Source organism: Nonomuraea sp. NPDC049725 (assembly GCF_040674795.1).
Lineage (GTDB): Bacteria > Actinomycetota > Actinomycetes > Streptosporangiales > Streptosporangiaceae > Nonomuraea > Nonomuraea ceibae.
Genome location: NZ_JBFANJ010000016.1, coordinates 108706 through 161648, shown reverse-complemented (window position 1 = coordinate 161648; position 52943 = coordinate 108706). Strand labels below are relative to the sequence as shown.

General features: G+C 74.4%; 59 protein-coding genes (2 of these 59 only partly in view). 29 read left to right on the top strand and 30 right to left on the bottom strand.

Annotation, left to right across the window (positions count from 1 at the left end):
* Positions 1-1644, bottom strand: partial view of a SpoIIE family protein phosphatase gene (locus AB0J53_RS34555; protein ID WP_364180127.1) — the 5' portion only. The gene continues 426 nt to the left of window position 1, outside the view; the window shows 1644 of its 2070 coding nt (coding positions 1-1644); it begins with the start codon at positions 1642-1644; the stop codon falls past the left edge of the window.
* Positions 1645-1902: 258 nt separating this feature from the next.
* On the opposite strand from AB0J53_RS34555, the gene AB0J53_RS34550 reads away from it, so the two are divergent.
* Entirely contained in the window at positions 1903-2622 is a 720-nt protein-coding gene (locus AB0J53_RS34550; protein WP_364180125.1) for a VOC family protein, read from the top strand.
* A 5-nt stretch (positions 2623-2627) separates the two neighbouring features.
* On the opposite strand, the gene AB0J53_RS34545 is transcribed toward AB0J53_RS34550, so the two are convergent.
* A complete protein-coding gene (locus AB0J53_RS34545; RefSeq protein WP_364180123.1) occupies positions 2628-3113 on the bottom strand; it encodes a nitroreductase family deazaflavin-dependent oxidoreductase in 486 nt (161 codons plus the stop codon).
* Complete coding sequence (locus tag AB0J53_RS34540; protein WP_364180121.1) at positions 3110-3532, bottom strand: hypothetical protein; 423 nt, start codon at positions 3530-3532, stop codon at positions 3110-3112. The genes AB0J53_RS34545 and AB0J53_RS34540 overlap by 4 nt, the downstream gene beginning before the upstream one ends.
* Before the next feature lie 119 nt (positions 3533-3651).
* Here AB0J53_RS34540 and AB0J53_RS34535 point away from each other — a divergent pair, with 119 nt between their 5' ends.
* The gene (locus tag AB0J53_RS34535; RefSeq protein ID WP_364180119.1) at positions 3652-4275 is read left to right on the top strand and encodes a helix-turn-helix domain-containing protein; all 624 of its coding nucleotides are present in this window, start codon (positions 3652-3654) and stop codon (positions 4273-4275) included.
* Positions 4276-4352: 77 nt separating this feature from the next.
* Here AB0J53_RS34535 and AB0J53_RS34530 read toward each other — a convergent pair whose 3' ends face one another.
* The gene (locus AB0J53_RS34530; protein WP_364180117.1) at positions 4353-4766 is read right to left on the bottom strand and encodes a RidA family protein; all 414 of its coding nucleotides are present in this window, start codon (positions 4764-4766) and stop codon (positions 4353-4355) included.
* A gap of 10 nt (positions 4767-4776) precedes the next feature.
* Positions 4777-5385, bottom strand: coding sequence for a TIGR03086 family metal-binding protein (locus AB0J53_RS34525; protein WP_364180115.1), 609 nt, complete (start codon positions 5383-5385; stop codon positions 4777-4779).
* Positions 5386-5440: 55 nt separating this feature from the next.
* On the opposite strand from AB0J53_RS34525, the gene AB0J53_RS34520 reads away from it, so the two are divergent.
* Positions 5441-5875, top strand: a complete 435-nt coding sequence (locus AB0J53_RS34520; protein ID WP_219507623.1) for a MarR family transcriptional regulator — start codon at positions 5441-5443, stop codon at positions 5873-5875.
* On the opposite strand, the gene AB0J53_RS34515 is transcribed toward AB0J53_RS34520, so the two are convergent.
* Positions 5865-6662, bottom strand: coding sequence for an SDR family NAD(P)-dependent oxidoreductase (locus tag AB0J53_RS34515; protein WP_364180112.1), 798 nt, complete (start codon positions 6660-6662; stop codon positions 5865-5867). The genes AB0J53_RS34520 and AB0J53_RS34515 overlap by 11 nt on opposite strands.
* 55 nt (positions 6663-6717) lie before the next feature.
* On the opposite strand from AB0J53_RS34515, the gene AB0J53_RS34510 reads away from it, so the two are divergent.
* The 4 genes from AB0J53_RS34510 (at position 6718) to AB0J53_RS34495 (ending at position 10983) form a co-directional block, all read left to right on the top strand.
* On the top strand, positions 6718-7311 hold the full coding sequence (locus AB0J53_RS34510; RefSeq protein ID WP_364180110.1) for a helix-turn-helix domain-containing protein: 594 nt from the start codon (positions 6718-6720) through the stop codon (positions 7309-7311).
* Between the two features lie 58 nt (positions 7312-7369).
* Positions 7370-7780, top strand: a complete 411-nt coding sequence (locus AB0J53_RS34505) for a VOC family protein (RefSeq protein WP_219507617.1) — start codon at positions 7370-7372, stop codon at positions 7778-7780.
* Between the two features lie 114 nt (positions 7781-7894).
* On the top strand, positions 7895-10285 hold the full coding sequence (locus tag AB0J53_RS34500; protein ID WP_364180108.1) for an excinuclease ABC subunit UvrA: 2391 nt from the start codon (positions 7895-7897) through the stop codon (positions 10283-10285).
* A 41-nt stretch (positions 10286-10326) separates the two neighbouring features.
* Positions 10327-10983, top strand: a complete 657-nt coding sequence (locus tag AB0J53_RS34495) for a maleylpyruvate isomerase N-terminal domain-containing protein (protein ID WP_364180106.1) — start codon at positions 10327-10329, stop codon at positions 10981-10983.
* Positions 10984-10999: 16 nt separating this feature from the next.
* On the opposite strand, the gene AB0J53_RS34490 is transcribed toward AB0J53_RS34495, so the two are convergent.
* Positions 11000-11389 (bottom strand): hypothetical protein, encoded by a 390-nt coding sequence (locus tag AB0J53_RS34490; protein ID WP_364180104.1) that lies wholly within the window; start codon positions 11387-11389, stop codon positions 11000-11002.
* A 175-nt stretch (positions 11390-11564) separates the two neighbouring features.
* Here AB0J53_RS34490 and AB0J53_RS34485 point away from each other — a divergent pair, with 175 nt between their 5' ends.
* Positions 11565-12527, top strand: coding sequence for an alpha/beta hydrolase (locus AB0J53_RS34485; RefSeq protein WP_364180102.1), 963 nt, complete (start codon positions 11565-11567; stop codon positions 12525-12527).
* 60 nt (positions 12528-12587) lie between these two features.
* Complete coding sequence (locus tag AB0J53_RS34480) at positions 12588-13232, top strand: dihydrofolate reductase family protein (protein WP_219507611.1); 645 nt, start codon at positions 12588-12590, stop codon at positions 13230-13232.
* Here AB0J53_RS34480 and AB0J53_RS34475 read toward each other — a convergent pair.
* On the bottom strand, positions 13208-14173 hold the full coding sequence (locus AB0J53_RS34475) for a helix-turn-helix domain-containing protein (RefSeq protein ID WP_364180100.1): 966 nt from the start codon (positions 14171-14173) through the stop codon (positions 13208-13210). The genes AB0J53_RS34480 and AB0J53_RS34475 overlap by 25 nt on opposite strands.
* A gap of 100 nt (positions 14174-14273) precedes the next feature.
* On the opposite strand from AB0J53_RS34475, the gene AB0J53_RS34470 reads away from it, so the two are divergent.
* A complete protein-coding gene (locus AB0J53_RS34470; protein WP_364180098.1) occupies positions 14274-15305 on the top strand; it encodes a saccharopine dehydrogenase NADP-binding domain-containing protein in 1032 nt (343 codons plus the stop codon).
* Here the strand turns inward: AB0J53_RS34470 and AB0J53_RS34465 are convergent.
* Positions 15302-16237 carry an RNA polymerase sigma-70 factor gene (locus AB0J53_RS34465; protein WP_219507608.1) on the bottom strand — a complete coding sequence of 312 codons (936 nt, stop codon included), beginning with the start codon at positions 16235-16237 and terminating at the stop codon, positions 15302-15304. The two genes, AB0J53_RS34470 and AB0J53_RS34465, sit on opposite strands and share 4 nt — an antisense overlap.
* Positions 16238-16381: 144 nt before the next feature.
* On the opposite strand from AB0J53_RS34465, the gene AB0J53_RS34460 reads away from it, so the two are divergent.
* The gene (locus tag AB0J53_RS34460; RefSeq protein ID WP_364180095.1) at positions 16382-17134 is read left to right on the top strand and encodes an SDR family NAD(P)-dependent oxidoreductase; all 753 of its coding nucleotides are present in this window, start codon (positions 16382-16384) and stop codon (positions 17132-17134) included.
* Here the strand turns inward: AB0J53_RS34460 and AB0J53_RS34455 are convergent.
* The 4 genes from AB0J53_RS34455 to AB0J53_RS34440 form a co-directional block, all read right to left on the bottom strand.
* Positions 17106-17525 carry a hypothetical protein gene (locus AB0J53_RS34455; RefSeq protein WP_364180093.1) on the bottom strand — a complete coding sequence of 140 codons (420 nt, stop codon included), beginning with the start codon at positions 17523-17525 and terminating at the stop codon, positions 17106-17108. The two genes, AB0J53_RS34460 and AB0J53_RS34455, sit on opposite strands and share 29 nt — an antisense overlap.
* Before the next feature lie 30 nt (positions 17526-17555).
* Complete coding sequence (locus tag AB0J53_RS34450) at positions 17556-18728, bottom strand: CU044_5270 family protein (protein WP_364180091.1); 1173 nt, start codon at positions 18726-18728, stop codon at positions 17556-17558.
* The gene (locus AB0J53_RS34445) at positions 18721-19272 is read right to left on the bottom strand and encodes an RNA polymerase sigma factor (protein ID WP_364180089.1); all 552 of its coding nucleotides are present in this window, start codon (positions 19270-19272) and stop codon (positions 18721-18723) included. The genes AB0J53_RS34450 and AB0J53_RS34445 overlap by 8 nt, the downstream gene beginning before the upstream one ends.
* Positions 19273-19378: 106 nt before the next feature.
* On the bottom strand, positions 19379-19927 hold the full coding sequence (locus AB0J53_RS34440; RefSeq protein ID WP_219507606.1) for a TetR/AcrR family transcriptional regulator: 549 nt from the start codon (positions 19925-19927) through the stop codon (positions 19379-19381).
* A 98-nt stretch (positions 19928-20025) separates the two neighbouring features.
* Here AB0J53_RS34440 and AB0J53_RS34435 point away from each other — a divergent pair, with 98 nt between their 5' ends.
* The gene (locus AB0J53_RS34435) at positions 20026-20313 is read left to right on the top strand and encodes an antibiotic biosynthesis monooxygenase family protein (protein WP_219507604.1); all 288 of its coding nucleotides are present in this window, start codon (positions 20026-20028) and stop codon (positions 20311-20313) included.
* A gap of 13 nt (positions 20314-20326) precedes the next feature.
* Positions 20327-20935, top strand: coding sequence for a DUF2867 domain-containing protein (locus tag AB0J53_RS34430; RefSeq protein ID WP_364180087.1), 609 nt, complete (start codon positions 20327-20329; stop codon positions 20933-20935).
* Here AB0J53_RS34430 and AB0J53_RS34425 read toward each other — a convergent pair.
* Together AB0J53_RS34425 and AB0J53_RS34420 are read right to left on the bottom strand one after the other, a co-directional pair.
* Positions 20913-22469, bottom strand: a complete 1557-nt coding sequence (locus AB0J53_RS34425; protein ID WP_364180085.1) for an FAD-dependent monooxygenase — start codon at positions 22467-22469, stop codon at positions 20913-20915. The genes AB0J53_RS34430 and AB0J53_RS34425 overlap by 23 nt on opposite strands.
* Positions 22466-23497, bottom strand: coding sequence for a hypothetical protein (locus AB0J53_RS34420; RefSeq protein WP_364180083.1), 1032 nt, complete (start codon positions 23495-23497; stop codon positions 22466-22468). Before AB0J53_RS34420 ends, AB0J53_RS34425 begins: the two co-directional genes overlap by 4 nt.
* Before the next feature lie 100 nt (positions 23498-23597).
* Between AB0J53_RS34420 and AB0J53_RS34415 the strand changes: the two genes are divergently transcribed.
* Positions 23598-24314 carry a TetR/AcrR family transcriptional regulator gene (locus AB0J53_RS34415; RefSeq protein ID WP_364180081.1) on the top strand — a complete coding sequence of 239 codons (717 nt, stop codon included), beginning with the start codon at positions 23598-23600 and terminating at the stop codon, positions 24312-24314.
* Between the two features lie 4 nt (positions 24315-24318).
* Here the strand turns inward: AB0J53_RS34415 and AB0J53_RS34410 are convergent, their stop codons facing one another.
* Both AB0J53_RS34410 and AB0J53_RS34405 read right to left on the bottom strand, forming a co-directional pair.
* Positions 24319-25224, bottom strand: coding sequence for an LLM class flavin-dependent oxidoreductase (locus AB0J53_RS34410; RefSeq protein WP_364180079.1), 906 nt, complete (start codon positions 25222-25224; stop codon positions 24319-24321).
* Between the two features lie 99 nt (positions 25225-25323).
* Positions 25324-25788 carry a MarR family transcriptional regulator gene (locus AB0J53_RS34405; protein ID WP_364180077.1) on the bottom strand — a complete coding sequence of 155 codons (465 nt, stop codon included), beginning with the start codon at positions 25786-25788 and terminating at the stop codon, positions 25324-25326.
* 65 nt (positions 25789-25853) lie between these two features.
* Here AB0J53_RS34405 and sigJ point away from each other — a divergent pair, with 65 nt between their 5' ends.
* The 4 genes from sigJ to AB0J53_RS34385 all read left to right on the top strand — a co-directional run bounded on the left by sigJ (position 25854) and on the right by AB0J53_RS34385 (position 29542).
* Positions 25854-26732: an RNA polymerase sigma factor SigJ gene (gene sigJ, locus AB0J53_RS34400; protein WP_364180214.1), complete on the top strand. Its 879-nt coding sequence runs from the start codon at positions 25854-25856 to the stop codon at positions 26730-26732.
* Between the two features lie 75 nt (positions 26733-26807).
* Positions 26808-27908: an FAD-dependent oxidoreductase gene (locus AB0J53_RS34395; RefSeq protein ID WP_364180075.1), complete on the top strand. Its 1101-nt coding sequence runs from the start codon at positions 26808-26810 to the stop codon at positions 27906-27908.
* Positions 27909-27980: 72 nt separating this feature from the next.
* Positions 27981-28943: a GlxA family transcriptional regulator gene (locus AB0J53_RS34390; RefSeq protein ID WP_364180073.1), complete on the top strand. Its 963-nt coding sequence runs from the start codon at positions 27981-27983 to the stop codon at positions 28941-28943.
* The gene (locus AB0J53_RS34385) at positions 28940-29542 is read left to right on the top strand and encodes a DJ-1/PfpI family protein (protein WP_364180071.1); all 603 of its coding nucleotides are present in this window, start codon (positions 28940-28942) and stop codon (positions 29540-29542) included. Before AB0J53_RS34390 ends, AB0J53_RS34385 begins: the two co-directional genes overlap by 4 nt.
* Here the strand turns inward: AB0J53_RS34385 and AB0J53_RS34380 are convergent.
* A complete protein-coding gene (locus AB0J53_RS34380; RefSeq protein ID WP_364180069.1) occupies positions 29539-30114 on the bottom strand; it encodes a TetR/AcrR family transcriptional regulator in 576 nt (191 codons plus the stop codon). The two genes, AB0J53_RS34385 and AB0J53_RS34380, sit on opposite strands and share 4 nt — an antisense overlap.
* 58 nt (positions 30115-30172) lie before the next feature.
* On the opposite strand from AB0J53_RS34380, the gene AB0J53_RS34375 reads away from it, so the two are divergent.
* The 3 genes from AB0J53_RS34375 to AB0J53_RS34365 are packed head-to-tail and all read left to right on the top strand — an operon-like array spanning position 30173 to position 34325.
* Complete coding sequence (locus AB0J53_RS34375; protein ID WP_364180067.1) at positions 30173-31222, top strand: FAD-dependent monooxygenase; 1050 nt, start codon at positions 30173-30175, stop codon at positions 31220-31222.
* A gap of 33 nt (positions 31223-31255) precedes the next feature.
* Positions 31256-33976: an AAA family ATPase gene (locus AB0J53_RS34370; RefSeq protein ID WP_364180065.1), complete on the top strand. Its 2721-nt coding sequence runs from the start codon at positions 31256-31258 to the stop codon at positions 33974-33976.
* Positions 33977-33989: 13 nt separating this feature from the next.
* Complete coding sequence (locus AB0J53_RS34365) at positions 33990-34325, top strand: cupin domain-containing protein (RefSeq protein ID WP_364180063.1); 336 nt, start codon at positions 33990-33992, stop codon at positions 34323-34325.
* A 12-nt stretch (positions 34326-34337) separates the two neighbouring features.
* On the opposite strand, the gene AB0J53_RS34360 is transcribed toward AB0J53_RS34365, so the two are convergent.
* Complete coding sequence (locus tag AB0J53_RS34360) at positions 34338-35084, bottom strand: class I SAM-dependent methyltransferase (RefSeq protein ID WP_364180062.1); 747 nt, start codon at positions 35082-35084, stop codon at positions 34338-34340.
* A gap of 80 nt (positions 35085-35164) precedes the next feature.
* On the opposite strand from AB0J53_RS34360, the gene AB0J53_RS34355 reads away from it, so the two are divergent.
* A complete protein-coding gene (locus AB0J53_RS34355; RefSeq protein ID WP_364180060.1) occupies positions 35165-35677 on the top strand; it encodes an alpha/beta fold hydrolase in 513 nt (170 codons plus the stop codon).
* Entirely contained in the window at positions 35617-35931 is a 315-nt protein-coding gene (locus AB0J53_RS34350; protein ID WP_364180058.1) for a hypothetical protein, read from the top strand. The genes AB0J53_RS34355 and AB0J53_RS34350 overlap by 61 nt, the downstream gene beginning before the upstream one ends.
* On the opposite strand, the gene AB0J53_RS34345 is transcribed toward AB0J53_RS34350, so the two are convergent.
* Positions 35894-36643: a TetR/AcrR family transcriptional regulator gene (locus AB0J53_RS34345; RefSeq protein ID WP_364180056.1), complete on the bottom strand. Its 750-nt coding sequence runs from the start codon at positions 36641-36643 to the stop codon at positions 35894-35896. The two genes, AB0J53_RS34350 and AB0J53_RS34345, sit on opposite strands and share 38 nt — an antisense overlap.
* Before the next feature lie 86 nt (positions 36644-36729).
* Between AB0J53_RS34345 and AB0J53_RS34340 the strand changes: the two genes are divergently transcribed.
* Genes AB0J53_RS34340 through AB0J53_RS34330 form a run of 3 tightly spaced genes read left to right on the top strand, consistent with a single transcriptional unit; the run spans position 36730 to position 39024 of the window.
* Complete coding sequence (locus AB0J53_RS34340) at positions 36730-37674, top strand: ATP-binding cassette domain-containing protein (protein WP_364180054.1); 945 nt, start codon at positions 36730-36732, stop codon at positions 37672-37674.
* Positions 37671-38489: an ABC transporter permease gene (locus AB0J53_RS34335; protein ID WP_364180052.1), complete on the top strand. Its 819-nt coding sequence runs from the start codon at positions 37671-37673 to the stop codon at positions 38487-38489. The genes AB0J53_RS34340 and AB0J53_RS34335 overlap by 4 nt, the downstream gene beginning before the upstream one ends.
* Positions 38490-38496: 7 nt before the next feature.
* On the top strand, positions 38497-39024 hold the full coding sequence (locus tag AB0J53_RS34330) for a DUF1707 domain-containing protein (RefSeq protein ID WP_364180050.1): 528 nt from the start codon (positions 38497-38499) through the stop codon (positions 39022-39024).
* A 9-nt stretch (positions 39025-39033) separates the two neighbouring features.
* On the opposite strand, the gene AB0J53_RS34325 is transcribed toward AB0J53_RS34330, so the two are convergent.
* Entirely contained in the window at positions 39034-39909 is an 876-nt protein-coding gene (locus AB0J53_RS34325) for an NAD(P)-binding domain-containing protein (RefSeq protein WP_364180048.1), read from the bottom strand.
* Between the two features lie 49 nt (positions 39910-39958).
* On the opposite strand from AB0J53_RS34325, the gene AB0J53_RS34320 reads away from it, so the two are divergent.
* Positions 39959-40369 (top strand): MerR family transcriptional regulator, encoded by a 411-nt coding sequence (locus AB0J53_RS34320; RefSeq protein WP_364180046.1) that lies wholly within the window; start codon positions 39959-39961, stop codon positions 40367-40369.
* Here AB0J53_RS34320 and AB0J53_RS34315 read toward each other — a convergent pair.
* Both AB0J53_RS34315 and AB0J53_RS34310 read right to left on the bottom strand, forming a co-directional pair.
* Positions 40353-40976: a response regulator transcription factor gene (locus AB0J53_RS34315; protein ID WP_364180044.1), complete on the bottom strand. Its 624-nt coding sequence runs from the start codon at positions 40974-40976 to the stop codon at positions 40353-40355. The two genes, AB0J53_RS34320 and AB0J53_RS34315, sit on opposite strands and share 17 nt — an antisense overlap.
* Positions 40973-42121 carry a sensor histidine kinase gene (locus tag AB0J53_RS34310; protein ID WP_364180042.1) on the bottom strand — a complete coding sequence of 383 codons (1149 nt, stop codon included), beginning with the start codon at positions 42119-42121 and terminating at the stop codon, positions 40973-40975. The genes AB0J53_RS34315 and AB0J53_RS34310 overlap by 4 nt, the downstream gene beginning before the upstream one ends.
* Positions 42122-42303: 182 nt before the next feature.
* Between AB0J53_RS34310 and AB0J53_RS34305 the strand changes: the two genes are divergently transcribed.
* Entirely contained in the window at positions 42304-42828 is a 525-nt protein-coding gene (locus AB0J53_RS34305) for a heme-binding protein (protein WP_364180040.1), read from the top strand.
* A 118-nt stretch (positions 42829-42946) separates the two neighbouring features.
* Positions 42947-43540 carry an ankyrin repeat domain-containing protein gene (locus tag AB0J53_RS34300; RefSeq protein WP_364180038.1) on the top strand — a complete coding sequence of 198 codons (594 nt, stop codon included), beginning with the start codon at positions 42947-42949 and terminating at the stop codon, positions 43538-43540.
* Positions 43541-43562: 22 nt separating this feature from the next.
* On the opposite strand, the gene AB0J53_RS34295 is transcribed toward AB0J53_RS34300, so the two are convergent.
* The 7 genes in view from AB0J53_RS34295 to AB0J53_RS34265 are tightly spaced (each overlapping or abutting the next) and all read right to left on the bottom strand, a layout consistent with a single transcriptional unit that may run on beyond the window.
* Positions 43563-44000, bottom strand: coding sequence for a hypothetical protein (locus AB0J53_RS34295; protein WP_357587918.1), 438 nt, complete (start codon positions 43998-44000; stop codon positions 43563-43565).
* Positions 43997-46603, bottom strand: coding sequence for a multicopper oxidase domain-containing protein (locus AB0J53_RS34290; protein WP_364180036.1), 2607 nt, complete (start codon positions 46601-46603; stop codon positions 43997-43999). The genes AB0J53_RS34295 and AB0J53_RS34290 overlap by 4 nt, the downstream gene beginning before the upstream one ends.
* Positions 46600-48075: a nitronate monooxygenase gene (locus tag AB0J53_RS34285; RefSeq protein WP_364180034.1), complete on the bottom strand. Its 1476-nt coding sequence runs from the start codon at positions 48073-48075 to the stop codon at positions 46600-46602. The genes AB0J53_RS34290 and AB0J53_RS34285 overlap by 4 nt, the downstream gene beginning before the upstream one ends.
* Positions 48072-48764, bottom strand: coding sequence for a respiratory nitrate reductase subunit gamma (gene narI, locus AB0J53_RS34280; RefSeq protein ID WP_364180032.1), 693 nt, complete (start codon positions 48762-48764; stop codon positions 48072-48074). The genes AB0J53_RS34285 and narI overlap by 4 nt, the downstream gene beginning before the upstream one ends.
* Positions 48761-49423, bottom strand: coding sequence for a nitrate reductase molybdenum cofactor assembly chaperone (gene narJ / locus AB0J53_RS34275; RefSeq protein WP_364180031.1), 663 nt, complete (start codon positions 49421-49423; stop codon positions 48761-48763). The genes narI and narJ overlap by 4 nt, the downstream gene beginning before the upstream one ends.
* Entirely contained in the window at positions 49420-50970 is a 1551-nt protein-coding gene (gene narH, locus AB0J53_RS34270; RefSeq protein ID WP_364180029.1) for a nitrate reductase subunit beta, read from the bottom strand. Before narH ends, narJ begins: the two co-directional genes overlap by 4 nt.
* On the bottom strand, positions 50970-52943 hold the 3' portion of the coding sequence (locus AB0J53_RS34265) for a nitrate reductase subunit alpha (protein ID WP_364180212.1). 1644 nt of this gene lie beyond the right edge of the window; only the last 1974 of its 3618 coding nucleotides appear in the window; its start codon lies off the right edge, out of view; its stop codon occupies positions 50970-50972. The genes narH and AB0J53_RS34265 overlap by 1 nt, the downstream gene beginning before the upstream one ends.

Below are 52943 nucleotides of genomic sequence, written 5' to 3'. Positions count from 1 at the left end.
CGCCATGTTGAGCCGGGACAGGATCTCCCCCGGCGGCTCGCGCCGGTCGACCACCATGCCGCGCAGCATGTTGCGGAGCTGGCCCATCGCCACGGCGGCGCGCAGGTCGTGCCCGGCCACGTCGCCGATGGCGAGCACGGTCGCGCCGTCCGGCAGCACGAACGAGTCGTACCAGTCGCCGCCCACCTCGGCGGCGGCCAGGCTGGGCCGGTAGCGGGCGGTGATCAGCAGGCCGGGCACGCGCGGCGGGTCCGCGAGCAGGCTGTGCTGCAGGGCGAAGGCGATCTGGCGGGTCCGCTGGAAGTGCATGACGTTCTGCAGCGCGTCGTGGGCCTGCTCGAAGATCTGCCGCAGCAGGTCGATCCCGGCCCGGCCGATCGGCGGGCGGTCGCCGCAGGTCGCCGCGGTGACCACGGCGGCGACCGTGCCGTTGACCGACACCGGCAGGATCGCCAGGCTGTTGGCGCGGCTGAGCTCCAGCCAGGTCCGGGTGCCCGCCGGGCCGAGGTCGGGCGGCGGCGAGCCCGGCGGGAACGTCTCCAGGAACGGCCTGGCCTGGCGCACCGCGCGCACGAACCGCGCGTCGGACGGCAGCCGCTGGGCGCTGAAACGCGGCATGCGCGGCAGCCCGGGGCCCGCCGCCGTCGCCACCCGCTCGACGACCAGCGTCGTCTCCCCCGCCAGCCCCTCCGCCAGATCGGTCACCAGGTGGACGCCGCAGCCGTCGGCGAGCTCGGGCACGATGACGTCGGCCAGGGCGCCGAGCATCTCCTCCACGGACGTGCGGTTGGCCATCGCCTCGGCGGCCCGGCTCAGCAGGCGCAGGCGGCGCTGCGCCTGCCACTGCTCCTCGATGTCCGTGCAGCTCCCCACCCACTCGATCACCCGGCCGTCCTGCTTGATCGGCACGGCGCGGACCTGGAAGTGCCGGTAGCCGCCCTCCGTGGTGCGCAGCCGGTAGGTGTGCTCCCACCGGTCGGGCACCCGCTCCAGCGCGCGCTGCCACGACTGCGCCGCCTCGGCCCGGTCGTCGGGATGCAGGGCGTGCAGCCAGCCCTCGCCGCGGAACTCCTCCCACGGCTGCCCGGTCACCCGCTCCCAGCCGGGGCTCGGCTCGCTCACGCCGCCCTGGGGGCCGGTCACCCAGATGATCTGCGCGCTCACCCGTACCAGGCTCTCGTAGCGGCGCAGGATGCGGCGGCGCTCGTCGGCGATGTGCTGGATCTCGCGGGCGGAGCCGACCTGGTCGGTCACCTCCAGGCACATCACCAGGACGCCGCGCCGGTCGGCGAGCGGCCGGTCGTCGAACGTCGTCTGGGACAGGCTGAACGTGAAGAACCGCTCCTGCCCGCTCTCGGTCAGCAGGGTCGGATCGCCCGGCATGTCGGTGACGACGATCGGCTCACCGGTGTCGAAGACCTGGTCGAACAGCAGGAAGTAGTCCTTCCTGACGAGGTCGGAGAACGCCTCCCGGATCGGCACGCCGAGCGGGCGCTCGCCGAACAGCGACCGGTAGCCGCGGTTGGTGTAGAGCAGCCGGTGGTCGTGGCCGAGGGTGACGGCGATCCCGACGGGCGCGGGCTCCAGCACCTCGAAGGTCAGCCCGCTGACACCGTCGCCACCGCGCTCCCCGGCACCGCTCATGATGACTCCTCCCGATGACGCGCGAGCAGGACGTCATCACATGCTGGGCGGCGGACGGTCAGCACGAGCCGCGTGACACGCGTGACCGTACGAAGGAGTTCACCAGTCCTGGTCAAAGGCATGCCAACCGTGCGTCGCCGTCCGGCGCATATTCGTTGGCGTGGCGGCGCGGGCGCGGGCTAGCGTTGCTGCCGCGATCCGCCCGTACTTGACAGACCGCACCTGACTGACCCGCACCTGACTGATTGGAGACGCGGGATGACCTCTCAGCTCGTCGCGCTCAGCTTCGACGCCCACGATCCCGTCCGGCTCGCCCGGTTCTGGGCCGGAGTCCTGGGCTGGGAGTCGGCCGACGATCCCCGCGAGGGCATCACGCTGCTGCCGGCCGACGACACCGGGTTCCGGCTGCGGTTCCTCCCGTCCCAGGAGGACAAGCCCGTCCAGAACCGGATGCACTTCGACCTGACCAGCAGTTCGCTGGAGAACCAGCGCGAGACGGTGGCCCGCGCGCTCGAACTGGGCGGCCGGCACATCGACATCGGGCAGAGCCCCGACGATCCGCACGTCGTCCTCGCCGACCCCGAGGGCAACGAGTTCTGCGTCATCGAGCCGGGCAACAAGTTCCTCGCCGACTGCGGGTTCATCGGCGCGCTCTCCTGTGACGGCTCGCAGCAGGTCGGCTACTTCTGGAGCGAGGCGCTCGGCTGGCCGCTGGTCTGGGACCAGGACGAGGAGACCGCGATCCGCTCGCCGCACGGCGGCCCCAAGATCGCCTGGGGCGGCCCGCCGGTGGAGGAGAAGCAGGGCAAGTGCCGGCCGCACTTCGACCTCACGCCCGCGGACGGCGACCAGCGGGCCGAGGTGGACCGCCTTCTCTCGCTCGGCGCGCAGCGGGTCGATCTCGGCCAGGGCGACGTCCCCTGGGTGGTCATGGCCGACCCCGACGGCAACGAGTTCTGCGTGCTGCCTGCCGGCTGACCCCGCTAGAGGGTGAGCCGGTGGACGCGGAAGACCGGGTGGGCGGGCGCGATCCGGTGAAACTCCCGCATCGGTGACCTCGGGGTGAGCCCCAGGTGCGGGCGGGCGCCGGGGGCGGCGGTGACGTAGCCGCGCAGGATCCCGGCCCGGTGCTCCGGCGCGACCTCCTCCAGCAGGATCGGCGTCTCGCGGCCCCCGCGCAGCAGCGCCGCCCGGCCGCCCGCGGCCTGGACGTTGCGCACCCAGTTCGCGTCCGGGCCGAGCATCGAGACGAGGAACTCGGCCCCACCGTAGCCGGTGATCGCGACCGGGACCGGGGTGACGGCCCCGGTGCGGCGTCCCACGACCTTGAGCACCGCCGTGTGGCGCGGTGACAGCCGACCGGTCCCGTACAGCAGCACGTCGAGCCGGTTCAGCAGCCGCATGGCCGCGTTCGGCCGCCCGCCCCGATACATCCGGCGCTTGAGCGCGGCGAGCGCGCGGCCGGTCACGCCGGTCTTCTCCAGAGCGCGACGGCGGCGAGTCCGGCCGCGCACGGCAGGACCTGCAGCCAGCCCAGCAGCGGCGCGAGCCCCACGTCCCCCGAGGTGTCGCGGACGGTCAGCGCGGCGACCGCGACGCAGGCCCCGGCCACGAGCAGGCCGATCGCCGCCGCGCGGGCCCACCGCCTGCCCGCGCGGGCCGCCCAGGCCGTGCCGAGCCACCCGGCCAGCCCCAGCGCCCCGGCCGTGGCCAGGATCACCAGGTACGCGGTGACGGCGGCGTCGATCGCGCCCGTTCCGTAGGACGGGTAGCCCGCCCTGATGTGACCGGCCAGGAGCGACCGGCTCGCGAACGGGACGAGGGCGGCCAGGGCGGTGAGCCCGGCCCCCAGATACAGCAGCGCCAGCGCGCTTCGGTTTCTCGTCATCGGCTGACCCCTTCTCGGTTTGAGACAGTCACTGTCTCAAGCATGTGACTGTACGTCCCGTGTTTCAGACAGTCAATGTCAGAAGAGAGCAGCTTGCTGGAACCTGGTAGGGTGCCGGCATGACCGGGCTACGCGAACGCTGGCGGCTCAAGGCCATGCGCGCCATCCAGGAAAGCGCCCTCGACCTGTTCGACGAGAAGGGCTTCGGGGCCGTCACGATCGAGGAGATCGCCGCCGCCGCCGAGGTGTCGCCGTCGTCCGTCTACCGCTACTTCGGCACCAAGGAGGGCATCCTGGTCGCCGACGAGTTCGACACCATGAGCCCGGAAAGGCTCAAGGAGTTCCTGGATCCGCGCGATCCCGTCGGCAGCCTGCTGCGCGCCGTCCGCGCCTACGAGGCCGCGCCCGATCCCGGGGAGGCGGCGCCGGCCGGCAGGAGCCCGTGGCGCAGGGTGCGTTACTTCTTCGCCGAGCCCTCGGTGCGCACGGCCGTCTGCGGCACGCTCGACCGCGCCGGTCAGCGGATCGCCCCGCTGATCGCGGAGTCGGGCGAGGTGAGCCGGACGCAGGCCCGGGTGATCGCCAACGCGCTCGCCTTCGGCTACTTCGCCGCGCTGGAGCAGTGGTATCTCGACGGCGGCGAGCGCCCCATCGCCGACTACGTCGAGGAGGGCATGCGGCCGCTGAGCGCGCTCTGGAGCGCCCCGCGGCAGCCGGTCAAGCCGCCGCCGCGCCCGACATGACGGCGCCCTCGCGGCCCTGCCGCTGGCCGTCCTCGTCGTACGGCCGTGGTTCCGCCCGTACGACGAGGGCTCTGAGCTCAGCCGTCCGCGGCCGGGAGCACGGCGACGGCCTCCACCTCGACGAGCTGGTCGTCGTAACCGAGCACGGTCACGCCGAGCAGGGTGCTGGGCACGTCGTGCTCGCCCATGTACTCCCGATAGACCTCCCAGGCGGCGACCAGGTCGGCCTGCCGGGAGGAGGCCACGTACACGGTGGTCTTGGCGACGTCCGTCAGTGACGCGCCGACCTCCTCCAGCGAGATCACGAGGTTGCGCATCACCTGGTGCGTCTGGGCGACGTAGTCGCCGGCCGCGACGGTGTCGCCGTCGAGGTCGAGGGGGCACGCGCCGGCCACCCAGATGTTGCGCACCGGCGCGTCGGCGACGGCGGCGTAGGCGTAGTCCACCTGCTGCGTGAGCCGGGGGTTGCGGACCAATCTGACACTGCTCATGGCATGCTCCTCATGGTTGTTGCCGGGGCCAGCTCGGTGAGCGACCCAGGTGTGCGACGATCTCGTCCAGCTTCGTCCCGCCCTCCCAGGCGAGCGCCGGTGCGAAGGGCGCCCGTGGCGCGCGGCGGGCGTCGCCGTCGGGCACGGCCCTGGCCACGGCCAGCGCGGCGTCCAGCAGGCCGGGCGGGAACTCGACCCCGGCGCCCAGCGCCTTGGCCAGGTCCCAGGAGTGGACGACGTAGTCGATGAAGTGGAAGCCGATCGCCTGCCTGCCGGGGAAGACCGCCCCGCTGCCGAACTCGGGCAGCGGGAAGTCGCGCTCCGGCACGCCGTCGACGGCGAACGCCGCCAGCACGTGCTCGGCCGAGGCCCGGTAGCCCGCCGCCGGGTCGGCGCCGAGCGGGCGCGTCTCCCAATGGGCCAGGCCGCCGTCGCCCCTGGACGCCGCGGCGAACCCGTGGTGCTGGGCCGCCATGTGCGCGAGCAGGTCGTGGACCGTCCATCCGGCGCAGGGCGTCGGGCGTGACAGGTCCGGCTGCCGCACCCTGGCGGCCAGCTCCACGCTGACCTGGACCGCCTGGGCGTCGAGCGCGACGATCGGTTCCCCATTTGTAGGCATTGGCTTATGATCTGCGCATGCTTATCATCTGTCAAAAGGTTTTCGCGGGCGCGACATGAGCCGACGTGACCTGGCCGAGATGCTGCATCCGCTCCTGCAGGCGCTCATCGCCGCCGAACGGCCCGTGCTGGCGGAGCACGGGGTGACCATGTGGGGCTACGCCGTGCTTGGCGCGCTCCACGACGGCTCGGTGCGCACCCAGGCGGCGCTGGCCGAGGCGATCGGCGCCGACAAGACCCGCATCATCGGCACCCTCGACCGGCTCCAGGCCGCCGGGCTCATCACCCGCGAGCCCGATCCGCGCGACCGCCGCGCCCGCATCCTGGCGATCACCGGCGAAGGCCACCGGCTGTGCGGCTCGATCCGTGCCCGGATCCAGGAGGCCGAGGACCGTCTGCTCGCCCACCTGCCCGAGGCCGACCGCGAGACCTTCCTGCGCGCCCTGCACACGCTCCACCGGCTGGTCCGGGAGGCGGAGGTTACGCTCTGACGGGGCCGCCCAGGGCGCGGACGGCCTGCTCGAAGCGCCGCGCCTCGGCCGGGTCCACGGTGATGGCGACGGGCCTGCCCTTCTTCCAGGCCGTGAGCGGCGCCGCCGGCGGCTGTTCGACGAGCGCGGCGATCGGCGGCATGGCCTTGCTCACGGACTGCGCGAACACGGCCGACCCCGCCCGCACGAGCGCGCGCAACGGCTGCTGGAAGGGCGTGTGCAGGCTCGTCGCGACGAACACCGGGTTGTAGAGCACGTACCGGATGCCGGCGGACCCGTAGGACGCCCCCAGCAGCTCGCTCGCGCGGGCGCCCTGCATGGTCGCGGTGAAGCCCCGGTAGCCGTTCCTGAGCTGGAGGTCGTCCCAGTGGATCCGGCCGCCCTGCCCGGCGCCGCACAGGTTGACGATCACCGGTCGCGGCGCCTGCTCCAGCGGGTCGCGCAGCCCTTCGGCCATCAGCCAGCGGTTGATCACGTACAGGGCGAAGGTGTGCTCGAAGCCCTCCTCCGTCTCGACGCGCGCCGGGTTGAACCGGAACGCGGCGAGCACCAGGGCGTCGATGACGGGGTGTTCGGCGGCGAGCCGTGCCACCAGGTCGCGGGTCCGGCTCACCGAGCTGAGGTCGCACCTGACGAACCGGGCTCCCGGCGCCTCCTGGCGCAGGCGGCGGCCGCCTTCCTCGCTGCTGCCCACGGCCACGACGCGGTCGCCGCGCCCGGCGTGGTGGCGGGCGAGCGCGAGGCCGATGCCGCTCGTGCCGCCGGTGATCACGATGGTGCGGGACATAAGTTGAGGTCCTCCTCAAGTTGAGATGGACCTCAAGTTAGCTAAGCTTGCGGACATGCGCAAGGACGCCGTGCACAACCGCGAACGCCTCCTGGAGGCGGCCCGGCGGCTGTTCGCCGACCGCGGGCTCGACGTGCCGCTCGAGGAGATCGCCCGCACGGCCGGGGTGAGCATCGGGACGCTCTACAACCGCTTCCCCACCCGCGACGCCCTGGTGGAGGCCGTGTTCGCCGACCGGGCCGCCCGGGTGAGCGAGCTGGCCGAACGGGCGCTCGCCGCCGGCGACGCCTGGGAGGGGTTCACCGCGTTCCTGACCGGCGTGTGCGAGCTCCAGGCCGCCGACCTCGGCTACAACGACCTCGCCGCGCGGACCGCGACGGCCGGCGACCGCGGCCCCGCGCTGATGGAAGAGATCCTCGACCGCGCCCGGCGGTCCGGCGACCTGCGCGACGACGTCACGCTCACCGACCTGGCCTTCGTGATCTGGGGCGTCGCGGCGACCGTCAAGGCCACGCACGACGTCGCGCCGGGAGCCTGGCGGCGGCACCTGGCGCTCTCGCTCGACGGCCTGCGCGCCGCCGCCGCCCGGCCGCTGCCCGCGCCTCCCCTGTCGGCCGGGCAGGCCCGCGCGGCGATGCGCGCGTGCTGAGCGCATCGGTCAGGAATGGAGAAGCGCCCCGCCCCTCCCCCCGCCTAGCGTGACCTGCATGGACATCACCATCTACGCAAGCTTCCTCCCGTACGACGACCCGGACGCCTCCCTGGCCTTCTACCGCGACGCCCTCGGCTTCGAGGTGCGCGGCGACGTGGGCGCCGAGGGGATGCGCTGGATCACCGTCGGCCCGCCCGGCCGGCCCGGCACGTGCATCGTGCTGGAGCCGCCCGTCACCGACCCGAACGTCAGCGAGGACGAGCAGCGCGCCATCGCCAGCCTCATGGACAAGGGCGTCTACGCCGGCATCACGCTGGCCACCCCCGACCTCGACGAGACGTTCAAGCGCGTCCAGGCCGCCGGCGCCGACGTCGTCCAGGAGCCGACCAGCCAGCCGTGGGGCGTGCGCGACTGCGCCTTCCGCGACCCGGCGGGCAACCTGGTCCGCATCAACGAGGCACGGTGACCGGCGCGCCACGCACCTGAGACCGACGAATAACCTCGAAGCTGGTCGGATCACACCCCGGCGAGTGCGCGAAGGCGACCTCAGCGAGCCTGAGCAGAAACAGATGGAGAGAGCATGAGCACGGCCCCTGGCCAGGACGCGCAGTCGCCTGCGCGGCACGACGCCGACACGCACGACCTGATCCGCGTCCACGGCGCCCGCGTCAACAACCTCAAGGACGTCAGCGTCGAGATCCCGAAGCGCCGGCTGACGGTGTTCACCGGCGTTTCGGGCTCGGGCAAGAGCTCGCTGGTGTTCGGCACGATCGCCGCCGAGTCGCAGCGGCTGATCAACGAGACCTACAGCGCGTTCGTCCAGGGCTTCATGCCCTCGCTGGCCCGGCCCGAGGTCGACGTGCTCGACGGGCTGACCACCGCGATCATCGTCGACCAGCAGCGGATGGGCGCCGACCCGCGCTCCACCGTCGGCACCGCGACCGACGCCAACGCGATGCTGCGCATCCTGTTCAGCCGCCTCGGGCAGCCGCGCATCGGCTCCCCCCAGGCGTTCTCGTTCAACGTCCCCACCGTCCGGGCCAGCGGCGCGATCACCGTCGAACGCGGCGCGCGCAAGACGGAGAAGGCGACGTTCACCCGCATCGGCGGCATGTGCACCCGGTGCGAGGGCCGGGGCACGGTCTCCGACATCGACCTCACCCAGCTCTACGACGACTCCAAGTCGATCTCCGAAGGCGCGTTCACCATCCCCGGCTGGAAGTCCGACAGCTTCTGGACCGTCCGCGTCTACGCCGAGTCCGGGTTCGTCGACCCCGACAAGCCGATCCGCGACTACACCAAGAAGGAACTGCAGGACTTCCTCTACAAGGAGCCGACCAAGGTCAAGGTCGACGACGTCAACCTCACGTACGAGGGCCTGATTCCCAAGATCCAGAAGTCGTTCCTGTCCAAGGACCGCGAAGGCATGCAGCCGCACATCCGGGCGTTCGTCGACCGGGCGGTCACCTTCACCACCTGCCCCGAGTGCGACGGCACCCGGCTCGGCCAGGAGGCCCGCTCCTCGCGCATCGCCGGGATCAACATCGCCGACGCCTGCGCCATGCAGATCAGCGACCTGGCCGAGTGGATCCGCGGCCTTGACGAGCCGTCGGTCGCGCCGCTGCTCGCCAAGCTGCTGCACACCCTGGAGTCGTTCGTCGAGATCGGGCTCGGCTACCTCTCGCTCGACCGGCCCGCGGGCACGCTGTCGGGCGGCGAGGCGCAGCGCACCAAGATGATCCGCCACCTCGGCTCCGCGCTCACCGACGTCACCTACGTCTTCGACGAGCCCACCATCGGCCTGCACCCGCACGACATCCAGCGGATGAACAACCTGCTCAAGCGGCTGCGCGACAAGGGCAACACCGTCCTGGTCGTCGAGCACAAGCCGGAGACGATCGCCATCGCCGACCACGTCGTCGACCTCGGCCCCGGCGCCGGCACGGACGGCGGCAGCATCTGCTACGAAGGCACCTACGAGGGCCTGCGGGCCGGCGGCACCATCACCGGCCGCCACCTCGACGACCGCGCCCGGCTCAAGGACACGGTACGCAAGCCGACGGGCAAGCTGGAGATCCGCGGCGCCAACCGGCACAACCTGCGCGACGTCGACGTGGACATCCCGCTCGGCGTGCTCTGCGTCGTCACCGGCGTCGCCGGATCCGGCAAGAGCTCGCTGATCCACGGATCGATCCCGGCCAGGGCGGGCGTCGTCTCCGTCGACCAGAGCGCGATCAAGGGCTCGCGGCGCAGCAACCCGGCGACCTACACCGGGCTGCTCGAACCGATCCGCAAGGCGTTCGCCAAGGCCAACGGCGTCAAGCCGGCGCTGTTCAGCGCCAACTCCGAGGGCGCCTGCCCCACCTGCAACGGCGCCGGGGTCGTCTACACCGACCTGGGGATGATGGCCGGCGTCGCCACCACCTGTGAGGACTGCGAGGGGAAGCGGTTCCAGCCGGCGGTGCTCGACTACCGCTTCGGCGGGCGCGACATCAGCGAGGTGCTCGCCATGCCGGTGACCGAGGCCGCCGAGTTCTTCGGCTCCGGCGAGGCCCGCACCCCGGCCGCGCACGCCATCCTCGGCCGCCTCGCCGACGTCGGGCTCGGCTACCTCAGCCTCGGCCAGCCGCTCACCACGCTGTCCGGCGGCGAGCGGCAGCGGCTCAAGCTCGCCACCCACATGGCCGACAAGGGCGGCGTCTACGTCCTCGACGAGCCGACCACCGGACTGCACCTCGCCGACGTCGAGCAACTGCTCGGCCTGCTCGACCGGCTCGTCGACGCCGGCAAGTCGGTCATCGTCATCGAGCACCACCAGGCGGTCATGGCGCACGCGGACTGGATCATCGACCTCGGCCCCGGCGCCGGGCACGACGGCGGCCGGGTCGTCTTCGAGGGCACGCCCGCCGACCTCGTCGCCGCCCGCTCCACCCTCACCGGCGAGCACCTGGCCGGCTACGTGGGCGCGTAGCGGCCGGCCCGACAGCGGCGGCGTCGGTTAGCGTACGTGTCGTGGAGTCCTTCATCCGGTCGTGGGCGGCGTTGCGCGCCGCGGTCGCAGAGCTCACCGACGACGATTTCGCGCGGCCGTCCGGCTGCGCCGGCTGGCTGGTGCGTGACCTGGTGTGCCACCTGGTCATCGACGCCCAGGACGTCCTGATCACGCTGGTGACCCCAGCCGACGCGGAGCCGACCCGCGACGCGGTGACCTACTGGGAGGTCAGCCGGACGCCGCCGACCGGTGACGACCCGCTCGACGCGCTGATCGTCCGGCTCGCCGCCGCGTACGAGGAGCCCCGGCTGCTCAAGTTCCACCTCGACGACGTCGGCTCGGCCGCCGGGCGCGCCGCCGCCCTCGCAGACCCGGGGCTGCGGGTGAGCACCCGTGACGTGGTGCTCACCGCGGGCGACTACCTCACCGCCTACGTCCTGGAGTGGACGCTGCACCACCTCGACCTGGTCGCGCACCTGCCCGGCGCGGCCGGGCCGCCCGCCGAAGGGGCGGCCCGGTCCAGGGCGATGCTGGAGCGGATCGCCGGCGCCGCGTTCCCCGCGTCGTTCTCCGACGCCGACGCGCTGCTGGTCGGCACCGGACGGCGTGCGCCCACCCGCGCGGAGGCGGCGGAGCTGGGCGAGCTGGCGGCCAGGCTGCCCTTCGTCATCGGCTGAACCGCCCCGGGGCGGTTCAGCACTCGCCGCCCCAGTACATGTTCCTGATCGTCGCGCCCACGGCCCCGTCACGCAGGTCGAGCTTGTAGCCGCTGCCGGGGTAGAAGTGCAGGCACTTCGGATACCACTTCGAGCCGCCCTGGTACCGGTACTCGAAGTACACGTGGTCGGCGCCGTTCTGCTGACGGCCGTTGTTGACGATCACCCAGAACGACTTGCCGTCCGGAACGTTCCCGGCGGTCTGGTAGTGGAGGTAGCCCGGGGTCTGGTCGCCGTTGTACAGGCACACGTTGCCCGGCTTGCAGCCCCAGACGGTGGTGTCGCCGGCCGAGGCCGGGGGCGCCATCAGCGCCAGCGCGAGGGTCGCGGCGGCGGACAGCGCGATCACGGTGCTCTTCCTGGTCATGAGCGGTCCTTTCCGTTAGGCGGCGGGGGCTTCGTTCGGCTTGCCTGACCAGGGACGTTACGCCCGCCCGCTTTCGACGCGCTTTCGCCGCGACCGCCGGGGCCCTCGCCCGCGGGCCGTTCGGGGCGCACGATGGCACCACAGCCGAAAGCCACCGAGAGTCCGGAGGACTTCCTTGAGCTCACCACCGGTGCCGTTCGATCCGGAGCTGGGCGCGGCGCTGGCCGTGCTGGCCGAGTACGTGTCGCCGTCGATCACCCTGGACACGCTCGACGCCCTGCGGGCGGCCCGCGAGGTCATCCCGTCGCAGACCGACGAGGAGCTGTCCCGGGGCGGCGCGCTCGTCGTCGGCGAGCACACGGTCCCCGGCCCGCACGGCGACGTGCCGCTGCTGGTGTGCCGCCCGGCGGGAGCGGCCACACCGCTTCCGGCGATCTACTACACGCACGGCGGCGGCATGATGTTCGGCGACGCCCGCACCGGGCTCGACGACCTGCTCGACTGGGCGCTGGAGCTGGGCCTGGTGGTGGTGTCCGTGGAGTACAGGCTCGCCCCCGAGCATCCGCATCCCGTGCCGGTGGACGACTGCTACGCGGGCCTGGTGTGGACCGCCGAGCACGCCGCCGAGCTGGGCGCCGACCCGGCGCGCCTCGTCGTGGGCGGGCCCAGCGCGGGCGGCGGGCTGGCGGCGGCGCTGGCCCTGATGGCCCGGGACCGGGGCGGCCCGGCCCTGATCGGCCAGTTGCTCATGTGCCCGATGCTCGACGACCGCAACGACACGCCGTCGTCCGCGCAGATGGCGGGCCTGGGCATCTGGGACCGCACCTCGAACGAGACCGGCTGGACGGCCCTGCTCGGCGACGCGCGCGGCGGGCCGGACGTGTCCCCGTACGCGGCCCCGGCGCGGGCCGGCGACCTGTCCGGGCTGCCGCCCGCGTTCGTCGACGTCGGCTCGGCCGAGACGTTCCGCGACGAGGACGTCGCCTACGCCACCCGGCTCTGGCAGGCGGGCGGGCAGGCGGAGCTGCACGTGTGGCCTGGCGCCTTCCACGGGTTCGACCTGATGGCGCCGCAGGCGGTGCTGTCACAGGAGGCGAGGGCGGCCCGGCTGCGCTGGCTGCGGCGGCTGCTGGCCTGAGCGCAAGAATCCGCCGGCGGCTCCGACCACCTCCGAGACGAAGCTGTCAGAGGAGGACGCATGTCGCAGTTGCTGAAGGTGCAGTGCTTCACCGTGTCGAGGGACGGGTTCGGCGCCGGGGAGGGGCAGAGCCTGGAGCGGCCGTTCGGCCACGCCGATCCCGGCCCGATGTGGTCCTGGGCGGGCGCCACCGCGAGCTGGGTGAACCGGACCGACCCGGGCGGCACGCGCGGCCTGGACGACTACCTGACCCGCGACTGGGGCAACAACATGGGCGCGGAGATCATGGGCAGGAACAAGTTCGGCCCGCAGCGGGGCCCGTGGGAGAACCACGACTGGCAGGGGTGGTGGGGTGACCGGCCGCCGTTCCGCACGCCGGTCTTCGTGCTGACCCATCACGTACGGCCGTCGTTCACGCTGGCCGACACCACGTTCCACTTCCTCGACGCGAGCCCGGCCGAGGCGCTGGAGCGGGCCAGGCGGGCGGCCGGCGGCCGGGACGTGCGCCTGGGCGGCGGGGTGGCCACGATCCGCGAGTTCCTGGCGGCCGACCTGGTCGACACGCTGCACATCGCCGTCGCGCCGGTCGAGCTCGGGCGGGGCGAGCGGCTGTGGGAGAGCCACACCGAGCTGCTCGACCGCTTCCACCTCGACACGGTGCCGAGCCCGAGCGGCATGACTCACCTGCTGTTCTGGAGGCGCTGATCGGCGGCGCGTGAGCGGAAGGTGCGTCGGTAGGCGTCCGGGGCCACGCCCACCGCGCGGTTGAAGTTGCGGCGCAGCGTGGTGGCGGTGCCCATGCCGGTGGCCGCCGCGATGGCGTCCATGCTCTCGCCGGTGGTCTCCAGGAGCTCCTGGGCGCGCCGGATCCGCTGCGTCAGCAGCCACTGCAGCGGTGTGGTGCCGGTGACCGACCTGAAGTGGCGGCCCAGGGTGCGCGAGCTCATCCGCGCCCGGCGGGCCAGGTCCTCGACGGTCAGCGGCTGGTCGAGCCGTTCCATCACCCAGGGGAACAGGCCGGCGAGCGGGTGGTTGCCCGGCTCCGGCACCGGCGTGGTGACGAACTGGGCCTGGCCGCCGTCCCGGTGCGGCGGCACGACCAGCCGCCGGGCGACCACGTTGGCCACCGAGGAGCCCCGGTCGAGGCGTACCAGGTGCAGGCACAGGTCCATGGCGGCGGCCTTCCCGGCGGAGGTGAGCACGCTGCCGTTGTCCACGTACAGGACGTCGGGGTCCACCGTCACCTCGGGGTAGCGGGACGCCAGGACCTCGGTGTGCGCCCAGTGGGTGGTGGCGCGCCGCCCGTCGAGCAGCCCGGCGGCGGCCAGCACGAACACGCCCGTGCACAGCGAGACCACGCGCGCGCCCGCCTCGTGCGCGGCGCGCACCGCGTCGACCAGGTCGGCGGGCGGGTCCACGTCGACGTCGGCCCAGCCCGGGACGATCACGGTGTGGGCGCGCGGGAGGTGGCCGAGGCCGTGGTCGGGCTCCAGCAGGAACCGGCCGGCGCGCACCGGGGCCGGGCCGCACACGGCCAGGTCGTACCAGGGCTCGACGCCGGCCGGGGCGAACCCGAACACCTCGTAGGCGAGGGACAGCTCGAAGTGCAGCATGCCGTCGGTGACGGCCAGCGCGACGGTGGTCATGTCCGGAATTGTATGGGCAATGGCGTTCCGGACACTCGTGCGGGCCGCCCGTGAACGGAAGGATGAACGCAACAGATCGACGCGAGTTCGGGGAGCACCCATGCAATCATCAGCGCACACGGTGGCGGTTTTCGGCGCGTACGGGCACACCGGGCGTTTCGTCGTGGCGCGGTTGCGGGAGCGCGGGTTCGTCCCGCTGCTGACCGGGCGCGACTCGGCCAGGCTCAAGGAGCTGGCCCACGAGACGGGGCTGGAGTTCCGCACGGCGTCGGTCGACGACCCCGGCGCGCTCGACCACGCGCTGGCCGGGGCGGCGGCCGTGGTCAACACCGCCGGGCCGTTCGCCACGACGGCGGCCCCCGTGATCGAGGCGGCGCTGCGCGCGGGCATCCCGTACGTGGACGTGGCGGCCGAGATCGAGGCCAACGCCGACACGTTCGCGCACTTCGGCGACCGGGCCCGGGCGGCGGGCGCGGTGATCGTCCCCGCGATGGCCTTCTACGGCGGCCTGGGCGACCTGCTGGCCACGGCCGCGATGGGCGACTGGACGTCGGCCGACGAGGCGCACATCGCGTACGGGCTGAGCGGCTGGCACCCGACCGCCGGGACGCGGGCGGCGGGCGTGGTCTCCCGGCAGCGGCGGGACGGGCAGCGGGTCCGCTTCGCCAACGGCCGGCTGGAGTACCGCCACGACGACCCGCCGGTCCTGGAGTGGCCCTTCCCCGCGCCGCTGGGGCCCCGGCCGGTCGTGGGCGAGTTCTCGATGGCCGACATCGTCACCGTGCCGAGCCACCTGTCCATCCCCGAGGTGCGCACGTACATGACGGTCGAGGCGGCCAGGGAGGTCGTCGCGCCCGACACGCCGACGCCGGCCCCGGCCGACGAGCTGGGACGGTCGGAGCAGACGTTCCTCGTGGAGGTCGTCGTGCGCTCCGGCGGCGCCGAGCGGCGGGCCGTGGCGCGGGGGCGCGACATCTACGCCTTCACCGCGCCGCTCGTGGTCGAGGCGGTCGACCGCCTGCTCACGGGACGGACCAGGGCGACCGGCGTCGTCTCCGCCGGTGAGGTCTTCGACGCGCCGGACTTCCTCCGCGCGCTGTCCGCCGACCTCACCGTGGAGCTGGAGTCCTAGCCGCCGGGCTCGGGCGGGAGCCGGCGGGCCCGCGTGGCCTCGCGGACCACGGCCCAGGCGTCCGCGACCGGGCCCAGGTGGGCGAGCTTGTCGGGGTTCAGCACCGTACGGATCGTCTGGATCTGCCCGTCGAGGATGTCGAGCGACCAGATGTTGACGATCCGGCCGTCGCGGTCGCGGAAGATCGCGCCCGGCCGCCCGTTCACCTCGCGCGGCTCCACGGCGCCGCCGATCCGGACGAACGGCGGCACGATCGAGGCCAGCGTGCGGGCCACGTTCGCGGCGCCGAACACGCCCTCGCCCCACAGCGGGGCCTTGCCGCCGCTGTCGGCGACCAGCTGGACGTCGGCGGCCAGCAGCTCGCGCAGGCCGGCGACGTCACCTTCGGCGAAGGCGTCGAAGAAGCGCCCGGCCAGCTCCTCCCGCTCGCGCCGGCCGGCCTCGAAGCGGGCGCGTCCCGCGTCCATGTGGCGGCGGGCCCGCACGGCGAGCTGGCGGCAGGCCGCCTCCGACCTGCCGACCGCCGCCGCGACCTCGCCGAAGCCGAACCCGAACACCTCACGCAGCACGAACACGGCCCGCTCCAGCGGGCTCAGCCGTTCGAGCAGCAGCAGGGCCGCCATCGACACAGAATCGGCCAGCTCGGCCGCCCGCTGCGGGTCGTCGTACGGGTCGGTGAGCAGCGGCTCGGGGAACCACGTGCCGACGTACTCCTCCCGCCGGACGCGGGCCGAGCGCAGCACGTCGATCGCGATGCGGGTCACCACCGCCGACAGGAACGCCTTGGCCGACGCCGGCGGCGTCGTGATCGCCTCGTAGCGCAGCCAGGTCTCCTGTACGGCGTCCTCGGCGTCGCTCACGCTGCCCAGGATGCGGTAGGCGATCGAGAACAGCAGCGGCCGCAACTCCTCGAACTCCTCGGCCCTGCTCATGCGGGCTCCTTCCCGTCGTCGCGCCTGTTTCCGGTACCTGAGACGACACAGCCCGGCGTTCTGTGACATCGGCCCGCATGTCACAGAACGCCGGGCTGTCTCGTCTCGGGGCGGACACACCGTACGGACGACAAGGGGTTGATCATGAACGAGCGGAAGGTCGCGCTGGTCACCGGCGCCAACAAGGGCATCGGCCGGGCCGCCGCCGCCCAACTGGCGGCGCTGGGGATGACGGTGCTGGTCGGCGCCAGGGACGCGCGGCGCGGCGAGGAGGCCGCGGCGGCCCTGCGCGGGGCCGGCGGGGACGCGCACGCCGTCACCTTGGACGTCACCGACCCGGCCACGGCACGGGCCGCCGCCCGGCTGGCCGAGGAGCGTTTCGGCCGCCTGGACGTGCTCGTCAACAACGCCGGCATCACCGGGTCCGGGCAGGTCGCGCCGCAGGACGCGCTCGACCAGCTCCCCAGCGTCGTCGACGTGGACATGGTGCGGGCGGTCTTCGAGACGAACGTGTTCGGGGTGATCACGGTGAGCAACGCCATGCTGCCGCTGCTGCGCCGCGCCCCCGCGCCGCGCATCGTCAACGTCAGCAGCGGGGCCGCGTCGCTGACCATCGCCGCCACCCCGGGCGGGCCGCTGGCGGCGCTGCCCGCCTCGGCCGCCTACACGCCGTCGAAGGCCGCGCTGAACGCGCTGACCGTGCAGTACGCCAACGAACTGCGCGAGGATGGCATCCTGGTCAACGCCGCCGACCCCGGCTACGTCGACACCGACATCAACGACCACCACGGCTTCCGCACGCCCGACGAGGGCGCGGCCGTCATCGTGCGGCTGGCGACGCTCGACGACGGGCCGAGCGGCGGCTTCTTCAACGACAGCGGCCCGGTCCCGTGGTGACGCCCCCGGCGCCCGGCTCACCGCCGAGGCGCGCGAGCACCTCCCGGCTGAGCACGACGTCGTGCGGCAGCCGCCTGAGCGTGGCCGCGTCGACGACGACCCCCTGCTGCCGGGCGATCCGCTGGAGCGAGCCCCAATGGCCGGCTTCCGTGTCCTCCTGGGACCGGCCGCCGGACGGCTCGTCGGGCCCGACCACGACCCGTGCCGTCTCCCGCACGTCCGCCGCCGAGGTCGCGGCCCAGCGCTGCGACGAGCCCCAGCCTCGGTCGTCCAGCAGCAGCACCCGGGTCCCGTCGGCGAGCTCGGCCTCGAGACGCGCCGACACCGAGACGGTGCCGGCCGCCTGATCGTCGACCTCGACGGACGTCACCAGGCGTGAGATGGCGGTCATGCATCCCATTCTCGCCGCCCGGGCGGCCCGTCACGGGAGCGGGCGGGCGCTGAGCCGGCAGTCGCGGGGCCGCTCGGGGCGCTCGCCGGTCCAGCCCGCCTCGGGGGCCCATGCCTGATAGTTCATGAACGTCCCCTTGGTGAGCCCGTCCGCGCTCTCGTCCGCGATCGCGACGTGCTCCGCCAGAACCGCGCCGGTCCGGGGGTCGAGGATGGTGGTGTACCGCTGCGCCACCTCGTCGTCGGCGCCGAACTCGGCGGTGAAGCCCTCGCTGTCCCTGAAGGTGACCGCGATTCCCGGACGTCCCAGCGGGTCGGTGATCGTGCCGCGCACCCGGGTCGTCGGCAGTCCGGCGAGCAGACGCAGGGCGGCCGCCCTGACCGACGGCTTCACCGGGAGCTCCAGCAGTGCGGTGGAGGTGGCGAGGAACTTCTCGAAGCTGTAGCCGGGCTCCTTGTCCCGCAGGATCTTCCAGTAGGCACGCAGTTTCTCCCGGAGCTGTCCGGCGTCTCCGGGCAGCTCCGCGAGGTCGGCCAGCGTGAGCTCACCGATCCGGGAGTCGCCGAGCACGCCGTCCGGCTCGACCGCGCGCGTGTAGACGCACTGCGTGGGCTTGGACCGCAGCCGCAGCTTCGCGCAGTCTCCCGCCCGGGTGCCGGGCGTGCACACGCGCTGGACCGTGCCCGGGGAGCCCGCCGCCCGCCACGCCCGCTCGTCCGCCTCGGTGGCGGGGCGGACGAACTGCTGCCACTGCTCCGCCTGTACGGGGTCGCGGGGGTCGCGCGGCTGCCAGAGGTCGATCCGTGACGAGAACAGCACGTTGAACGCCTGACCGCCTGCCCGGACCCGGATCAGCGCGTCGTTGAGCAGCGGCCGCCGCCAGTAGGCGCCGCGCTCGTCCGGCAGCTTCGCGACCCGGTCCGCAAGCTGGAGCAGGGCGCTGTTGCCGCCTTCGGGCACGAGCACCGGTGCGGGAGCGGGCGTCATGTTCGCCACCAGCGTGACGATGGCCAGGACGACGGCGATCGTCGTCGCGGCCGCTCCCAGGGTCCATCCCCAGGCGGGGCCACGCCGGCGCGCTCCTGCCGGCGGTCCCTGCTCGCGCCGGGCGGCGGCGAGCCGGAGGCGGGCCCTCTCGACCACCTCGGGCGAGGGCGGCGGGGCGTCGGGCAGCGCCCGCGCCAGGAGGCTCAGCTCATCCATGGGTCTCCTCCAGCGGGTTGACGTCGCCGAGCGCCTTGCGAAGCTGCTTGCGGGCGCGGTGGAGCCGGGAGGCGACCGTCCCGGCCGGGATGCCCAGGGCGGCGGCGACCTCGGCGTGGCTGAGGTCGCACAGCGCGCTCAGCAGCAGGACGTCGCGGTCGCCCCGGTTGAGCCCGGCCAGCGCCCCCGCCAGCTTGCCGGTCAGCCGGTCCGCGGTCACGCGGGTCAGCACCGCGTCCTCCGGATCGTGCTCGGCGCGCTCGGCCGTCCGGCTGAGCGCCTTCCACTTGCGGATCTCGGCGCGGCGATGCCGGGCGATGAGGTGGGTGGCGATGCCGTACAGCCAGGGGCGCACCCCGCCGCGCGCGGCGTCGTAGCCGCCCCGGCAGGCCGCCAGGAACACCTCGGCGGCCAGGTCGTCAGCCACGTCGTCGGACAGCCGTCTGGCGATGTAGCGGTGGATCTCGGTGAAGTGCGCGGTGAAGACCTGCTCGAAGTCCACCTGTAGATCGGGTGGGTCGGCCAGGTCGGGTGGAACAGCCATGCGGGCGTCTCCGCGGGGTCGGTGAACGATGGTCGCCCCTTCTTGCCCGAAGCGCCCTGCCGCTTTCACGGCCCGGCGCCGCGGGCGGGTGACCTGGCCGGCTCCGTCAGGCGTTGAGGATGAGGTCGGCGGCGCGGGAGCGCACCTGGGCGGGGGTGCGGCCGTCGTGCTCGGCGGCCAGGAAGTGCTGGCCGATGGTCAGGCAGAAGGCGAGCAGGCTGCGCGCCTCGACCTCGTCGGGGTCGGCGCAGAAGGTGCCGATCTGTTCGCGCAGGAGGTCCATGCGCCGGTTGTCCACGCGCCGCAGGCGTGCGGCGACGGCCTCGTCACGCCGGGCCCAGTGCCGCACCGCCAGGTCGATCGGCAGCAGCCGCTCGGAGAGCGTGAGCTGCCCGGCCAGCCGGACCTTGGTCCGGGCGTCGCCTCCCGCGCGTTCGACCCGGTCGAGAACCTCGTCGATGCTCTCCCGCTCCCAGGTGTCGAGCATGGCCTCCAGCAGGGCGTTGCGGTCGGTGAAGTAGCCGTAGAAGCCGCCCTTGGTCACCCCCAGCGCCTTGGCCAGCGTCTCGACCCGGACGGCGTCCACCCCGGACGCGGCCAGCACCCGCAGCCCCTCCTCGATCCACTTCTCCCGTGGTGTACGCAACGAGCCCATCTGTGGCCCACCTCACCTCTCGCCTGGTTGTACGGTGCCGTACAACAGGTCTAACCTTACGTTATACGGCACCGTATAACGGAGAGAGGAAACCCGTCATGTCATTCGGCTTCGTCGCGTTCCACTACCCCGCCCCCGAGCACCTCGAGGCGTTCGTCAAGGAGTGCCACCAGGTCGCCGAGATGTCGCGGAGCCAGCCGGGCTTCGTGTCCGTCGGGGTCTGGGTCACCCCGGACGGAGACGCCGTCGTCACCACCGGCGAGTTCGAGTCCGAGGAGGCGTTCCAGGCGGCGGCCCGGATCGGCCGCGAGATCGGCGCCACGCCCGACGGCATCAGTGACCTCGAGGTCCGGCCCCGCGAGGTCACCTTCCTGGTGTCGCGGTGACGGGGCGGCCGACATGTCCATGAGGCTCCCCGTCACCGAGCACACCTCGCGGCCGTGGCGCATCCACGAGATCGCCCCGGACTTCCGCATCGAGGACGTGTGGGCCTTCCGCACGCCCGGCGCCGGCCCGGACGACTTCCCCGCGATGCTGGCCGCGCTGCGTGCCCGCACCGCGCCGCAGTACCAGTCCTGGCCGGTCCGGTTCCTGTTCGCGGTCCGGTGGAAGCTCGGCGCGCTGTTCGGCTGGGACGAGCCCGGCGCCGGACTCGGCGGGCGGGTCGGCTCCCTGCTCGACCGCCTGCCCGCCGACCTGCGCCGCTCCCCCGGCGTGAACGACCCCAACATCCCGTTCACACCGCTTTACGCGGTCGCCGAGGAATCCGCCCAGGAACTGGCCAACAAGACCGTCCACACCGTCTGCCACCTGGGCTGGGTGCCCACCGCCGACGGCGAGTACGAGCTGCGCATGGCGGCCCTGGTCAAGCCCAACGGCCTGTTCGGCAGGGCGTACATGGCCCTCATCAAGCCGTTCCGCCACCTCGTCGTCTACCCGGCCATGACCCGCCGATGGGAGCAGGCCTGGCGTGACCGTGCCGAGCTCACGTACGGGCGGGTTCGCTGACGCCGAACCACCGCCGCAGGGCCGCCCGGAGCGCCTCGAGCTCCGCGGGGCAGGGCCGGGGAGACGCGGACGCCCAGGCCACGTAGCAGTCCGGCCGCAGGAGCAGGGCCGTCGGCGCGGGAGCCTCGGCGCGGGCCGTGACGATGTCGACCTGGTCGTGGCCGAGAGCCCGCGCCAGTGAGGCGTCGTCGGTCAGGTCGAGCAGCAGGGGGCGCGCGGTCCTGGTCAGCTCGGCCAGGCGGACCGGTCCGGCGGGGGTGCGCAGGTCCAGGCCCGGGGCGAAGCGGCCGGTCAGCGGATGCGTCTCGCCGCCGCCCAGGTCGTAGCGGACGTCGGCGCCCGCGGTGAGCTCGGCCAGGCGGCGCACGGCGCCGGGGTCGCGGAGCAGTTCGGCGAACACCTCGCGCAGGCCGGTGACGTCGCCGCCGGGGGCGATCAGGGCCGCCTGCGCCTGCGCGTTCAGCACCATGCGGCGGGCGGCCGCGCGCCGCTCCGGCTCGTAGGTGTCCAGCAGTCCGGGCGGGGCGCTCCCCCGGATCTCGGCGGCGAGCTTCCAGCCGAGGTTGACCGCGTCCTGCAGGCCGAGGTTGAGCCCGGGACCGCCCCCGGTGGCGGCGTACACGTGCGCGGCGTCACCGATCAGGAACACCCGGCCGTCGGCGAACCGCTCGGCCACCCTGGTGTTGCCGCCGGTCAGCCGGCGCAGCGCGTGCGGCCCCGGGCCGCCGGGCGGGCCGAGCGGCACCTCGACGCCGAGGACCCGGCGGACGCTCGCCCGCAGCTCCTCCAGGCTCATCGCGGCGGCGGTCGCCGGCTGGTCCCATTCGGTCGTGCTGACCAGCGGCGGGTGGCCGGGCATCGGCGCGTAGGAGAACCCGCCGCGCTCGGTGCGGTGGGGCATGAACGGCGCGACGGCGCCGTAGCCGGGCACGCGCAGCGCGCCGGTCGCGGGATCGACCCAGCCCGCCGGGACCGTCGCGTGCGCCGAGCGCACGGTCATGCGGTCGTAGGTGACGCCGGGGAACCCGATGCCGGCGAGCTTGCGCGTGGCGCTGTGCGCTCCGTCCGCCCCGACCAGGTAGCGGGCCCGCACCTGGTACGTGCCGTCCGGGCCCGCGACGCCGGCGGTGACCGCGTCCCCGTCCTGCGCCAGTCCGGTGAGCTCGTGGCCGCGCCGGATCTCCACGCCGAGCTCGATGGCGCGCTCCTCCAGGACCTGCTCGATGCGCCGCTGCGGCACCGGCAGGGTGTGGACGGGGCTGTGCTCCAGCAGGCTCAGGTCCAGGCCCAGAGCGCCGAACATGAAGTAGGCGGAGTTCGGCCGCGGCGGTTCCGCGCTGCCGCTGAGGGGTTCGCACAGTCCTCGGTGGTCGAGCATGCGGACGACCTGGCCGAGCAGCCCGTTCGCCTTCGGCTCGTCGCTCGGCTGCGGCAGCCGCTCCAGCACGAGCGGCCGGACGCCGCCCAGGCTCAGCTCGCAGGCCAGCATCAGCCCGTTCGGGCCGCCGCCGGCGATGACGACATCGGTGATCAACGTGTGCTCCCGTGGTAGTGGCCGGCGAGGGCGGTGAAGGCGGCCTTGGGCTCCCAGGGCAGGCCGGGGTAGGCGTCCCCGTGGCGGCCGTCGAGGACCTTGACGATGCCGGGGCTGGCGAGGTCGAGGTCGTCACGCGGGTCCCCGCCGGGCCGGTGCGGGAAGTTGCCGAGCGCGAAGAGGAAGACGAAGGCGCTGTCGACACCGGCGGCGTCGAAGATCTCCAGCAGTTCCCGCAGGTAGGCGGCCTGGCCGGGCTCGTCGCGGACGCATGCGCGGTTCAGCCGGATCGGCGCGCCGGTCTCCCGGTCGAACTCGACCACCTCCAGGACGCGGCCGCCGCTGTCGCCCGCGCCCCGGTAGGCGGCGGTGCCGAACTCGGTGATCGCGACCGGCTTCCCCTGCGCGACCAGGGCGCGGACGGCCTCGGCGAACCGGCCGGCGACCTCGGCCGACCGGTAGAGGTCGACGCCCACGAGGTCGAAGGGCGTCCAGTCGACGCGTTCGAGCGGGACGGCGGCGTACGTGATCCGGCCGCCGAACCGCTCACGGACGAGGGCCACGGCCTCGGCGAGGAAGTCGTTGAGCCGCGCGCTGAGCTCGCCGATCCGCTCGGGCAGCCGGTCCCGGTCGGTCAGCAGGGCGAGCCGGTCCTCCTGGGTGCCGCCCGGCAGGAACCCCTTGTTCATCAGGCTCAGCTCGGCGCCGGTGACGAACACGACCTCGGCGCCCTGCCGCCGGATCCGCTCCGCCCGCCCGGCGCAGTCGGCGAACAGCGACAGCGTCTCCTCGGGGGTCAGCTCCAGCGGGTAGGGCGAGAACCAGACCTCCAGCCCGAGTTCGGCGGCGTACGTGGCGGCCAGCTCCAGCCGCTTCGGGTCGCCGCCGATGACGCGGACCGCGGTGCAGTGCAGGTCGTCCCGGATGATGCCCAGCTCGCGCCTGACCACGTCCGGGTCGAAGCGCTCACGGGACAACCCTCCGTTGCGTACGAACCCTGTGTCGTACGTGATGCCCTTGGCTCTCATGGCATGGGTCCTTCCGGTGGGATGGGACGCTCACGCTAGGCCAGAAAAGTGCGTGCACGCAAGTTTGCGCACGCGCATTGAAAGGTGGGATGCTGGGCCCGTGACGACGAGACGGACGGGACTGCGCGAGCAGAAGAAGCAGGCCACCCGGGACGCCCTGCGCACGGCCGCCCTGCGCCTGGCGCTCGAACGCGGGCCGGACAACGTTCGCGTGGACGACATCGCCGAGGCCGCCGGCGTCTCCCCCAGGACGTACAACAACTACTTCTCCAGCCGCGAACAGGCGATCGTCGCCGCCGTCATCGGCGAACGGGAGGCGCGGGTGGCGGCGGCGGTGGCCGCCCGGCCCGCCGGCATCGGGCTCGCCGACGCCGTCATCGAGGCGGTCGTGGACCAGTACACCGCCCCGGACGCCGCCGGCCGGGACGCGCTGCTGCTGATCACCACCCGCCCCGCGCTGCGCGAGGCGTTCGTCGAGGCCACCACCGCGATCGAGCACCCTCTCACCGACGCCATCGCCGCACGCGTCGGCGACGGCGGCGAGCATCAGCACACCGCGCGGGTGCTCGCCGCGAGCGTCGCCGCCGCGGTCCGCGTGGCGCTGGAGCAGTGGCTGAGCGCGACCGTCTCGTCCGTCACGGCCGGCGGGCTGGTCGTGCCGTCCGGGTCGCTCCCGGACCTCCTCCGCGCCGCCCTCGCCCCCCTCGCTCCCGCCCTGGACGCCGCCGACCGCGCCCGAGGCGGTGGGACCCGTGACGCCGCCGACCGCGTCCGAGGCGGTGGGGCCCGTGACGGCGGGCCCGCCGGCCGGGCCTGAGCGGTTACTTCGCGACGGCCTCGCGGACGGCGGGGGCGACCTCCTGGCCCCAGCGGGCCAGCAGGGTGAGGTCGGCGGCGCCGTGGCCGGTGTCGAAGAGCGTGAAGCCGGACGCGCCGTGCTCCAGCACCGCCCCGGTCAGCTCCTCGACCCACTGCGCCACCGAGCCGCCGATCCACCGGCCGTCGCGGTCGCGGGTGGCGGGCAGCGGCCGGTCGGTGATGCGGCCCGGCAGGTTGAACACGGTACGGATCTCGCCCGGGTCCCGGCCTGCCGCTGCCGCCGCCTCGTCGATGACGGGACGCGAGGTCCGGTAGCGCTCGCTGAGCCAGTCGGCCGCGTGGCCGGGGATCCACCCGTCGGCCACCCGCCCGGTGGCGGCCAGCGACTTCGGCCCGACCGAGCCCGTCCACACCGGCGGCGCGGCGACGGGCGCGGGCTCGATACGGCGCACCCGGTAGTGGGTTCCCTCGTAGGTGACCGGAGGGCCGCCGCCGGACAGCAGCTTGACCAGGACGATCGCCTCCTCGAAGGCGTCCACGGCCGCGCCAGGCGACAGCCGGGGCACGCCCATGTCCGTGATGCGGTCCCACAGCCCGCCCGCGCCCATGCCGAGCACGACGCGGCCGCCCGACAGCGCCGACAGCGACGTCACCGTCCGCGCCAGCATCGGAGCGGGCCGGGTCGGCAGGTTGGTCACGTTGGCGAATCCCGCGATGCGCTCGGTGCGGCCCAGCAGGAAGCCGAGCGCGGCGTAGGCGTCGAGGCGCCCGCCGAGGTACGGGTGGTCGGAAAGGGTGAAGATGTCGAGCCCGTCGCGGTCGGCCTGCTGGGCCATGCGCAACAGCTCCGGCACGTCGTCGATGCCGGAATGCGCGCCGAAGCCGAAGACGACGTCATGTGCGGACATGGGTTCTGCCTTTCCCTCAGGCCGCGCCCAAAAAGGATTGCGGTTCGTGCCACGAACCATATTAGTTCGTGGCACGAACCGCAAATTCCGGCTTTCGTCTCAGCGCACCTGATCGGGCTCCAGGAAGACGGTCGGCACCTGGTTGTCGGTCACCACGCGGCCCAGCAGAGCGGCCAGCGTGTCACGCTCGGCGGCGGTGAACCCGGCCGTCAGCTCCTCGACGCGGCGGCAGGTCTCGGCGTAGAACTCGTCGGCCAGCCTGGCGCCGCGCCGGGTGAGAGCCACCCGCACCGCCCGGGAGTCGTCGGGGTCGGGCCTGCGCTCCACCAGGCCGTTGCGCTCGGTCCGGTCGACCAGGCCGGTGAGGCTCGACTTGGCCAGGCCGAGCACCCCGCCCAGCTCGGTCATGCCATAAGGCTGCGCCATCAGCACGCACAGCAACTGACCCTGCTGCTGGGTGATGCCGTATTCGCGGGCCGACTCCACGTACACGACATTGACCAGGAACGTGGACCGCACCAGCGCGGCCACCGTCCCTATCTCGCCGGCGACATTCTCGTTCATCGGCCAAGCGTAACAAATTCGCGCCGCGAACTACCCGGCGGCCTAGCATCGGGCGCGTGGAAGCGATGGGTGAAGAGACGCTGGAGGCCGTGTTCGAGGAGCAGCGGCCCAGGCTGTTCGGCCTGGCCTACCGGTTGCTCGGCTCGGCGGCCGAGGCCGAGGACCTGGTCCAGGAGACGTTCCTGCGCTGGCGTCAGGCCGGCCGGGCCGACGTGCCGGCCGCCTGGCTGACCAGGGTGATCACGAACCTGTGCCTGAACGAGCTCGCCTCCGCGCGGCGGCGGCGGGAGAGCTACGCGGGGCCGTGGCTGCCCGAGCCCGTGCTCACCGGCGACGGCGCGCTCGGGCCGCTGGAGACCGTCGAGCAGCGCGAGTCGGTGTCGCTGGGCCTGCTCGTCCTGCTGGAACGGCTGAGCCCGGCCGAGCGGGCCGTGTTCGTGCTGCGCGAGGCGTTCGGGCACAGCCACGCCGAGATCGCCGCCATGCTCGGACTCGGCGAGGCGCACTCCCGCCAGCTCCACCGCCGCGCGCGCGAGCACGTCGGCGCGGCGCGCAAGCGCTTCGCCGCCGACCGCGACCAGCACCGCCGCATCGTCGAGAGGTTCCTGGCCGCGACCCTGGACGGCGACGTGGCGGGCCTGGAACGGCTGCTGGCCGCCGACGTCGTCGCCTGGGCGGACGGCGGCGGCTCGACCGCGGCGCGGCGGCCGGTGCGCGGGCGCCTCAGGGTGCTGCGCTACCTGGGCGGGCTCAGCCTCCGTCCCGAGGCGGCGGCGGTGACGGCCGTGATCGCCGAGGTCAACGGCGAGTACGCGGCGCTGCTGCGGCACGACGGCGAGCTGCGCGCGGTCATGGCCGTGGAGGTCGCCGGCGAGCGCGTCACCGCGGTGCGGACGATGGTGAACCCGGACAAGCTGGCATTCGCCGCCGCCCAGCTCGTGTGAGCACGCTCACAGCGCGACGCTGTCACGAATCGCCCGGCTCGCCGGTTCAGGTGGGGACTTCGAACGGGAGGAACCATGACAGGACACATCGTCGTACTGGGCGGGGGCTACGCCGGGCTGGGCGCGGCCAAGCGGGCGGCCCGGCGGCTGCGCGGCGCCGGGGCCCGGGTGACGCTGGTGAACGCGGCCGACCGGTTCGTGGAGCGGGTGCGGCTGCACCAGCTCGCCGCCGGGCAGCGGCTGCCCGACCTGCCCCTGCGCGGCCTGCTCGACGGCGCCGGGGTGGAGCTCGCGGTGGCCACGGTGACGGGGATCGACCTCGCCGCCCGGGTCGTCCGGCTCGACGCGGCCCCGTACGAGCTGGGCTACGACGTGCTGGTCTACGCGCTCGGCAGCGGCGCCGACCTCGGCGCGGTGCAAGGGCTGGCCGAGCACGCGTACACGGTCGCCACCGAGCGCGAGGCGGCCCGGCTGCGGTCCCGCCTCACGGCGGCGCGGTCGGTCGCCGTGGTGGGCGGCGGGCTGACCGGGATCGAGGCCGCGGCCGAGTTCAAGGCGGCCCGCCCGGGACTGGAGGTCCGGCTGGTGTCCGGCGGCCCGATCGGGGCCGGGCTGTCCCCGCGGGCCCGCCGCCACCTGCGCCGGGCCTTCGACCGGCTGGACGTCACCGTGCGCGAGCACGCCCCCGTCGCCGAGGTCGGCCCCGGCGGGCTGCTCCTGCGCGACGGCGGCGAGGTGCCCGCCGACACGGTGGTGTGGGCGGCCGGGTTCCGCGTCCCGGAGCTCGCGGCGGCCTGCGGGCTGGCCACGGACGAGCACGGCCGCATGCTGGTCGACGCGACCCTGCGCTCGCTCTCGCATCCGGAGGTGCTCGGCGCCGGCGACGCCGCCGCCGTGCGCGGCTCGCGCATGTCGTGCCAGACCGGCCTGCCACTCGGCCTCCAGGCAGGCGACGCGGCGGCCGCGCTGCTCACCGGCCGCGCCCCGCGACCGGCGCGGATCCGGTACGTGTGGCAGAACATCAGCCTGGGCCGCCACGACGGCGTCACCCAGTTCACCCGCGCCGACGACAGCCCGAGCGGGCCCGTCCTGACCGGGCGGCCCTCCGCGCTCTTCAAGGAGGTCATCACCCGCGGCACCGTCTGGCGGATGCGGCACCCCCACCTGTCGCCCTGACGAGGGCCGATGGCGCGATCTGTGGGGTGCGTGTCGTTGACGCCATCGGGGTGCGGGCTGGACCGTGGAAGAGTGCAAGCACACCGCATCGCCTTCGTGATCTACGAGGGTTTCCAGTCGCTCGACCTGGTCGGGCCGCACGAGGTGTTCCAGCTCGCCGGAGGCTACGACTGCGCGATCGTCGCCCCCGTCCCCGGGCCGGTCCGCGCCGAGCACGGCCTGCCGGTGCACGCCTCCCACGGCGTCGCCGACCTCCCGCCCACCGGCTTCGACACGCTGGTCGTCGCGGGCGGCGGGGGCGTCTACGAGGCCAGGAACGACCCGGCGCTGACCGGCTGGATCGCCGCCGCGGCCGGCGGCGCCCGGCGGGTCGCCTCGGTGTGCAGCGGGGCGTTCCTGCTGGCCGAGGCCGGGCTGCTGGCCGGTCGCCGCGCCACCACCCACTGGGCCAGGGCCGAGCGGCTGGCCCGCGAACACCCGGAGGTCACCGTCGACCCCGATCCGATCTTCGTCCGTGACGGGCCCGTCTGGACGTCGGCCGGGGTGACCGCCGGGATGGACCTGGCGCTGGCGCTGGTGGAGGAGGACCACGGGCAGCGGGCCGCGCTGGAGGTGGCCCGCCACCTCGTGCTGTTCCTGCGCAGGCCGGGCAACCAGTCCCAGTTCAGCGTGGGGCTGTGGTCCGCGCAGCCCTCCTCCGACCCGGTACGCCGGGCCGTGGCGGCCATCCACGCCGACCCCGGCGCCCGCCACGACATCACGGACCTGGCCGCGCACGCCGGGCTCAGCCCCCGCCACCTGCAACGCCGCTTCACCGCCGAGCTCGGCCTGCCGCCCGGCGCCTACGTCGAGCGGGTCCGGGTGGAGGCGGCGCAGCGGGCCCTGGAGGACGGCGGCGACCCCGTCGACGTCATCGCCCGCCGCTACGGCTTCGGCACCGCCGAGACCCTGCGGCGCAGCTTCCACCGCCGCCTGGGCGTCGCGCCCTCCGACTACCGAGACCGTTTCCGATCCACCACGGGAGGACATCCGTGACCACGTACGGACTGCTGATCTTCGACGACGTCGAGGAGCTCGACTTCGCCGGGCCCTGGGAGGTGTTCACCACCTCCGCCATCCTGCGCGCCGACGCCGACCTCGCGGTGCTCGTCGCCGAACGGCCCGGCCCGGTCCGGGCCAGCAAGGGCCTGCGGGTGCTGCCCGACTGCACCCTGGACGACAACCCGCCGCTGGACGTCCTGCTCGTGCCGGGCGGGCGCGGCGCCCGCGAGGTCCAGCCGCACAACCCGGCCGTCACCGGCTGGATCGCCAAGACCGCCGAGCAGGCCACCTGGGTGGCCAGCGTGTGCACCGGGGCCTTCCTGCTCCACGCCGCCGGACCGGCGCGCGGGCGCCGGGTGGCCACCCACTGGGCCTACGAGGACGCCCTGGAGGCGCGCGGGGACGTCACCGTCGTCCGCGACGCCCGCTATGTCGTGGACGGCAACGTGATCTCCACCCAGGGCGTCTCCGCCGGGATCGACAGCGCGCTGTGGCTCGTCGGCCGGCTGCACGGCCGCGACCACGCGCGCGCCGTCCGCCGCGAGATCCAGTACGACCCCGCCCCGCCGTATCTGGCCGACGAGCCGCTCTAGGCGGGCGGGTAGGCCGTCGAGACGAGGCGGGCCAGGAAGGCGTCCAGGTCGTCGAGGCCGTAGGCGGCCAGGACGTCGGGCGGCTGGGTGAGCAGGTAGGTCAGCGCGCTGTTGATCGCCAGCGTCACCGTGGCCGCGCCGTGCCGGGTGGCCGGGAGCCCGGCGGCCCGCTGGGCGCCCAGGTGCAGGTCGAGGTCGGCGCGGGTGAGGCGGGCCAGGGTCTCGCGCACCTGGGCGTTGCGCGCGGCCTCGGCGTGCAGTTCGAGGTAGGCCAGGATGCGGGAGCGGTTGTCCGTGAGCGCCCGGTCGATCATGCGGCGCAGCAGCGCGAGCAGTCCGTCCACGTCGTGGACCTCGGCCTGCTGGAGGTCGCTCCAGTAGCGCTCCACGCACCGCTCGGCGGCGGCCCGCAGCAGGCTGTCGCGGGTCGGGAAGTAGTTCTTGGCCGTGCCCTCCGGCAGCCCGGCGACCCGGTCCAGCGCGCGGTGGGTCAGCCCGCGCCCGCCCTCCCCGGCCAGCACCTCGATGGCCGCGTCGCGCAGCCGGTCGCGCCGGTCCCTGTTCTCCACCATGACGGCCCATTCTCCCGCTCGACACAACCACCACAAACGTGGTACCACATTTGGGGTGATGAGAATGAGGAAAGCCGCCGTCGTGGGAGCCGGGGTCGGCGGGCTGACGGCCGCCATCGCCCTGCGCCGCATCGGCTGGGACGTCTCGATCTTCGAACGCTGGCCGCGCATCGTCGCCGAGGGCACGGCTCTCGGCATCCGGCCCGACGCCCAGGCCGCCCTGGCGAGCCTCGGCCTGGGCGAACGGCTGCGCGAGCGCACCGTCCCCTACCGGCACGCCCGCATCCGCACCCCCGACGGCCGGCACCTGGCCGACCTGCCGCTGGAGCGCATCGAACGGCGCGGCGGAGCGCCCGTCCGCATGCTGTCGCGCGTGTCGCTGATCGAGATGCTGGTCGAGGAGGTGGACCCGGCGACGATCAGCACCGGCGTGGAGATCACCGACCCCGCCGCGCTGCGCGACTCCCACGACCTGGTGATCGGCGCCGACGGCGTGCGCAGCGCGGTGCGCCAGGCGTTCTTCGCCGCCCCCACCCGGCCCCGCTACGCCGGCATCGTCGCCTGGCGCGGCGTCGTCCACGGCTTCGAGCCGCAGGACTACGGCGAGACCTGGGGGCGCGGGCAGATGTTCGGCATGACGCCGCAGTCCCCCGGCGTCACCAACTGGTACGCGCCCGTACGGACCCCGAAGGGGGTGCGCGAGACCCTCGGCGACCTGCGCGCCCGCTTCGCCGGCTGGCACGACCCGATCCCGCGCGTGCTCGCCGCCGCCGAGGAGGACGCCGTGCTGCGGCACGAGGTCCACGACCTCGCCCCGCCGCTGGCCTCGTACGTGACCGGCAACGTGGCCCTGCTGGGCGACGCCGCCCACGCCATGACCCCCGCGCTCGGGCAGGGCGCCTGCCAGGCGCTGCTCGACGCGGCCGGGCTCGCCGCCTGCCTGCGCGACCACCCCGGCGACGTGCCCGGGGCGCTGCGGCTGTACGACGCCAGGCGGCGTCCGGCGGCCGAGCGGATGGTCACCGCCTCGCGCTGGATGACGCGCCTGGCCGGAGCGGGCCGCCTGGCCGGGCCGCGCAACGCCCTCATGCGCCTGGGGAGGCGGTGAACCCGGTTCGCGAAGAATGCCAGGATGGGGCGCATGGGCGCGGGGGAACTGCACGGGAGAAAGCCCGAAGAGGACACGATCGCCGAGCTGCTGGCGGCGGCCCGGGGCGGCGCCAGCTCGGCGCTGGTGCTGCGCGGCGAGGCCGGCATCGGCAAGACGGCGCTGCTCGACCACGCCGCCGCCACCGCGGGCGACCTGCGGGTGGTGCGCGGTACGGGGGTCGAGTTCGAGGCGGAGCTGCCGTTCTCGGGCCTGCAACTGCTGCTGCGCCCGGCGCTCGGATCACTCGGCGCGCTGCCCGGCCCGCAGCGCGCGGCCCTGGAGGGGGCGTTCGGGCTCGGGCCCGCGACGGGCTCCGAGCCGATGCTGGTGGGGCTGGCCGCGCTCTCCCTGCTGGCCGAGCACGCGGGTGAGACGGGGCTGCTGTGCCTCGTCGACGACGCGCAGTGGCTCGACCGGGCGTCACGGGACGCGCTCCTGTTCGCCGCCCGGCGCCTGCACGCCGAGGGCATCGTCATGATCTTCGCGGCGCGGGACGGCGAAGGCTCCTTCCCCGCCCCAGGCCTGCCCGAGCTGCGCCTGTCCGGGCTGGCCCCGGAGGCCGCGGCGGCCCTGCTCGACCGGCATCCGCTCGCGCCCGCTGTCCGCTTCCGGCTGCTCGCCGAGGCGGGCGGCAACCCGCTGGCGCTGCTGGAGCTGCCGATCGCGCTGGCCGCCGAGGGCGGCAGCGCGTTCGCGCCGGGCGCGCTGCCCCTCACCGGCCGCCTGCAACTGGCCTTCCACGGCCAGGTCAGCCGGATGCCCGCGGCCTGCCAGAGCCTGCTCCTGGTGGCGGCGGCCGACGAGACCGGCGAGCTGGCCGTGATCCTGCGCGCCGCCGCCGAGCTGGGCGCCACGGTCGAGGACCTGTCCCCCGCCGAACGGGCCGGCCTGGTGGTGCGCGGCGACGCCGACGGCACCGTGATCCGCTTCCGCCATCCGCTGATCCGCGCCGCCGTCCACCAGCGCGCGCCGCTCGGTGAACGCCTCGCCGCGCACCGCGCGCTCGCCGCCGCGCTCGGCTCGCCCGAGCACGCCGACCGCCGCGCCTGGCACCTGGCGGCGGCCGCCACCGGCGCCGACGAGGAGGCCGCCGCCGCGCTCGAACGCACCGCCGCCCGCGCCCGCGAGCGCAGCGGCCACGAGGCGGCCGCCGCCGCGTACGAGCGGGCCGCCCGGCTGAGCGCCGACCCCTCCGCCAAGGCCCGCCGCGAGGCGCTGGCCGCGGAGGCGGCGCTGGAGGCCGGCGACATGGACCGCGCCCGCGCCTTCGGCGACCGCGCGACCGGGCCGGACAGGCCACCGGCGGTACGGGCGCGGATGGCGCAGGTGCGCGCGCTCGCCGACTTCTGGCAGGGCGCCTACCCGGCCGCCCACCGGCTGCTGCTCGACGGCGCCGGCCTCGTCCGCGACACCGACCCCGGCCAGGCCGCCACGCTGCTCGTCCAGGCCGTGCACACCGCCTGGTACCTGGGCGAACAGCAGCTCGCCGGCACGCTGGACCGGCTGGCCGCGCTGCCGCTGGACGACGCGGACCCGCTCGCGCCCGTGGGCCCGTACCTGGTCCATCTGGACCCGTCGGGCCGGGACGGCGGGCCGCCGCCGCTGGCCGGCACGCTCGCCGCGATCCGGCGCCGGGGCGAGGTCCCCGGCCAGGTGCTGATGATCCTCTGCGGCGCGGCGCTCGTGCTGGGCCAGGACTCCGACGCCTACGAGCTGGCCACCGCCCTCGCCGCCGAGCAGCGGGACCGGGGCGGCGCCGGGCGGCTGCCCACGGTGCTGTTCTTCGTGGCCGAGGGCGAGGTGTTCACCGGACGGCACCGCGACGCGCTCGCCACGGCCGCCGAGGCCCTCCGGCTCGCCCGCGACACCGGTCAGCAGCAGTGGGTCAGCCAGTTCAGCAGCGTGCTCGCCTACCTCGCCGCCGCCGAGGGCGACGAGGCGGCCTGCCGGAGCCACGCCGAGGCGGGGCTGGCCGGAGCCACCGCCGGGGCCGTCTCCCCCGGCGCGCCCTGGGCGCACTGGTCGCTCGGCCTGCTCGACCTGGGTCTGGGCCGCGCCGAGGCGGCGCTGGCCCGCTTCGAGCGCCTGACCCGCGAGCCGATGCGCCACCACATCTGCGCCACCCGCTCCACCCCCGACCTCGTGGAGTCCGCCGTACGGGTGGGCGCGCCCGAACGCGCCGCCGAGCCGCTGGCCCGCTTCGAACGGTGGGCCGAGACGGTCCGGCAGCCGTGGGCCGACGCGCTCGTCCTGCGCTGCCGCGCCCTGCTCGCCGACGACGACCGGGCCGAGGCGCTCTACACGGCGGCACTCGAACGCCACGACCAGGACGGCCGCGCGCTGGAGTACGCCAGGACCGCGCTGCTCCACGGCGAGTGGCTGCGCCGGGCCAAGAGGAAGGCCGAGGCGCGCGGATCGCTGAGCGACGCCCTGGAGGTCTTCGACCGGCTCGGCATGCGGCCGTGGGCCGCCCGCGCCCGCGCCGAGCTGACCGCCACCGGCGCCCAGGCCGCCGAGCAGGCCGAAGGCGCGGCCTCCGCGCTCACCCCGCAGGAGCTGCAGATCGCCCGGCTGGCCGCGCGGGGCCTGTCGAACCGCGACATCGCCGCCCAGCTCTTCCTCAGCCACCGGACGGTCGGCTACCACCTGTACAAGGCCTACCCGAAGCTCGGCATCGCCTCCCGCGGCGAGCTGAAAGATCTGGACCTGTGAGATCGTGGACCTCATGGAGGTACAACCCGGGCAGGTGCTCCCCGTGGACGTCGAGACGGTCCCGCCGTACGAGCTGGCCCCCGGCGTGGTCGTGCGGACGCTTCCCGGCATGCCGGGCATCCGGACGTGGGTGATCGACCTCGCCCCCGGGGCCGAATGGCCTGACGTGGACGTCCACGAGACGTACGGCGAGGCGTACTTCGTCGTCAGCGGCGAGCTCATCGAGGGCGAGCGCACCCACGGCCCCGGCACGTACGTCGCCTTCGGGCCGCGCACCAGCCACCGGCCCCGCACCGAGACCGGCGTGCGCGCCTTCGGCTTCAACTACGACGAGCGCCCCGGCTCCTAGCGGCCCGCGCGTTCAGGCGATCAGGAGACGCAGGCCGAGTTCGGCCGCGTCGAGGCCGAGGAGCTCCCGGTTGCGTTCGGCCCAGCGGCCGGAGGCGAGGTCGTCGCGCAGGGCGCGCACCGTGCGCCGCTCGGCCTCCGGCCCGACCCTGGACCAGACCGACATCCCGCGACGGACCCGCTCGTCCAGGTACGCCTCCGGCCGCCGCCAGTAGGCCTCGAAGAAGCCGTCGGCGCAGTCCCACGGGATCGGCACCGGCTCCGTGCGGGCGCCGATCGCGGCGGCCAGCTCGGTGATCGCCGGGCGGCCGGTGAGCAGGCCGGCGACTTCCGGCAGGTAGTCGCGCGTGAGCCAGAACCGCCGCAGCCAGCCGGCCTCGCTGGTGTCGTGCGTGAACACGACCACGCGCCGGGCCACCCGCCGCATCTCGCGCAGCCCGGCGATCGGGTCCGGCCAGTGGTGGACGGAGGAGACGGTCATCGCGGCGTCGAAGGACCGGTCGCCGAACGGCAGGCTCTCCGCCGCCCCGGCCAGGCACGGCGCCGCGTCGGGGGCGCGCTGCGACCGCATGAGCGCCGACGGCTCCACCGCGACGACCCGGCGGTCGCGGGGCTCGTACGAGCCGGTGCCCGCCCCGACGTTGAGCACGGTCCTGGCGTCGCCGAGCGCTGCCAGGATGCGCTCGGCGACGCGGGGGTCGGTGCGCCGCGTCGCGGTGTAGGCGGCTCCGATGGTGTCGTACAACTGCGTGCCGGACATCAGCCCTGCCTCTCCCCGATGGTCCCGCCATTGCACCACAGCGGGGGCGAACCGCGGAGCCCCCGGTTGACCTTGACACGGTGACAAGGGCTTCGCTGGGCGGCATGACCGCGATCTACAAGTCCGAGGCGGGTGGGCGCGAGCTCCGGGAGCGCTATCTGCGGGAGCTGGCGGCGTGGCCGGTGCCCGCCGAGCACGTACGGGTGCCGACGCGCGAGGGTGAGACGTTCGTGCTGGTGTCCGGCCCCCGGGACGCGCCGCCGCTGGTGCTGTTGCACGGCTCGGGCGCGAACGCGTCGATGTGGCGCGGGGACGTCGCCACCTGGTCCCGGCACTTCCGCGTGTACGCCGTCGACCTCGTCGGCGAGCCGGGGCTGAGCGCGCCGTCACGCCCCGCGCTGGGCTCCGGGGCCGTGGCCGCCTGGCTGGACGACGTGCTGGACGGCCTCGGGCTCACCGGCGCCGCGTTCGCGGGCACGTCACTCGGCGGCTGGACGGCCTGTCGCGGCGTGGCGGGGTGCGCGAGTCGGCGATGGCGGTCGCCGGGCTGGACGCGGAGCGGGACCGGGAGGCGCTCGACTCGGTCGTCCTGACGTTCACGCACTTCAACCCGCGCAGGGAGCGGCTGCCGGTGTTCCCCGACGAGGCGCTGCGCGGCCTCGCCATGCCGGTCCTCGTGATCGCCGGGGACCGTGACGCGATGTTCGACTCCCGGGGGACCGTCCGGCGGATCCGCTGGTGCGTCCCTCGGGCGAGCGTGAAGCTGCTTCCCGGCGTCGGTCACGCGATCTTCGGCCAGGCGGCGACGATCACCGGGTTCCTGGCCGGGGATCGCCGGCCGGCGTAGGCGGGACGGCCGTGGCGATGCAGTCGAGGACCCGCCTGAGCCCGTAGCGGAACTGATCGTCGCGGCTCAGGTGCGGCTGGCGCGCCTCCGTCACGATCTTCGTGAAGATCGGGTACTGCCCGCTCTTCACGAGCTGGTCGATGTACGGGTAGCTGCGCGCCATCCACTCCGACTCGGTGAGCCCGCTGAGGCGGAACTCCCTGGCCGAGCTGATCTCCTCCCGGACGGCGCCCTCGACGTAGCTGTTCAGCAGGCCCACGAGGCTGAGGTTCTCGTCGATGGGGACGAAGGGGTCGAGCACCCCCATCAGCCGTTCGATCAGGAGCAGCTGGTTGGGCCCGAAGCTGGGCAGCGACCGCTGCACGGCGGCGATCCACGGGTGGCGCAGCCACATGGCCCGCAGCTCGTCGGCGTAGCGGGTCAGGTCGGCCCGCCAGTCGCCGGAGGGCAGGCCGGTGACGTCGATCTCGCCCATCAGCCGGTCGGCCATGAGCTCGATCAGGTTGTCGCGGCTCGGGACGTAGCGGTAGAGGGACATCGCCCCGGCGCCGATCTCGGCGGCGATCCGCCGCATGGTGGCGGCCTCCAGCCCTTCGGCGTCGGCGATGCGGACGGCCGCCTCGGTGATCTGGGCGCGGCTGTAGGCCGGCTTCGGCCCCCGGGCGGGGCGCTCGGGCCGCATCCAGATGTTCACGTACTCGGTGTCCGCCACCGTCACACCTCCTTGTTGCGTACATAGTACCCAGTGGCTTAGCCTGGCCGACATAACCGCGTACAACGTACCCAGTGGAGGTGTCCGTGTCTGATCCCATCGTGGTCGCCGAAGGGCTGCGCAAGTCCTTCGGCGACACCCACGCCCTGCGGGGCCTGGACCTGAGCGTCCCGAGAGGAACGGTCTGCGGCCTGCTGGGGCCCAACGGCGCCGGGAAGACCACGGCGGTGCGCATCCTGGCGACCCTGTCCGCCCCCGACGCCGGGCACGCCCGCATCGCCGGCCACGACGTCGTCCGCGATGCCGCCCAGGTGCGCGAGCGGATCGGGCTCGCGGGCCAGTACGCCGCCGTGGACGAGAAGCTCACCGGCCGGGGCAACCTGCGCATGTTCGGGCGGCTCTACCACCTGCCACGGCGCCAGGCGCACCGCCGGGCCGACGAGCTGCTGGAGCGCTTCGGCCTGACGGAAGCCGCAGACCGGCCGGTCGGCGGCTACTCCGGCGGCATGCGGCGCCGTCTCGACCTGATCACCTGCCTCATCCTCCGCCCCGACGTGCTCTTCCTGGACGAGCCGACCACCGGCCTGGACCCGCGCAGCCGCGGCGAGATCTGGGACAGCGTCCGCGAACTGGTGGCCGACGGCACCACGGTGCTGCTCACCACCCAGTACCTGGACGAGGCCGACCGGCTGGCCGACGACATCGCCGTCATCGACCACGGGAAAGTGGTCGCCACCGGCACCCCGGACGAGCTGAAGGCCACGATCGGGGACCGCCTCGACGTCGTCCTCGAAGACCCCGCCACGCGGCCCGCGGCGGCGGCCGTCCTGAACACCCTGGCCGGCGCCGAGCCCGCGACGGCCGACGCCGACCGGCTCAGCGTCGCCCTGCCCGCCACCGGCCTCCGGCTCGCCGACATCGTGCGCGACCTCGACCGCGCCGGGGTCGCCGTCGCCGACGTGAGCCTGCGCCGCCCCACCCTCGACGAGGTGTTCCTGCGCCTCACCGACCGCAAGGAGTCCGTCCGATGACCGCGATCCCCGTGCCGCTGGACCGCCTGCGCTGGACGCTCACCGACGGCCTCACCCTCGTCGGCCGCGAGCTGAGCCGGTTACGGCAGGAACCCGGGCAGATCGTCGCCGCGCTGCTCTTCCCGGTCGTCATGGTGGTGCTGTTCGGCTACGTCTTCGGCAGCGCCATCCAGGTGCCGGGCGGCGGCGACTACCGCGCGTACCTCATGCCGGGCCTGTTCGCGATGGTGACCTTCACCGCCGTGCAGGGGGTTATGGGGCGGATGGCCGCCGACGCCTCCCGGGGCGTGATGGACCGCTTCCGCTCCATGCCGATGGCCCGGCTGGCGGTGCCGTTCGGCCACAGCGGGGCCGACTCCCTGATCGGTGTGCCGCTGCTGGGCGTCATGGTGGTCACGGGCCTGCTGGTGGGCTGGCGGCCGCAGCAGGGCCTGCTCCCCGCCGCCGAGGCGTTCGCGCTCGTCGTGCTCCTGCGCTACGCGCTGGGCTGGGTGGGCGTCTACCTGGGCCTGGCGGTGAAGGACGAGCAGGTCGCCGAGGCGATGGTGCCGCTGGGGCTGCCGTTCACGATGCTGTCGAACGCGTTCGTCCCGACGGACGGCATGCCCGCCTGGCTGCGGTTCGTCGCCGAGTGGAACCCGGTGAGCGCGCTCACCGCCGCCATCCGCCGGCTGTCCGGCAGCCCGGGAGTCCCGGCCGGGGACGCGGCCTGGCCGCTCGCGCATCCGGTGGCCGCCGTCCTGCTCTGGTCGGCCGCGCTGCTGTTGATCTTCGTCCCGCTGTCGCTGCGCGCCTACGCGCGCAAAGGACGCTGAGCGCGTCATGGAGGAGATCGTGGTCACCGAGAAGGACCGTGACGCGGCCGTCCGGCGCCTGCGGGACGCGTACGCCGACGGCCACGTCACGCACGAGGAGATGGACGGCCTCCTGCACCGGCTGCTCACCGCCGGGACGCGCGGCGAGCTCCGGGCGGCGCTGGCCACGCTCCCGGAGGAGGACCCGGGCACCACGGCCGAGATCGCCGCGGCCGCCGGGCGGATCCGGCGGCGCGGCCCCTGGCAGGTGCCCCGCACGCTCAAGGTCCAGTCCGCGCTCGGCCACGTGCGGCTCGACCTGTCCCGCGCGATCATCGAGCATCCGGTCGTCGACATCGAGGTGCGGCTCGGCACCGGCCGGGCCACCATCACCGTGCCGCGTGACGCGATCGTCGACGTCGAAGAGCTGGCCACGGGCTGGAAGGCCCCGCTCTACCGGCCCCGGCGGCGCTCCGGCGGCGCCGCCGGGCCGACGATCCGCATCACCGGGGCCATGGGGCTGGGCCGGCTGAGGATCCGCCACGCCCGCCGCTGACGCCTCCGGTCAGGCGCCGGGCTTGACGAACTCCTCGATCAGCACCGGATACTGCTCCCCGCCGCGCCCGGCGGCGATCGCGCGGTCGGCCAGCGCCTTGATCAGCTTGGGCAGCTCGGCGTTGACCCCGACCGCCTCGCTCTCCTCGACCAGGTGCGCCATCGCCCGCACGTCGGTCTCCAGGGCCGACACGTCGGCCGGGTAGGAGCCCGCGTCGACCTGCTCGGCGTATCCGGGCAGCCAGCCGGCCACCTCCTCGGCGATCATCCGCGTGAACGGCGTGAACGTCGCGGCGTCCACGCCGGCCGTCCTGAGCAGCGCCACGCCCTGGAGCCAGCCGTTCAGCACGCTCCACATCATGGCCAGCCCGGCCACGTCGTACAGCGAGGCAAGCCCGTGGTCCTCGCCCAGGTAGGTGAGGGTGCCGAGCGCTTCGAGGACCGGCCGGTGCGTCTCGAAGTCCTGGTGCGGCCCGCTGTGCAGGATCACCGCCCCGGCGGTCCCGATGGACGGCGGGATGGCCATGACGGCGCCGTCGAGGTAGCGGGCGCCGCGCTCCCCGGCCCACCGGGCGGTCTCCCTGGCCTGGGCCGAGTCGCCCGACGTCAGGTTGACCAGCGTGGCGCCGTCCAGGTCGGCCGTGGCCAGCAGCTCGCGCACGGCCTGGTAGTCGGTGAGACAGATGATCGTCAGCGGGCTCGCCTTGATCGCGTCGGCGGCCGTGGGAGCCGGTCGCGCCCCCTCGGCGACCAGCTCGCCGGCCTTGGCCGCCGTGCGGTTCCACACGGTGGTGGGGTGTCCGGCCCTGAGGAACGCCCCGGCCAGCGCCCGGCCCATCAGCCCGAGCCCGAGAACGGTAACGGAAGAGGTGGTTTCGTTGTTCATGCCAGCATCGTCAACGTTGATACCGGTATGAAGGTCAAGTGAGGGTGCGATGCGGATCGGGGAACTGAGTCGCCGGACGGGCGTCAACGCCCACCAGCTGCGCTACTACGAGGCCCAGGGCCTGCTGGAGGCCGAGCGCGGGTCCAACGGCTACCGCGAGTACGACGAGGACGCCGTGCTGCGGGTGAAGCAGATCCGCCACCTGCTCGGGGCCGGGCTGTCGTCGGAGGACATCGCCTACCTGCTGCCGTGCGCGGCCGGGGAGGAGCCTGAGCTGCTGGGCTGTCCCGAGCTGCTGGACGCCATGCGGACGCGGATGCGGCGGCTGGAGGACCAGATGGACCGCCTCGCCCAGTCGCGCGACGCCCTGGCCCGCTACATCGTCGCGGCCGAGCGCACGAGCGCCGACAGCTACCCGCCCTTCCACGGCGCGGGCCTGGCCGTCACGGGAGTCGGATGAGACGCCGCTCGACGGCGGCGGTGACGGCGGCCGTGCGCGTGTCGACACCGAGCTTGCCGTAGATGTGCACCAGGTGGGTCTTGACCGTCGCCTCGGTGATGAACAGCCGCCTGGCGATCTCCCGGTTGCCCGCCCCGCTGGCCAGCAGCTCCAGGATCTCCACCTCACGGCCGCTGAGCGCGGGCGCGGGCTCGCGCATCCGCCGCAGCATCCGCGTCGCCACCTTGGCCGACAGCACCGTCTCGCCCCGCGCCGCGGCCCGGATGCCCTGGAACAGCTCCTCCGGCGGGCAGGCCTTGAGCAGGTAGCCGGTGGCCCCGGCGTCGACGGCCCGCATGATGTCGGCGTCGGTCTCGTACGTGGTCAGGACCAGGACCTGCGGCGGCGGGGACAGCTCGCGGACCCGCCGGGTGACCTCGACGCCGTCGATGCCGTCGCCGAGCTGCAGGTCCATGAGCACGACGTCCGGCCGCGCGGCGGCGATGCCGCGCAGCGCCTCGGCCCCGCCCTCGGCCTCGCCGACGATCTCCATGTCGTCCTCGCCGGACAGCAGCGCCACCAGCCCCGCCCGTACCACGGGATGGTCGTCCACCAGGAACAGCCTCATCTCTCCCCGATCCTGCCGGGCACCCGGGCGGCGACCGCCGTCCCCTCGCCGGGCGCGCTCTCGACGGTCAGCACGCCGCCCACCTCCGCCAGCCGGTCGCGCATCGCCCGCAGCCCGAAGCCCCGGCCGGGGGCCGGGACCGGCTCGGCGAACCCGGTCCCGTCGTCGAAGACGTCCAGCGTCACCTCGCCGTCGAGGTAGGACAGGGTCACGGTGGCGGTGCGGGCGCCGGAGTGGTCGCGGACGTTGGCGAGCGCGCCCTGGGCGACCCGCAGCAGCGCCGCCTGCACGTCGGGCTCCAGCGGGTACGGCTCGCCCTCCAGCCGGAAGCGGACCCGGGCCGCGCCCGCCTCGCTCTCGCCGAGGCGGGCCAGCGCCTCGGGCAGCGTCACGTCGACCAGGCCCGGCGGCTGGAGGTCGCGGACGAACCGGCGGGCCTCGTCGAGGTTCTGCTCGGCCGCCGCGGCGGCCCGCCGGACGTGGGCGCGGGCCCGGCCGGGGTCGGCCGTCCACATCCGGTCGGCCGCCTGCAGCAGCAGGCCCATGCTGGTCAGCCCCTGGGCGAGCGTGTCGTGGATCTCCCTGGCCAGGCGCTCTCGCTCCTCCAGGACGCCGGTGCGGTGCCGCGAGTCGGCCAGCGTGCCGCGCGTGCGGATCAGGTCGTCGATGAGGAGCTGCCGGGCGGCGCTCTCCCGCTGGAGCTCCCAGAAGATCACCGCGGTCATCGTGGCGATGCCGATCGGCGCGAGGATGAGGCTGGGGTCGATCTCCCGGGCGATCTTGAGCTGGGCCGCGATGACGATCAGCGTGAGCGTCGCGGCGGCCACGGCGAACCCGCGCGCGCTCAGCAGCCGCAGGCACACGAACAGCAGCGGGACCGCGCACCAGCTGAACGACGGCGCGAGCACCACCAGCGCCAGCCAGATCACGGCCACGCAGCCGAGCCACACCAGCCGGCCGCGCCCGAGCCGGCCCCAGAACACGATCCCCACCGCGTACGCCACCGCGAGGACGGCGCAGACGACCAGGGCGGCGACGGTCTGCGCGACCAGCCCGTGCCGCGACACCAGCCGCAGCGCGGAGGCCACGAGCAGCAGGTAGAACCCCACGTGCATGGCCCAGTTGAGCCACGTGCGCTCCCTCATCACCCCTCCCCGTCCGCTCATCTTCCGACGTTATCCCCTGTGGTCGGAGGGCGGATCAACCGATCGGTTGACCGGCCGCCCGGCCGATCGGCGCGCGGGGATCGTCCGTCCTCGCGATGGCGGCGGGCCCGCCCGGCGGCAGGCTGGGACCCGCAAGCTTCACTCCGCTGACCTTGGGAGACATGATGACCGGATCGTTCCGCACCCGCCTGATCGCCGGCGCCGTCACGGGGCTCGCGCTCCTGACCGCCGCCCCCTCCCCCGTCCAGGCCGCCGCGCCCGCCCCAGCCGTCGTCCAGACGGGCACGCTGTCGGCCGGCGCCGCGCTCAAGGTCGCCGACGCCGCGCTGAAGGAGGCCGCCAAGCTGAAGCAGCGCGTCACGGTGGTGATCGTCGACCGGTCCGGCGCGACCCGGCTGGTGCTCAAGGGCGACGGCGCGGGCCCGCAGACCGAGGAGTCGGCCCGGCGCAAGGCGTTCACCGCCGTGTCCTTCGGCCGGGCGACCAGCGAGCTCGCCAAGGGCCTGACCGGCTCCGGCCCGAACATCGCCGACATCCCGGGCACCCTGTTCCTGGGCGGCGGCGTTCCCGTGGCCTCCGGCGGCGCCCCCGTCGCGGGCATCGGCGTCGGCGGCGCCCCCAGCGGCGAGATCGACGAGGCCATCGCCCTCGCCGGCGCCAAGGCGGTCGCCGGGCAGCTCGGCTGAACCGCCCTCCGACGTGCAGGATGATGGGATGAGGCGCCGGACGATTCTGGCCTGCGGGATCGGGCTGCTGCTCGCGGCCTGCGGTTCCCGGACGCGAGACGGTGTGAAAGGAGACAACGTGCTCAACGAGGAACTACGGGCCGCCGCCGCGCGCGGTGACGCCGCCGCGGTGCGCGACGCGCTGGCGTCCGGGGCCGACGTCGGGTCCCGTGACGGGCAGCGCCGCACCGCGCTGCTGCTGGCCGCCGCGGCCGACCACGTCGAGGCCGCCAAGGTGCTCGTCGCCGCCGGGGCCGACCCCGACGCGCAGGACGCCAGGCAGGACACCCCGTGGCTGGTCACCGGCGTGACCGGGAGCGTCGAGATGCTGCGGGCGCTCCTCCCGGCCGGCCCCGACCTGACGATCCGCAACCGCTACGGCGGCGTCTCCCTCATCCCCGCCTGCGAGCGCGGCCACGTCGACTACGTGCGCGAGGTGCTCAAGACCGGCATCGACGTCGACCACGTCAACGACCTCGGCTGGACCGGGCTCCTGGAGGCCGTCATCCTGGGCGACGGCGGCCCCGCCCACCAGGAGATCGTCCGCCTGCTCATCGCGGCAGGCGCCGACGTCGACCTGGCCGACCGCGACGGCGTCACCCCGCTCGCCCACGCCGTCGCCAAGCAGCAGACCGAGGTGGCCGCCCTGCTGCGCGGGGCCGGGGCGCACTGACGCCGCCCGGGCCCGCGCCGGCTCAGGTCACGGGCAGGGCGGTGGCCAGCAGGATGACGCCGATCGACCCGATCAGCGACGAGATCGCCAGCGCCCGGGCCAGGGCGCGGCGGCCGGCGCCGCTGGCCCAGCCGTGCAGCGCGGCGGCCACCATGACCGCGCAGAAGAGCAGCAGCTTGGCCGCCAGGATCCGCCCGTAGCCGGGCTCGGCCAGCGAGTCCCAGGTGACGCCCTTGTGCCAGGCGATCGCCACGCCCGTGGCGAGCTGCACGGGCAGGAACACCGCGGCGGTGATCACCCCGAACCGGCGGCCGACCGCGGTCAGCATCTGGGCCCGCAGCCGGTCGTCGAGCTGCCGCCGGGCCAGCGGCAGCACCACCAGCGAGACCGTGAGCTGCCCGCCGACCCACAGCGCCGCCGCCAGCACGTGCAGGAACCGCACCACCGCCCACCACGTCATCGGGCGCCCACCCGGAACAGGCCGTGCGCGCCCGCCTCGGCGTGCCGCATCGTGTGGTCGACCACCGGATACGTGCCCGGCTCGGGGAAGACCAGCTCGGCGAAGCCGCCCTGGGCGGGGGCCAGGTCCAGCACCTGGGCGCCGCCCGGATCGTTCCTGCGCACCTGGTACGCCCCTTCCTTGTAGACCGTGTCGAACGGCGCCCCGACCACGTGCAGGGCCGTGCCCGAGCTGGGACCGGCGGCCACGGCCCAGATCCGCACCCGCTCGCCGGCCCTGGCGGTCAGCGGCGCGTGGTCGTAGCCGGCGGCGGTGCCGTTGAACATCCAGCCGTCCGGCCGGCCCTCGCGGATCTTGGCCACCTGCGCGTCGCCGCCCGGCTCGCCGAGGTGGAGCTCGCTCTGTACCAGAAGGTACTCCCGGTCCACGGCGGGCAGGCCGGGAGGGTCGATGATCACCGCGCCGAACATGCCGTTGGCGATGTGCTGGCTCATCGGCATGGTGGAGCAGTGGTAGAGCCAGGCCCCGGCGAACCCGGCCCGGAAGCGGTACGTGAGCCGCTCCCCCGGCTCGATGGTGCGCATGACGCCGTCGGGCGCGTTGGCCCCGGCGTGGAAGTCGATGCCGTGGCCGGTGGTGCCGCCGTTGACGAACGTGACGGTGAAGACGTCGCCGACCTTGCCGCGCAGCACCGGGCCGGGCACGGTGCCGTCGAACGTCCACACCCGCTGCCGCACGCCGGGCGCGACCTCCCGCACGACGGTGTCGTCCACGCGGATCTCGACGGCGTGCTCGGTGCCGCCCGGCGCGGGGCCGAGCGCCGCGTCGTACGGGCTCCAGCCCGGCGACATGGGGGCGGCCAGGTCGAGGCCGCCCGCCGTGGCGTGCCCGCCGTGCCCGGTGGCGGCCCGGGCGTCGGACCCGGCGTCGGACCGGGCCTCGGTGCGGGCGCCTGAGGGGACGATGCGCATGGTCATGCCGGCGGCGCGGTGCCCGGCGACCGTGCACCAGCCGTTCACCGGCGCGGCGAGCGGGGCGAGCGTCAGCGTGGCGCGTTCCCCCGCTCCCAGCAGCGGGGTGCGCTCGCCGGTGGCCAGCCGCAGGTCGTGCCGCTGGGCGTCGGCGTTGGTGACGCGCAGCGTCAGCACCGTGCCTGCGGGGGCCTCGATCATCGCGGGCCGGACCTTCATGCCGGACAGCGTCACCTCCACGGTGCGGGCCCCGGTGGCGGTGACGGTCACCGGCGGGCCGCCCGTGCCGGTCATCGACACGACGACCGCGCCCGCCGTCAGCAGGCATCCGGCCGCCACCCCGGCCACCGCGGGCCACGCGGACGCGCGCCCGGCCCGCGTCCCGTCCGGGTCCGCCCCGGTACGGGACCGGACCAGCGCGAGCACGGCCAGCAGCACGAACGCGGCGACGGCGGCCAGCACCAGCGCCCAGCCCAGCAGCCGCAGCGGCTCCGGCACCGGCAGCGCGAGCAGCGGCACTCCCAGGTTGAGCGCCGCCAGCCGCGCCTTCCAGGCGCGCTCCAGCAGGGCGGCGTTCTCCTTGAACCGGACCGGGCCGCCGCCGAGCACGGCGGGCAGCAGGTGCAGCAGCGAGCCGAGCAGCACCTGGGCGACGAACCCGGCGAGCACCAGCGGCAGCAGCGGCTCCAGCGCGGCGGCCACCTGCCCGGCCGGCCGGGTGGCCACGACGACCAGGTTCGCCGCCAGCGCGACCTCGAACCACACCACACCGGCCCCCAGCGTCCAGGCCGCCCCGGTGTGCGGGCGCCGCGCGCGTACCGCCGGGACGAGCGGGGCCAGCGCCGTCAGCGCCCCGGCCGCGTACAGGACCAGTCCCGCGGTGGCCGCCCACCGCCAGCCCGCCGCGAGGGCGCCGACGGCGGCGGCCAGACCCGGCGCGGCCAGCCACAGCCCGATCCGGGAGGCGCGGCGGGTGCCGTCCGGCATGCGGGTGCGCAGCACGGTCGGCCACAGCGTGAACAGCGTGCCCAGCACGGTCAGGCCCACCCAGCCGAGCACGTTCGCCTCGGCGTGCGCGGCCTGCAGCCGCTCGTGCGTCACGCCGCCGCCGGGCTGGGCGGCCAGCAGCCCGCCCAGCGCGCCGCCGGCCGCCAGCGCCACGGCCGCGCTCACGTACCAGCCGATGACGTGCCCGAACCTGCCCGGCAGCGCCCGGCGCAGCAGCGTGACCAGCACGTACGCGTGCCACAGCACGACCGCCACCACCACGGCCGCCCCGGCGACGGCGGGCTGCCACGGGCCGGCGGCGACCCCGTACAGGATCGCCGCCGTCGCGGCGTTGAGCAGGGCCAGCCGCGCCAGGCTGCCGTGCCGGGCGGGCGCGCGGGTGCGCAGCAGCGCGACGGCGAAGTGCTCGCTCCAGATGAGGATCGCGGTCGAGACCGCGCCGAGCAGGAACACGTGGACGAGCAGCCAGCGCGGCGCGGGCAGCGCGTCGCCCGCGAGCGCCGTGGTGAGGGTCAGGCCGAGCCAGCCGACGACGATGGCGTTCGCCCGCAGGTGCCACGACGCGCGCGGGCGCGCCGGGCTCGGTCGGACGCGCACCTCGACGGGGATCTCCTGCCTGGTCACCGGGTCACCTCGCGCAGGATGCGGTCCACGACGTCGGCGGCGGAGTGGTCCTCGGGCAGCCCGGTGAGGAAGCCGGTGTCCTGGCCGAGCGTGAGCAGGGCGGGCTCGCGGTAGCCGTCGGCCCGGTGCTGGCCGAGGCCGACGGCGGCGAGCAGCGCGTTGCACAGGCACCGGCGGCCGTCGGCCTCCTCGGCGGGCCTGCCCTTGCGCACGTAGGCGTCGACCGGTTCGGCCGCGCACCGGTAGCCGATCCCGCCGCCCGGTCGCACGTACGGGGTGCGCAGGTAGCCCAGGTCGCACAGGCGGGGCCGGTCGGCGTACACGGTGGCGTCCGACAGCGTGCCCGGCACGTCGGCGATCTTGAACGGGAAGCCGGTCGGCGAGGCGCGCGGGTCGTTGCGGACCTCCAGCGTGCCGTCGGCGGCCTGCCGCAGCAGCCGCCGCCGCAGCCCGGGGTCGAGGCCGGACTCGCGGCACAGCGCGAACGCCGAGCCGACCTGGATGCCGGCGGCCCCGGCCGCCCGCGCCCGCGCCAGGCCGCCGGGCGTGCCGTAGCCTCCGGCCAGCCAGAACGGCAGCCCGAGCGCCGCCATCTTGGCGGGGTCGGCCTCGTCGCGCGGCCCGTAGACGGGCTGGCCGTCGGCGTCGAGCCGCATCCGGCCGCGCGGCGGCGCGCTGTGGCCGCCGGCGACGGGCGTCTCCAGGACGAAGCCGTCCGGCCGGGTGGCCGGGGTGCGCGCCAGGTAGAGGGCCAGGACGTGCGAGGACACGATGGCCAGCAGCCGGGGCCGGGCGAGCGGCCGGGTGAGGCCGAGGAGCGCGCCCGGGTCCAGCTCGGCGTGGTGGCCGGTGTCGTCGCCGCCCGCCACGGTGACGGTGACGCGGGCGGGCCGGTGCGCGGCCAGGTCGTCGAGCAGTCTCGGGATCTCCGCCGGGATGCCGGCGCCCACGAGCACGTAGTCGACGCCGGCCAGCATCGCCCCGTAGACGGCGGCGGGCGTGGCCAGCTGGATCTTCTCCAGGTAGTTGATCCCGACCGGGCCGTCATGGCCCTCCTTGGCGAGGAACACCTCGGCGAAGTTCGCGACCACGGCCAGCTCGTCGCGGGCGCGGCTGGGCCGCAGCCCGAGCCGGGGCACCGGCCGGTACGGCAGCCCGGGATCGGCCCCGCCGGGCACGAAGTAGCGGGCGAGCACCCGCTCGGCGACCTCGGGCGCCGGGAAGCGGGCCAGCGCCCGGCGCAGGTGCCCGCCGGGGTCGCCGCGCTGCAGCCGCCGCGCCAGGGTGGCGTCCAGCGCGGTGCCGGACACGACGCCGAGCTGCCCGGTGGCGGCCACGGCGCGGGCCAGCCGCCACCCGGACACCCCCACGCCCATGCCGCCCTGGATCAGGAGCGGGACCGCCGGGGCGGCGACGGCGGCGCCGACGAGCGCGCCCGTGCCGCCGGGGGCGGCGAACCGGCGGCCGGTCACCGGGTGCTCCCGGGGCGCGCGGTGCGACGGCGGTAGACGACGTAGGGCCGCCACAGGTAGGCGACCGGCGCCGACCACACGTGGACGAGCCGGGTGAACGGCCACATCGCCAGGAACACCCACGCCGACAGCGCGTGCAGCTGGAAGATCAGCGGCACGCCCGTCATCAGCGACGGGTCGGGGCGCAGGGTCAGCACGCCGCGGAACCAGACGGCGATCGTCGCCCGGTAGTCGTAGCCGCCGCCGATCAGGTTCTCGCCCACGGTCCCGGCCATGCCGAGCAGGATCACCACCGCCATGACGGCGAACAGCGCCTTGTCCGTGCGGGTGGTGGTGCGGCGGACGCGCGGGCTGGTGAAGCGGCGGGCCAGCAGCAGCGCCAGCCCGGCCACCACCATCACCCCGGCGACGGTCCCGGCGGTCACCGACACCAGGTGGTAGGCGTGCTCGGACACGCCGACGGCCTCGGTCCAGCTCTTGGGCACCAGCAGGCCCAGGGCGTGCCCGCCGATCGCGGCGAGCACGCCGAGGTGGAACAGCGGCGAGCCGAGCCGCAGCAGCCGGCTCTCCAGCACCTGGGTGGTGCGGGTGGTCCAGCCGAACTGGTCGACGCGCCAGCGCCACACGTGCCCGACGACGAAGACCGTCAGGGCGATGTACGGGACGACGACCCACAGGGCGACGCTCATGGCCGCGCCTCCATTTCGTTCACGGCCGGCCCGAACGGCGCGAGCCCGACCTCCTCGGCGGGCGGCCCGGCGAGCGCGAGGTCGGCGACGGCGGCCTGCTCGGCCGCCGACAGTCCGGGCAGCTCCGCGCAGAGCGCGTCGAGGACGAGCGCGTACGGGGAGCCGCTGTCGTGCAGGGCGGTGCGGATGAGCTCCAGGCCCTTGCGGTGCTGGCGCAGCGGCGCCTCGCCGGCGGCGGGCCCGGCCAGGGCGGCGAACTCGCACACCACGGGCAGGAAGTCGGGCAGCTCGCCGTCGGGCGGGGTGAGCCCGGCCACCCGGTAGCGCTGCTTCAGCGTGAGCAGGGCCATGCCGCGGCGGCGGGTGTCGCCGTGCAGGTAGTAGGTGAGGTAGAGGCTGGAGCGGCGGCGCAGGTCGAACGTCTCGACGTAGGCGCGGGCCAGCGGCATCGGCTCGGCGTCGGCGAACCAGCGCAGGAACCGTTCCAGCGCGTCGCGGGCGGGCGAGGCGGGCAGCGTCGCGGCGGCGCGGCCGAGCCCGGGGCGGGCGTCGAGCAGCCCGGCGTCGGGATACTGCAGCAGCAGGGAGACCAGCCGGAACAGGGTCGCCCGGCCGGGCGCGTCCTCGGCGCGCGGGGTGCGCCTGGTCAGGAGCTTCACGGCGTGCCTCCCTTGCCCACGAAGAGCTTCAGGCCCGTCCGGCCGTCGGTGCGGCGGCCGGTGAGCGCGGCGGGGTGGAACTCGCTCATGCCGGGCCCGCCGTCGCCGTCCAGGCGGCATCCGCCGGCCTGGGCGGACAGCGCGGCGGCGTCCTCGCGGTGCGCGGCGGGCACGACGTAGCGCTCCTCGTACTTGGCGATGGCCAGCAGCCGGTACATCTCCTCCAGGTCGGCCGCCGGCATGCCGACGGACTCCAGCAGGTCGCCGGAGACGGCGCCGTCGAGCGTCCGGGCCCGCATGTGGGCGCGCATCGCCGACAGCTTCATCAGCACCCCGGCCACCACCTCGGTGTCCCCGGCGGAGAACAGGCTCGCCAGGTAGTCCAGCGGGATGCGCAGGTCGGTGATGGCGTGGAAGACGTTGTCGGGATCGTCGGCGTCGGCGCCCGCCCCGGTGACCGCGTCGAGCACCGGCGACAGCGGCGGGATGTACCAGACCATGGGCAGCGTCCGGTACTCCGGGTGCAGCGGCAGCGCCACCCGGTAGCGCATGGCCAGCCGGTAGATCGGCGACCGCCGCGCCGCCTCGATCCAGTCGTCGCTGATGCCGGAGACGCGGGCGGCCTCGGCCACGGCGGGGTCGTCCGGGTCCAGGAACACCTTCCGCTGCGCCTCCAGCAGGTCGCGCGGGTCGGCGACCCGGGCCGCGTCCAGCACCGCGTCGGCGTCGTACAGGACGAGGCCGATGTAGCGCAGCCGGCCCACGCACGTCTCGGCGCACACGGTCGGCTGCCCGGCCTCGATCCTCGGGAAGCAGAACGTGCACTTCTCGGCCTTGCCGGTCCGGTGGTTGACGTACACCTTCTTGTACGGGCACGACGAGACGCACATGCGCCAGCCTCGGCAGCGGTCCTGGTCGACCAGGACGATGCCGTCCTCCTCGCGCTTGTACATGGCGCCCGACGGGCAGGCGGCGACGCAGGCCGGGTTGAGGCAGTGCTCGCAGATGCGCGGCAGGTGGAACATGAACGTCCGGTCGAACTCCAGGCGCACCTTCTCCGCCATCGCGGCCAGGTTGGGGTCGCCGTGGGCGTGCTCGGGGGCGCCGCCGAGGTCGTCCTCCCAGTTCGCGCCCCAGGTGATGGCCATGTCGTCGCCGGTGATGGCCGACTTGGGGCGGATGACCGGGGTGTGCGGGCCGGCGGGCGCGTTGATCAGCGTGTCGTAGTCGTAGGTCGCCGGCTCGTAGTAGTCGTCGAGCTGCGGCAGGTCGGGGTTGGCGAACAGGTTGAGCAGCCGCCTGGCCCGGCCGCCGGCCCGGAGCTTGAGCCGGCCGCGCCGGTCGAGCTGCCAGCCGCCGCGCCAGCGTTCCTGGTCCTCGTAGCGCTTGGGGTAGCCGACGCCGGGCTTGGTCTCGACGTTGTTGAACCACACGTACTCGACGCCGTCCCGGTTGGTCCAGGTCTGCTTGCAGGTGACCGAGCAGGTGTGGCAGCCGATGCACTTGTCCAGGTTCATCACCATGGCGACCTGGGCGAGCACGCGCATCAGTACGTCACCTCCTGGCCGCGCCGGCGGATCACCGTGATCTCGTCACGCTGGTTGCCGGTCGGGCCGTAATAGTTGAAGCCGTAGGTGAACTGGGCGTAGCCGCCGATGAGGTGGCTGGGCTTGAGCAGCAGGCGGGTGAGCGAGTTGTGCACGCCGCCGCGCCTGCCGGACTTCTCCGTCAGCGGCACGTTCACGTTGCGGTCCTTGGCGTGGTACATGTACACGGTCCCGGCCGGCATCCGGTGCGAGACGACCGCGCGGGCGACCACGACGCCGTTGCGGTTGTACGCCTCGATCCAGTCGTTGTCGGCGACCCCGATCTTCGCCGCGTCGGCGTCGCTCATCCAGATCGTCGGCCCGCCGCGCGACAGCGCCAGCATGTAGGCGTTGTCCTGATACTCGGAGTGGATCGACCACTTGGAGTGCGGGGTGAGATAGCGGACCGTGACCTCGGCCGCGTCCCCGTCGCCCTGCTCGCCGAAGTGGCGGCGCATGTTGAGCGGCGGCCTGTAGGCGGGAAGCTGCTCGCCCAGCTCGGCGATCCACTCGTGGTCGAGGAAGAAGTGCTGGCGGCCGGTCAGCGTGTGCCACGGTTTGTCGCGTTCGACGTTGATGACGAAGGCGGAGTAGCGGCGCCCGCCGGTCTCCGAGCCCGACCACTCGGGTGAGGTGATGACGGGCTGCGGCCGGGTCTGGGTGTCGGCGAACGTGATCCGCTTGCCCTCGTGCTCGGCGGCCAGGTCGGCCAGCCGGGTGCCGGTGCGCCGTTCCAGCGTCTCGAAGCCCTGCGTGGCCAGCCTGCCGTTGGTGGTGCCGGACAGCGCCAGGATCGCCTCGCACATCCGGTCGGCGCTCTCCAGGGAGATCCGGCCGCCGGGGGTGACGCCGTTCTTGGCGCGCAGGTGGTCGAGCTCGGGGCCGACCTCGTACGTGACGGCCTTGGTCGTCAGGCCCAGCTCCTCGAAGAGCGGGCCGACGGCGCGCATCCGCTCGCCGACGGCGGCGTAGTCGCGCTCGATCGTCACGATCTTCGGCATGGTCCGGCCGGGGACGGGCTCGCACTCGCCGTGCTTCCAGTCCAGGACCCGGCCGCCGGGCTGGGCCAGCTCGTCCGGGGTGTCGTGGGCGAGCGGCACGGCCAGCACGTCGGTGCGCCGCCCGAGGTGGGCGGCGGCCAGCTCGGAGAAGCGGTCGGCCAGTGTGAGGAAGGCGTCGTAGTCGCTGCGGGCCTGCCACGGCGGCGCGATGGCCGGGTTGAACGCGTGCACGAACGGGTGCATGTCGGTCGAGGACAGGTCGTGCTTCTCGTACCAGGTCGCGGCGGGCAGCACCACGTCGGCGAACAGCGCCGTGGAGGTCATCCGGAAGTCGATCGTGGTCAGCAGGTCGAGCTTGCCCTCGGCGGCCTCCTCGCGCCAGGTCACCTCGGCGGGCCGCAGCCCCTCCTCGTTGCGGGTCTCGGCGTCGGCGCCGAGCAGGTGGCGCAGGAAGTACTCGTTGCCCTTGCCCGAGGAGCCGAGCAGGTTGGCCCGCCACACGGTGAGCACGCGCGGGAAGTTGGCCGGGTCGCCGGGGTCCTCGGCGGCGAAGCGCAGCCGCCCGGACTTCAGCTCGGCCACGACGTGCTCGGCCGCCGGGACGCCCTTGGCGGCGGCCTCGTCGGCGAGGGTGAGCGGGTTGCGGTCGAACGTCGGGTGCGAGGGCAGCCAGCCGAGCCGCGCCGCCTGGGCGTTGCAGTCGGCGAACGACCTGCCCGCGAACCTGCCGGGGCCGAGCGGGCTGGCGAGCTCGTCCGCGCCGATCCGCTCGTAGCGCCACTGGTCGGTGGCCAGGTACCAGAACGCGGTGCCGGCCATGTGCCGGGTCGGCCGCTGCCAGTCGAAGGCGAACGCCAGATGCTGGAAGCCGGTCACCGGCCGGACCTTCTCCTGGCCGACGTAGTGCGCCCAGCCGCCGCCGTTGACGCCCTG

What these genes read in the sequence shown, in the direction of transcription:
- AB0J53_RS34550 (WP_364180125.1), top strand. Translation starts at nt 1,903, where the DNA reads ATGACCTCTCAGCTCGTCGCGCTCAGCTTCGACGCCCACGATCCCGTC.
- AB0J53_RS34540 (WP_364180121.1), bottom strand. Translation starts at nt 3,532, where the DNA reads ATGACGAGAAACCGAAGCGCGCTGGCGCTGCTGTATCTGGGGGCCGGG.
- AB0J53_RS34535 (WP_364180119.1), top strand. Translation starts at nt 3,652, where the DNA reads ATGACCGGGCTACGCGAACGCTGGCGGCTCAAGGCCATGCGCGCCATC.
- AB0J53_RS34530 (WP_364180117.1), bottom strand. Translation starts at nt 4,766, where the DNA reads ATGAGCAGTGTCAGATTGGTCCGCAACCCCCGGCTCACGCAGCAGGTG.
- AB0J53_RS34525 (WP_364180115.1), bottom strand. Translation starts at nt 5,385, where the DNA reads ATGCCTACAAATGGGGAACCGATCGTCGCGCTCGACGCCCAGGCGGTC.
- AB0J53_RS34520 (WP_219507623.1), top strand. Translation starts at nt 5,441, where the DNA reads ATGAGCCGACGTGACCTGGCCGAGATGCTGCATCCGCTCCTGCAGGCG.
- AB0J53_RS34515 (WP_364180112.1), bottom strand. Translation starts at nt 6,662, where the DNA reads ATGTCCCGCACCATCGTGATCACCGGCGGCACGAGCGGCATCGGCCTC.
- AB0J53_RS34510 (WP_364180110.1), top strand. Translation starts at nt 6,718, where the DNA reads ATGCGCAAGGACGCCGTGCACAACCGCGAACGCCTCCTGGAGGCGGCC.
- AB0J53_RS34505 (WP_219507617.1), top strand. Translation starts at nt 7,370, where the DNA reads ATGGACATCACCATCTACGCAAGCTTCCTCCCGTACGACGACCCGGAC.
- AB0J53_RS34500 (WP_364180108.1), top strand. Translation starts at nt 7,895, where the DNA reads ATGAGCACGGCCCCTGGCCAGGACGCGCAGTCGCCTGCGCGGCACGAC.
- AB0J53_RS34490 (WP_364180104.1), bottom strand. Translation starts at nt 11,389, where the DNA reads ATGACCAGGAAGAGCACCGTGATCGCGCTGTCCGCCGCCGCGACCCTC.
- AB0J53_RS34480 (WP_219507611.1), top strand. Translation starts at nt 12,588, where the DNA reads ATGTCGCAGTTGCTGAAGGTGCAGTGCTTCACCGTGTCGAGGGACGGG.
- AB0J53_RS34475 (WP_364180100.1), bottom strand. Translation starts at nt 14,173, where the DNA reads ATGACCACCGTCGCGCTGGCCGTCACCGACGGCATGCTGCACTTCGAG.
- AB0J53_RS34470 (WP_364180098.1), top strand. Translation starts at nt 14,274, where the DNA reads ATGCAATCATCAGCGCACACGGTGGCGGTTTTCGGCGCGTACGGGCAC.
- AB0J53_RS34465 (WP_219507608.1), bottom strand. Translation starts at nt 16,237, where the DNA reads ATGAGCAGGGCCGAGGAGTTCGAGGAGTTGCGGCCGCTGCTGTTCTCG.
- AB0J53_RS34460 (WP_364180095.1), top strand. Translation starts at nt 16,382, where the DNA reads ATGAACGAGCGGAAGGTCGCGCTGGTCACCGGCGCCAACAAGGGCATC.
- AB0J53_RS34455 (WP_364180093.1), bottom strand. Translation starts at nt 17,525, where the DNA reads ATGACCGCCATCTCACGCCTGGTGACGTCCGTCGAGGTCGACGATCAG.
- AB0J53_RS34450 (WP_364180091.1), bottom strand. Translation starts at nt 18,728, where the DNA reads ATGGATGAGCTGAGCCTCCTGGCGCGGGCGCTGCCCGACGCCCCGCCG.
- AB0J53_RS34445 (WP_364180089.1), bottom strand. Translation starts at nt 19,272, where the DNA reads ATGGCTGTTCCACCCGACCTGGCCGACCCACCCGATCTACAGGTGGAC.
- AB0J53_RS34440 (WP_219507606.1), bottom strand. Translation starts at nt 19,927, where the DNA reads ATGGGCTCGTTGCGTACACCACGGGAGAAGTGGATCGAGGAGGGGCTG.
- AB0J53_RS34435 (WP_219507604.1), top strand. Translation starts at nt 20,026, where the DNA reads ATGTCATTCGGCTTCGTCGCGTTCCACTACCCCGCCCCCGAGCACCTC.
- AB0J53_RS34430 (WP_364180087.1), top strand. Translation starts at nt 20,327, where the DNA reads ATGTCCATGAGGCTCCCCGTCACCGAGCACACCTCGCGGCCGTGGCGC.
- AB0J53_RS34420 (WP_364180083.1), bottom strand. Translation starts at nt 23,497, where the DNA reads ATGAGAGCCAAGGGCATCACGTACGACACAGGGTTCGTACGCAACGGA.
- AB0J53_RS34410 (WP_364180079.1), bottom strand. Translation starts at nt 25,224, where the DNA reads ATGTCCGCACATGACGTCGTCTTCGGCTTCGGCGCGCATTCCGGCATC.
- AB0J53_RS34405 (WP_364180077.1), bottom strand. Translation starts at nt 25,788, where the DNA reads ATGAACGAGAATGTCGCCGGCGAGATAGGGACGGTGGCCGCGCTGGTG.
- sigJ (WP_364180214.1), top strand. Translation starts at nt 25,854, where the DNA reads ATGGGTGAAGAGACGCTGGAGGCCGTGTTCGAGGAGCAGCGGCCCAGG.
- AB0J53_RS34395 (WP_364180075.1), top strand. Translation starts at nt 26,808, where the DNA reads ATGACAGGACACATCGTCGTACTGGGCGGGGGCTACGCCGGGCTGGGC.
- AB0J53_RS34380 (WP_364180069.1), bottom strand. Translation starts at nt 30,114, where the DNA reads ATGGTGGAGAACAGGGACCGGCGCGACCGGCTGCGCGACGCGGCCATC.
- AB0J53_RS34375 (WP_364180067.1), top strand. Translation starts at nt 30,173, where the DNA reads ATGAGAATGAGGAAAGCCGCCGTCGTGGGAGCCGGGGTCGGCGGGCTG.
- AB0J53_RS34370 (WP_364180065.1), top strand. Translation starts at nt 31,256, where the DNA reads ATGGGCGCGGGGGAACTGCACGGGAGAAAGCCCGAAGAGGACACGATC.
- AB0J53_RS34365 (WP_364180063.1), top strand. Translation starts at nt 33,990, where the DNA reads ATGGAGGTACAACCCGGGCAGGTGCTCCCCGTGGACGTCGAGACGGTC.
- AB0J53_RS34360 (WP_364180062.1), bottom strand. Translation starts at nt 35,084, where the DNA reads ATGTCCGGCACGCAGTTGTACGACACCATCGGAGCCGCCTACACCGCG.
- AB0J53_RS34350 (WP_364180058.1), top strand. Translation starts at nt 35,617, where the DNA reads ATGGCGGTCGCCGGGCTGGACGCGGAGCGGGACCGGGAGGCGCTCGAC.
- AB0J53_RS34335 (WP_364180052.1), top strand. Translation starts at nt 37,671, where the DNA reads ATGACCGCGATCCCCGTGCCGCTGGACCGCCTGCGCTGGACGCTCACC.
- AB0J53_RS34330 (WP_364180050.1), top strand. Translation starts at nt 38,497, where the DNA reads ATGGAGGAGATCGTGGTCACCGAGAAGGACCGTGACGCGGCCGTCCGG.
- AB0J53_RS34325 (WP_364180048.1), bottom strand. Translation starts at nt 39,909, where the DNA reads ATGAACAACGAAACCACCTCTTCCGTTACCGTTCTCGGGCTCGGGCTG.
- AB0J53_RS34320 (WP_364180046.1), top strand. Translation starts at nt 39,959, where the DNA reads ATGCGGATCGGGGAACTGAGTCGCCGGACGGGCGTCAACGCCCACCAG.
- AB0J53_RS34315 (WP_364180044.1), bottom strand. Translation starts at nt 40,976, where the DNA reads ATGAGGCTGTTCCTGGTGGACGACCATCCCGTGGTACGGGCGGGGCTG.
- AB0J53_RS34310 (WP_364180042.1), bottom strand. Translation starts at nt 42,121, where the DNA reads ATGAGGGAGCGCACGTGGCTCAACTGGGCCATGCACGTGGGGTTCTAC.
- AB0J53_RS34305 (WP_364180040.1), top strand. Translation starts at nt 42,304, where the DNA reads ATGATGACCGGATCGTTCCGCACCCGCCTGATCGCCGGCGCCGTCACG.
- AB0J53_RS34295 (WP_357587918.1), bottom strand. Translation starts at nt 44,000, where the DNA reads ATGACGTGGTGGGCGGTGGTGCGGTTCCTGCACGTGCTGGCGGCGGCG.
- narI (WP_364180032.1), bottom strand. Translation starts at nt 48,764, where the DNA reads ATGAGCGTCGCCCTGTGGGTCGTCGTCCCGTACATCGCCCTGACGGTC.
- narH (WP_364180029.1), bottom strand. Translation starts at nt 50,970, where the DNA reads ATGCGCGTGCTCGCCCAGGTCGCCATGGTGATGAACCTGGACAAGTGC.